At 66.5% G+C, this 53,817-nt stretch carries 49 protein-coding genes and 2 pseudogenes; 37 read left to right on the top strand and 14 right to left on the bottom strand.

What is annotated here, in order from left to right:
• On the top strand, positions 1 to 825 hold an 825-nt coding region (locus tag CYJ10_RS15725), incomplete at its 5' end, for a sterol desaturase family protein (RefSeq protein WP_101682467.1).
• Between the two features lie 75 nt (positions 826 to 900).
• Here the strand turns inward: CYJ10_RS15725 and CYJ10_RS15720 are convergent.
• Positions 901 to 1,956: a mechanosensitive ion channel family protein gene (locus CYJ10_RS15720; protein ID WP_101682403.1), complete on the bottom strand. Its 1,056-nt coding sequence runs from the start codon at positions 1,954 to 1,956 to the stop codon at positions 901 to 903.
• Between the two features lie 276 nt (positions 1,957 to 2,232).
• On the opposite strand from CYJ10_RS15720, the gene CYJ10_RS15715 reads away from it, so the two are divergent.
• Positions 2,233 to 2,592 (top strand): hypothetical protein, encoded by a 360-nt coding sequence (locus tag CYJ10_RS15715; protein WP_101682402.1) that lies wholly within the window; start codon positions 2,233 to 2,235, stop codon positions 2,590 to 2,592.
• A gap of 42 nt (positions 2,593 to 2,634) precedes the next feature.
• Here the strand turns inward: CYJ10_RS15715 and yddG are convergent, their stop codons facing one another.
• Positions 2,635 to 3,564, bottom strand: a complete 930-nt coding sequence (gene yddG / locus CYJ10_RS15710) for an aromatic amino acid DMT transporter YddG (RefSeq protein WP_101682401.1) — start codon at positions 3,562 to 3,564, stop codon at positions 2,635 to 2,637.
• A 130-nt stretch (positions 3,565 to 3,694) separates the two neighbouring features.
• Between yddG and CYJ10_RS15705 the strand changes: the two genes are divergently transcribed.
• Together CYJ10_RS15705 and CYJ10_RS15700 are read left to right on the top strand one after the other, a co-directional pair.
• Positions 3,695 to 4,300: a hypothetical protein gene (locus tag CYJ10_RS15705; protein ID WP_101682400.1), complete on the top strand. Its 606-nt coding sequence runs from the start codon at positions 3,695 to 3,697 to the stop codon at positions 4,298 to 4,300.
• 155 nt (positions 4,301 to 4,455) lie between these two features.
• Positions 4,456 to 5,484, top strand: a complete 1,029-nt coding sequence (locus CYJ10_RS15700; protein WP_101682399.1) for an acyltransferase — start codon at positions 4,456 to 4,458, stop codon at positions 5,482 to 5,484.
• Positions 5,485 to 5,728: 244 nt separating this feature from the next.
• Here the strand turns inward: CYJ10_RS15700 and CYJ10_RS15695 are convergent, their stop codons facing one another.
• Positions 5,729 to 7,135 carry an FAD-containing oxidoreductase gene (locus CYJ10_RS15695; protein WP_101682398.1) on the bottom strand — a complete coding sequence of 469 codons (1,407 nt, stop codon included), beginning with the start codon at positions 7,133 to 7,135 and terminating at the stop codon, positions 5,729 to 5,731.
• A 315-nt stretch (positions 7,136 to 7,450) separates the two neighbouring features.
• On the opposite strand from CYJ10_RS15695, the gene rpoD reads away from it, so the two are divergent.
• A complete protein-coding gene (gene rpoD / locus CYJ10_RS15690) occupies positions 7,451 to 9,460 on the top strand; it encodes an RNA polymerase sigma factor RpoD (RefSeq protein WP_257993352.1) in 2,010 nt (669 codons plus the stop codon).
• Positions 9,461 to 9,540: 80 nt separating this feature from the next.
• Here the strand turns inward: rpoD and CYJ10_RS15685 are convergent, their stop codons facing one another.
• Together CYJ10_RS15685 and CYJ10_RS15680 are read right to left on the bottom strand one after the other, a co-directional pair.
• Entirely contained in the window at positions 9,541 to 9,744 is a 204-nt protein-coding gene (locus CYJ10_RS15685; RefSeq protein ID WP_101682396.1) for a cold-shock protein, read from the bottom strand.
• Between the two features lie 121 nt (positions 9,745 to 9,865).
• The gene (locus tag CYJ10_RS15680; protein ID WP_101682395.1) at positions 9,866 to 11,008 is read right to left on the bottom strand and encodes a citrate/2-methylcitrate synthase; all 1,143 of its coding nucleotides are present in this window, start codon (positions 11,006 to 11,008) and stop codon (positions 9,866 to 9,868) included.
• A 117-nt stretch (positions 11,009 to 11,125) separates the two neighbouring features.
• Between CYJ10_RS15680 and CYJ10_RS15675 the strand changes: the two genes are divergently transcribed.
• From CYJ10_RS15675 to CYJ10_RS15565, 22 genes and pseudogenes are all read left to right on the top strand, one after another.
• Positions 11,126 to 12,079 (top strand): 2-hydroxyacid dehydrogenase, encoded by a 954-nt coding sequence (locus tag CYJ10_RS15675; protein ID WP_101682394.1) that lies wholly within the window; start codon positions 11,126 to 11,128, stop codon positions 12,077 to 12,079.
• A 32-nt stretch (positions 12,080 to 12,111) separates the two neighbouring features.
• Complete coding sequence (locus CYJ10_RS15670) at positions 12,112 to 12,789, top strand: fumarylacetoacetate hydrolase family protein (protein WP_101682393.1); 678 nt, start codon at positions 12,112 to 12,114, stop codon at positions 12,787 to 12,789.
• Between the two features lie 71 nt (positions 12,790 to 12,860).
• Positions 12,861 to 13,619: an SDR family oxidoreductase gene (locus CYJ10_RS15665; protein WP_101682392.1), complete on the top strand. Its 759-nt coding sequence runs from the start codon at positions 12,861 to 12,863 to the stop codon at positions 13,617 to 13,619.
• 88 nt (positions 13,620 to 13,707) lie between these two features.
• A complete protein-coding gene (locus CYJ10_RS15660; protein WP_101682391.1) occupies positions 13,708 to 14,697 on the top strand; it encodes a Bug family tripartite tricarboxylate transporter substrate binding protein in 990 nt (329 codons plus the stop codon).
• Between the two features lie 136 nt (positions 14,698 to 14,833).
• On the top strand, positions 14,834 to 15,349 hold the full coding sequence (locus CYJ10_RS15655; protein ID WP_101682390.1) for a hypothetical protein: 516 nt from the start codon (positions 14,834 to 14,836) through the stop codon (positions 15,347 to 15,349).
• A 163-nt stretch (positions 15,350 to 15,512) separates the two neighbouring features.
• A complete protein-coding gene (locus tag CYJ10_RS15650) occupies positions 15,513 to 16,316 on the top strand; it encodes a COG4705 family protein (protein ID WP_101682389.1) in 804 nt (267 codons plus the stop codon).
• Between the two features lie 26 nt (positions 16,317 to 16,342).
• A complete protein-coding gene (locus CYJ10_RS15645; RefSeq protein WP_101682388.1) occupies positions 16,343 to 16,792 on the top strand; it encodes a hypothetical protein in 450 nt (149 codons plus the stop codon).
• Between the two features lie 36 nt (positions 16,793 to 16,828).
• Positions 16,829 to 17,365 (top strand): annotated as a pseudogene (locus CYJ10_RS15640) (COG4705 family protein); the annotation flags it as partial.
• A 5-nt stretch (positions 17,366 to 17,370) separates the two neighbouring features.
• Positions 17,371 to 17,998 (top strand): annotated as a pseudogene (locus CYJ10_RS35215) (histidine kinase dimerization/phospho-acceptor domain-containing protein); the annotation flags it as partial.
• 487 nt (positions 17,999 to 18,485) lie between these two features.
• Positions 18,486 to 20,684, top strand: coding sequence for a TonB-dependent receptor (locus CYJ10_RS15625; protein ID WP_374703269.1), 2,199 nt, complete (start codon positions 18,486 to 18,488; stop codon positions 20,682 to 20,684).
• A 249-nt stretch (positions 20,685 to 20,933) separates the two neighbouring features.
• A complete protein-coding gene (locus tag CYJ10_RS15620; RefSeq protein WP_101682383.1) occupies positions 20,934 to 21,548 on the top strand; it encodes an RNA polymerase sigma factor in 615 nt (204 codons plus the stop codon).
• Entirely contained in the window at positions 21,532 to 22,389 is an 858-nt protein-coding gene (locus tag CYJ10_RS15615) for a FecR family protein (RefSeq protein WP_101682382.1), read from the top strand. Before CYJ10_RS15620 ends, CYJ10_RS15615 begins: the two co-directional genes overlap by 17 nt.
• Before the next feature lie 122 nt (positions 22,390 to 22,511).
• Positions 22,512 to 24,881: a TonB-dependent siderophore receptor gene (locus CYJ10_RS15610; RefSeq protein ID WP_101682381.1), complete on the top strand. Its 2,370-nt coding sequence runs from the start codon at positions 22,512 to 22,514 to the stop codon at positions 24,879 to 24,881.
• Positions 24,882 to 25,052: 171 nt separating this feature from the next.
• Positions 25,053 to 25,769, top strand: coding sequence for a ProQ/FinO family protein (locus tag CYJ10_RS15605; RefSeq protein ID WP_101682380.1), 717 nt, complete (start codon positions 25,053 to 25,055; stop codon positions 25,767 to 25,769).
• A 131-nt stretch (positions 25,770 to 25,900) separates the two neighbouring features.
• Positions 25,901 to 26,482 carry a redoxin domain-containing protein gene (locus CYJ10_RS15600; protein WP_101682379.1) on the top strand — a complete coding sequence of 194 codons (582 nt, stop codon included), beginning with the start codon at positions 25,901 to 25,903 and terminating at the stop codon, positions 26,480 to 26,482.
• A gap of 4 nt (positions 26,483 to 26,486) precedes the next feature.
• A complete protein-coding gene (gene bluB, locus CYJ10_RS15595) occupies positions 26,487 to 27,161 on the top strand; it encodes a 5,6-dimethylbenzimidazole synthase (protein ID WP_101682378.1) in 675 nt (224 codons plus the stop codon).
• A 99-nt stretch (positions 27,162 to 27,260) separates the two neighbouring features.
• The gene (locus CYJ10_RS15590) at positions 27,261 to 28,184 is read left to right on the top strand and encodes a LysR substrate-binding domain-containing protein (RefSeq protein WP_101682377.1); all 924 of its coding nucleotides are present in this window, start codon (positions 27,261 to 27,263) and stop codon (positions 28,182 to 28,184) included.
• Positions 28,185 to 28,349: 165 nt separating this feature from the next.
• Positions 28,350 to 29,489, top strand: coding sequence for an NAD(P)/FAD-dependent oxidoreductase (locus tag CYJ10_RS15585; protein ID WP_180862943.1), 1,140 nt, complete (start codon positions 28,350 to 28,352; stop codon positions 29,487 to 29,489).
• Complete coding sequence (locus CYJ10_RS34415) at positions 29,473 to 29,781, top strand: (2Fe-2S)-binding protein (RefSeq protein ID WP_101682375.1); 309 nt, start codon at positions 29,473 to 29,475, stop codon at positions 29,779 to 29,781. Before CYJ10_RS15585 ends, CYJ10_RS34415 begins: the two co-directional genes overlap by 17 nt.
• Positions 29,778 to 31,253 (top strand): FAD/NAD(P)-dependent oxidoreductase, encoded by a 1,476-nt coding sequence (locus CYJ10_RS15575; protein WP_101682374.1) that lies wholly within the window; start codon positions 29,778 to 29,780, stop codon positions 31,251 to 31,253. Before CYJ10_RS34415 ends, CYJ10_RS15575 begins: the two co-directional genes overlap by 4 nt.
• A gap of 188 nt (positions 31,254 to 31,441) precedes the next feature.
• Positions 31,442 to 32,419: a Bug family tripartite tricarboxylate transporter substrate binding protein gene (locus CYJ10_RS15570; protein WP_257993351.1), complete on the top strand. Its 978-nt coding sequence runs from the start codon at positions 31,442 to 31,444 to the stop codon at positions 32,417 to 32,419.
• A gap of 108 nt (positions 32,420 to 32,527) precedes the next feature.
• Entirely contained in the window at positions 32,528 to 33,583 is a 1,056-nt protein-coding gene (locus CYJ10_RS15565) for an AbrB family transcriptional regulator (RefSeq protein ID WP_101682373.1), read from the top strand.
• On the opposite strand, the gene CYJ10_RS15560 is transcribed toward CYJ10_RS15565, so the two are convergent.
• Together CYJ10_RS15560 and CYJ10_RS15555 are read right to left on the bottom strand one after the other, a co-directional pair.
• Positions 33,564 to 34,856, bottom strand: a complete 1,293-nt coding sequence (locus CYJ10_RS15560; protein ID WP_101682372.1) for a TIGR03862 family flavoprotein — start codon at positions 34,854 to 34,856, stop codon at positions 33,564 to 33,566. The two genes, CYJ10_RS15565 and CYJ10_RS15560, sit on opposite strands and share 20 nt — an antisense overlap.
• Positions 34,857 to 34,949: 93 nt before the next feature.
• Entirely contained in the window at positions 34,950 to 35,762 is an 813-nt protein-coding gene (locus tag CYJ10_RS15555; RefSeq protein ID WP_101682371.1) for a class I SAM-dependent methyltransferase, read from the bottom strand.
• Between the two features lie 223 nt (positions 35,763 to 35,985).
• Here CYJ10_RS15555 and CYJ10_RS15550 point away from each other — a divergent pair, with 223 nt between their 5' ends.
• A complete protein-coding gene (locus CYJ10_RS15550; protein ID WP_101682370.1) occupies positions 35,986 to 37,128 on the top strand; it encodes a 3-deoxy-7-phosphoheptulonate synthase in 1,143 nt (380 codons plus the stop codon).
• Positions 37,129 to 37,213: 85 nt separating this feature from the next.
• On the opposite strand, the gene CYJ10_RS15545 is transcribed toward CYJ10_RS15550, so the two are convergent.
• Positions 37,214 to 37,531 (bottom strand): calcium-binding protein, encoded by a 318-nt coding sequence (locus CYJ10_RS15545; protein WP_101682369.1) that lies wholly within the window; start codon positions 37,529 to 37,531, stop codon positions 37,214 to 37,216.
• Positions 37,532 to 37,707: 176 nt separating this feature from the next.
• Positions 37,708 to 38,604 (bottom strand): AraC family transcriptional regulator, encoded by an 897-nt coding sequence (locus CYJ10_RS15540; protein ID WP_101682368.1) that lies wholly within the window; start codon positions 38,602 to 38,604, stop codon positions 37,708 to 37,710.
• Between the two features lie 286 nt (positions 38,605 to 38,890).
• Here CYJ10_RS15540 and CYJ10_RS15535 point away from each other — a divergent pair, with 286 nt between their 5' ends.
• The 3 genes from CYJ10_RS15535 to CYJ10_RS15525 all read left to right on the top strand — a co-directional run bounded on the left by CYJ10_RS15535 (position 38,891) and on the right by CYJ10_RS15525 (position 40,910).
• Positions 38,891 to 39,631: an SDR family oxidoreductase gene (locus CYJ10_RS15535; RefSeq protein WP_101682367.1), complete on the top strand. Its 741-nt coding sequence runs from the start codon at positions 38,891 to 38,893 to the stop codon at positions 39,629 to 39,631.
• Positions 39,632 to 39,675: 44 nt separating this feature from the next.
• Positions 39,676 to 40,464 (top strand): SDR family NAD(P)-dependent oxidoreductase, encoded by a 789-nt coding sequence (locus CYJ10_RS15530; protein WP_101682366.1) that lies wholly within the window; start codon positions 39,676 to 39,678, stop codon positions 40,462 to 40,464.
• 110 nt (positions 40,465 to 40,574) lie between these two features.
• Complete coding sequence (locus CYJ10_RS15525; protein ID WP_101682365.1) at positions 40,575 to 40,910, top strand: hypothetical protein; 336 nt, start codon at positions 40,575 to 40,577, stop codon at positions 40,908 to 40,910.
• A 15-nt stretch (positions 40,911 to 40,925) separates the two neighbouring features.
• Here the strand turns inward: CYJ10_RS15525 and CYJ10_RS15520 are convergent, their stop codons facing one another.
• Entirely contained in the window at positions 40,926 to 41,915 is a 990-nt protein-coding gene (locus CYJ10_RS15520; RefSeq protein ID WP_101682364.1) for a D-2-hydroxyacid dehydrogenase family protein, read from the bottom strand.
• A 257-nt stretch (positions 41,916 to 42,172) separates the two neighbouring features.
• On the opposite strand from CYJ10_RS15520, the gene CYJ10_RS15515 reads away from it, so the two are divergent.
• On the top strand, positions 42,173 to 42,646 hold the full coding sequence (locus CYJ10_RS15515; protein WP_101682363.1) for a (2Fe-2S)-binding protein: 474 nt from the start codon (positions 42,173 to 42,175) through the stop codon (positions 42,644 to 42,646).
• A gap of 1 nt (position 42,647) precedes the next feature.
• Entirely contained in the window at positions 42,648 to 44,957 is a 2,310-nt protein-coding gene (locus CYJ10_RS15510; protein ID WP_101682362.1) for a xanthine dehydrogenase family protein molybdopterin-binding subunit, read from the top strand.
• A gap of 82 nt (positions 44,958 to 45,039) precedes the next feature.
• Here CYJ10_RS15510 and CYJ10_RS15505 read toward each other — a convergent pair whose 3' ends face one another.
• Together CYJ10_RS15505 and cls are read right to left on the bottom strand one after the other, a co-directional pair.
• Positions 45,040 to 45,699: a TetR/AcrR family transcriptional regulator gene (locus CYJ10_RS15505; RefSeq protein ID WP_101682361.1), complete on the bottom strand. Its 660-nt coding sequence runs from the start codon at positions 45,697 to 45,699 to the stop codon at positions 45,040 to 45,042.
• A gap of 126 nt (positions 45,700 to 45,825) precedes the next feature.
• On the bottom strand, positions 45,826 to 47,259 hold the full coding sequence (gene cls, locus CYJ10_RS15500; protein ID WP_101682360.1) for a cardiolipin synthase: 1,434 nt from the start codon (positions 47,257 to 47,259) through the stop codon (positions 45,826 to 45,828).
• Positions 47,260 to 47,628: 369 nt separating this feature from the next.
• On the opposite strand from cls, the gene CYJ10_RS15495 reads away from it, so the two are divergent.
• Positions 47,629 to 48,402: a response regulator transcription factor gene (locus CYJ10_RS15495; protein WP_101682359.1), complete on the top strand. Its 774-nt coding sequence runs from the start codon at positions 47,629 to 47,631 to the stop codon at positions 48,400 to 48,402.
• Positions 48,403 to 48,406: 4 nt separating this feature from the next.
• On the opposite strand, the gene CYJ10_RS15490 is transcribed toward CYJ10_RS15495, so the two are convergent.
• Positions 48,407 to 50,239, bottom strand: a complete 1,833-nt coding sequence (locus tag CYJ10_RS15490) for an EAL domain-containing protein (RefSeq protein ID WP_101682358.1) — start codon at positions 50,237 to 50,239, stop codon at positions 48,407 to 48,409.
• 310 nt (positions 50,240 to 50,549) lie between these two features.
• Between CYJ10_RS15490 and CYJ10_RS15485 the strand changes: the two genes are divergently transcribed.
• From CYJ10_RS15485 to CYJ10_RS15475, 3 genes are all read left to right on the top strand, one after another.
• Positions 50,550 to 52,154 carry a methyl-accepting chemotaxis protein gene (locus CYJ10_RS15485; RefSeq protein WP_101682465.1) on the top strand — a complete coding sequence of 535 codons (1,605 nt, stop codon included), beginning with the start codon at positions 50,550 to 50,552 and terminating at the stop codon, positions 52,152 to 52,154.
• A 221-nt stretch (positions 52,155 to 52,375) separates the two neighbouring features.
• Entirely contained in the window at positions 52,376 to 52,585 is a 210-nt protein-coding gene (locus tag CYJ10_RS15480; RefSeq protein ID WP_101682464.1) for a hypothetical protein, read from the top strand.
• 385 nt (positions 52,586 to 52,970) lie between these two features.
• Entirely contained in the window at positions 52,971 to 53,621 is a 651-nt protein-coding gene (locus CYJ10_RS15475; RefSeq protein ID WP_101682357.1) for an HAD domain-containing protein, read from the top strand.
• Positions 53,622 to 53,724: 103 nt separating this feature from the next.
• On the opposite strand, the gene CYJ10_RS35205 is transcribed toward CYJ10_RS15475, so the two are convergent.
• A partial coding sequence (locus CYJ10_RS35205) for an IS3 family transposase (protein ID WP_146002051.1) occupies positions 53,725 to 53,817 on the bottom strand: 93 nt, incomplete at its 5' end.

Raw genomic sequence — 53,817 nt, 5'->3', positions numbered from 1 at the left:
GGCAAGGCCTACCCGTGGCATGAAATGGGGCTGTCGCTGGTCGACATGATCGGCCGCAAGCTGATGGCCTTCCTGCCGCTGTCGCTGGCCGCACCGATCTTCGCACTGGCCTGGCAGCACCGCATCTTCACGGTGGAAATCAACAGCGCGCTGGCCGTGCTGCTGCTCTTCGTCGGCCAGGAATTCTGCTACTACTGGTATCACCGCGCCTCGCACCGCATCCGCTTCTTCTGGGCCACGCACGCCGTGCACCACTCGCCGAATGAACTGACGCTGGGCACCGCGTATCGCCTGGGCTGGACCGGCAAGATCACCGGCACCGCCATCTTCTTCGCGCCGCTGGTGTTCCTGGGCGTGCGCCCCGAGGTGGTACTGGCCACGCTGAGCCTGAACCTGCTGTACCAGTTCTGGCTGCACACCACCTGGATTCCCAAGCTGGGCTGGCTCGAATACGTGTTCAACACCCCGTCGGCCCACCGCGTGCACCATGCTTCGAATGTCGACTACCTCGATGCCAACTACGGCGGCGTGCTGATCATCTTCGATCGCCTGTTCGGCACCTACGTGGCAGAGCGCGACGACCAACCGTGCCGCTTCGGCCTGGTGCATCCGACCACCACGCACAACCCGCTGGTCAACCAGTTCGAGCACTGGATCAGCCTGGGCAAGGACATGATGGCATCGGGCAACCTGCTGAGCGCCATCGGCTACCTGCTGATGCCCCCGGGCTGGGCACCGAATGGCCAGGGCACGACGACCGAGGCACTGCGCCAGCAGCAGCGGATGGAACGTCAGGCAACAGGAGAGGTGGCAGTCGCGCAGTAACAGGAGGGGGAGCGACGGAGAAACGGGCAGCGTGTGCTGCCCGTTTCTCTATCCTTTTCGGATGGACATATGCGGCTAGCGGTCGCTGCCGCTATCCCCCTCGATCCTCAGCCGTGGCAGGAATTGCGGATACTCGCGCTGCATGAAGTCGATCAGCGCTTCGCGCACCGCGCAGCGCAAATCCCAGGCAAGGCCCGACGATGCCGCCGTGCACAGCACGCGCAACTGCATCGTCTTGTCGGTAGTGTCGCTGACCACGAGATTAAAGAATCGGCCATCCCACTCCGGACGCGCTTGCACGATGCGCGTCAGCGCCTCGCGCAACGGCGCCAGCGGCATGCCGTAGTCCACGTGGAAAAAGACCGACCCCATGATCTGCGCGCTGTTGCGCGTCCAGTTCTGGAATGGCTTTTCGATGAAATACTGCAGCGGAATGATCAGGCGACGTTCGTCCCAGATCTGCAGCACCACGTAGGTACTGGTGATTTCCTCCACGCGGCCCCATTCGCCCTCGACGATCAGCACGTCGTCGAGCCGCAGCGGCTGCGTCAGCGCCAACTGCAACCCGGCGATCATGTTGCTGAACACGGGCTTGGCCGCAAAGCCGGCAATCAGGCCGACCACCCCGGCCGATGCCAGCAGGCTCGCGCCCACCTGGCGGGCGCCGGGAAACGTCATCAGCAGCATCGCCGCGCCCATCACGATGACAAGCGTCATGGCGATGCGCGAGATCACGCGCGTCTGGGTATGGATGCGACGCGCGCCCATGTTGTCGGCCACGTTGACCGGGTGCTGGTCCAGCACACCCTGCGCGAACCCGGCAATGATGCGCACCAGCAGCCAGGTCATCGACACGATCATCAGCAGGCCGTTCAGGTGCCGGACGCTGTTGATCCAGGCCAGGTCGTCAGGGGCAGCCTGCCACGTGGTCTGCAACAGGAACAGCGGCAGCACCACCTTGGCCGGCACCCGCGCCTTCACCACCATTGCGTGCAATACCGGGGTATGCCGGGTCATCCGCAACAGCAGCAGGCCGCCCAGCCGATGGACAAGCAGACCCAGAAGAATGGCGGCGACGGCACCCATCGCCGTGCCAAACCAGGGATGACTCACCACGATTGCCATGTTCATCTGTCAGACCCTCTGCGCGGTTGCACTACGGATATGCAGATAGCGACGCCTGCGACGGCCGAAAGTTTCCCCGGAGGCAATTTTCGATATCAGACAAATACCGACATGGAAAGATGGCACAACGCGCATAGGCCTATCGCGCATCTGGCGCCTAGACTCGTATCTGGTACGACGTGGCGTATCGCGTACGTACCGTGCATCTCAGACGCACCGGCAGGCGCTCATGCGATGGGCAAGCCATCGGTGCATTCCACGATCGGATATGGAGTCAATAATATGAAGTATCCCTTCATCGTCGCGCTGGCCGCGGCCACGCTTGCAGGCTGCGCTGCCAACATGCCCTCTCCCTATACCCCGCCGCCCACCCCGACCACGCGCGCCGTTGGCGAAAGCAAGCTGGCGCCAAAGGATGCCGCGCAATGCATCGGGCAGAAATGGGCGGATGCCACCAAACAGCAGGTGTGGATGCAGTACATGCTGGCCAACGACCAGGCCTTTGACGTCTACGTGCCCGGGCAGCAGCCACCCGCCGGCTCCGCAGCGGTCGTACGCAAGTCAGCCAACGGGCCGGGCTCGTGGCTGGGATTCCGCGGCGACGACAGCAACGCGGCCGGCGCGCTCAGCCAGTGCCAGTAGCGCCCTGAAGGGCGTGCCGCACGCCTCGCCGGCGTGCCTGACTCACGTCCTGGTTTGCGACGCGGCCGGCCCCCGCGTGCCGCGTCCTCGCGTCGCAAGCCAGCACAGAATCGACCCCGCACAGACCATTGCCGCCCCTTTCCAGAACGACAGGGAAAGCGGGGCGTGCAGCAGCACGGCGGCCACCGCGGCCGAGATCACGGGGATGAAGTACGACGCGCCCGCCAGCACGGTGACGTTGCCCTGCAGGATGCCGACGTTCCACGCGGCATAGCCGAATCCCATCGCGCAGGCGGCCAGTATCAGATAGGTGATGCCCTTGAGACCGATCACCATGGTTTCGCCATCGGTGAACAGGTATTTGCCCCACAGCGCCAGCGCGGTCAGCATGAAAAACAGCGTGACGGCATTCTTGCCTTGTGCGATGCGGCTTGTCACCGTGCAATACCCGGCCCAGATCATGGCGCCGGCGAAAGCCAGGCCATAGCTGAGCGGGTTGTCCTGCACGTTGCCGGCCATGCCCGCCAGGTCCAGTCCCTGATCGCCGCCCAGCACCGAGGCAATCCCCAGGATGGCCAGCAGGAACCCCGGCACGACCAGCCAGTTGGCCCGTTGCCCGTTGAAGGCGATGGCGGCCAGCATCGTGAAGCTCGGCCACAGGTAGTTGACCATGCCCACTTCAATGGCCTGCCGGCCGGTATTGGCATACCCGATGGACAGCGACAGGCACAGCTCGTACGCCACGAACAGCAGGCTGCCCCAGATCAGGTAGGCGCGCGGCAACGCCCGGGTGCGCGGCGGCCCCACCGTCAGCCAGAGCAGCGCGGCAGCCACTGTATACATCAGCGCCGCACCACCCGTGGCGCCGAAACTCTCGCTCACGCCCCGGATCAGTCCGACGATCGAACTCCACAAGAGAACCGCGACAAGCCCGATCAGCGTTGCCTGTTTTTTACTGCGCGAGACTGCCATGTGCGTACGAAATCTGGATGGATGCGGGGGACGGCATTTTACCCGCTGGCGAACCGCGCGGGCCGGCGGGCGGGGCCGGCAGCCCCCTGGCCGGTTAGAATGCCGCCGATCGACAGACAACCTCCACCGGATGTATCGCCTCAATACCGTCCAGATCATGCTGGCCACCGTCGTGGCCGCCCTTGTGGCCACGGGATGCTCGCGCGAAGCGCAGGCGCCCGTCCCGTCTTCGCAGCCCGACACGCGCAGCGAACTCGAAGTGTCCGCCGGGCTGGTGCCCCAGATGGACGAAGCCGTGCTGCGCAACACGGTCGATTTTTGCATCGAGCACGCGCCACCGGCGCGCAAGGCCGTCGAATCGGCATGGAGCCTCTGGCAGGATCGCAACGCGCCCCGGCTGGCGGTAGCCCGGATCTATCGCCAGCGCCTGGAGGACACTGCCGCCAACGGCACCGGCGAGAGCGAGCGGCAGGCCAACCAGACACTGCTGGACCAGCACGCGACGCTGATCGAAAGCTTCACCAACCAGCAGCTCGACGTGATGCGCGTGGCCCTGGAGCACGACCAACCGGAAGTGGTCACGCAGCTTTGCACGGAGCACTTCGCAAGGGTCTCCGCCGGCGATTGGGACATCGGCCAGCGAGACCCCGAGATTGCCGCGCTGCTTGACGCCGGTCCTCCGAAGCCCTCCATGCCAGCATCCGCGCCGACGCCGCCAAACCCGGGCCAGCGTTGATCCGACTGCTGCGTCGGCCTTGCCTGCTATCGGACGCGTCCGAAGCGGCGTGGCCGGCGCAAGGCCCCGCCAAATCGTCGATTCTTTAGTTTCAAACGTCTTCAAATTGATCGAAGACAAATTGACGCGCTTCAGGCTCTTGCAAACTTGCGAACATGAATTCGACCTCCTCTTCGTCCCCTTCGTCCCCTTCGTCACCTTCGGCACCTTCGTCGTCCACCTCGCGTCTCGAATCCTCCGCGCCCCAGCCACCCGAAAAGGCCCGCCAGTCCGCGTCCGCGACCCGGCCAAGGCGCCTGGCATCGCTGACCGGCCTGCTCAGCGCCACGCTGCTGGCGCTCAACACGCTGGCCTGCTTTGTTCCGATTGTTCCGCTGGCGCTGCTCAAGCTGGCCATACCGACCCCGGCGGTGCGCCGGCGCGTGGACCCCTGGCTGAATGGCATCGCAACGGGCTGGGTATCGCGGAACACGCGCTGGATCGCGCGGCTCCAGCCTGAAATCTGGGACGTCCGTGGCAATACGGATCTGCGCCTGGACGACTGGTATCTGGTCAACTGCAACCACCAGTCGTGGGTGGACATCTTTGTGCTCCAACGCGTGCTGAACAAGCGCATTCCGTTGCTGAAGTTCTTCCTGAAGCAGCAGCTGCTCTATGTGCCGGTGATCGGGCTGGCCTGGTGGGCGCTGGACTTTCCGTTCATGAAGCGCTACAGCAAGGCCCAGTTGCGTCGCAATCCGGCGCTGGGCCGCAAGGATCAGGAGACCGCGCGCCTCGCCTGCGAGAAATTCAAGCTGGTGCCTACCAGTGTGATGGTGTTTGCCGAGGGCACGCGGTTCTCGGCGGCGCGTCGCCAGAGCCAATCGTCGCCGTATCGCCACCTGCTCAAGCCCCGCGCCGGCGCACTGGCCACGACACTGAACGCCATGGGCACCCAGTTCCGCTCGATGGTCGATGCGACGATCATCTACCCCGACGGCGTGCCGAGCTTCTGGCACCTTGCCTCGGGCCGTGCTGGCCGGATCGTCGTCAGAATTCGGCAAATTCCGATCCCTGACGACTTCTGCGGCGGCGACTACGCGGGCGACAAGGCCTTTCGGTCGGCGTTTCACCATTGGCTCGCAGCCCAGTGGGACGCCAAGGACCGCGACATCGAAGCGGTAATGCAGACCCAACGGCCCTGAAGGGCCGCCGCACTCGCGACACGAGGCAACACGTTGCGGCAAGTCGCCCATACATTTCAGAATATTCCGGTATTCCAATCAGAATCGTCTTCTTACACTGCAGTCGCCCGTGCAATGCGGGCGACCCAACGGAGTTCAGGGTCACCCCTCCCCTGCTCTCTTCACTTCAGATGCCACGCGGTCCCCGCCGCGTGGCATTTTTTTCGTCCGCCGGTGGGGTGACAACACGTTGGCGACCTGCCAGCTAGACCACCGCCCGCAGCGACTGCAGCAGGGTCGGCAGCAGCTCGGACACCGTGGGATGGATATGCACCGCGCGGCTGATGGTGGTGTACGGCGCCCTGGCATACATGACGTCGAGCAGGGCATGCACGACCTCATCCCCGGCCAGGCCAAGGATCGAGGCACCGAGAATCTGCCTTGTGTCCGCATCGACCACCACCTTCATGAAGCCCTGGCTCTCGCCCTTCTCGACGGCGCGTCCGACGCGGCGCATCGGGCGTGTGCCGACCAGCACTTTGCGACCCGATTGCCGGGCCTCGCTCTCGGTCATGCCCACGCGACCAAGCGGCGGGTCGATAAACAGGGCATAGGCGGGAATGCGGTCCGTTACCGCGCGCGGATCGTTGTCGAACAGGTTGGCGGCCACGATTTCATAGTCGTTATACGAGGTATGCGTGAAGGCGCCGCGGCCGTTGCAATCGCCGAGCGCCCAGATCCCCGGGACGCCGGTACGTAGCTGTTCGTCCACCTTGATATAGCCCCGCGCATCGGTCTCGACCCCGGCCTTGTCTAGCCCCAGATCGTCGGTGTTCGGCACCCGCCCCACCGCCATCAGCAGGTGCGAGCCGAGCACTTCGGGCGCTCCCGCCGCACAATCCAGCCCGACGGCCACCTGATGGCCCGCCATGCGCGCGCTCAGGCAGTTGGCGCCGACACGGACCTCGATGCCCTCGGCTTCAAGAATCTCCTGTACGGCGTGCGACACATCCTCGTCTTCGCGCTGAATCAGGCGCGGGCCCTTCTCGACGATGGTCACCCTGGACCCGAAGCGCCGGTACATCTGGCCAAACTCCAGGCCAATGTAGCTGCCGCCCACGACGATCAGGTGGTCCGGCAGGAAATCGACGTCCATCATGCTGGCGTTGGTCAGGAATGGCACGTGGTCCAGCCCGGGCATCGACGGAACCAGCGCCCGGCCGCCGACGTTCACGAAAATCCGCTCGGCTTCCAGCAGTTCGCTGCCGACCCGAACCGTTCGCGGGCTCTCGAAGCGGGCGTGCCCTGCGAAGACCGTGGCGTGTTCCAGGCCGCGCATCCACTGCTCCACCCCGCTGCTGGACTGACCGGAAATGTCGTCCTTGCGGGCCTTGACCTTCTTCATGTCGACGGCCACCGGCCCGCCGATCGTCACCCCGAACTCGGCCGCCCGCCGTGCCAGATGCGCGGCGTAGGCACTGGCGATAAGCGTCTTGGTAGGAATGCAGCCGGTATTGACGCAGGTGCCGCCAAAGCGCGCACGCTCGACGACGGCCACCGTCATGCCCTCGCCCGCCAGGCGAGCCGCCAGCGCCGGGCCGGCCTGCCCGGTGCCGATGATGATCGCGTCGAATCGCCGAACCGTCCGTCCAAACTCAGCGCCTTGAGTCATCGCAGTTCCTTGACTTGAAATGCCCTCGTCTGCCCCCACACCAGAATATGTCACCGGCGGCTGCATCGCCCTTTCATTTGTTGTGTTGTAATGCGCCCTAATCGGCATGTTTCAACGAAAAATTGGCCGCCGGATATTGCAGCGCACAACCTCGTCAAGTATGATGTGCGGTTCCCCATTTTGCGCACACTGGATTCTGCGGGAGGCATTCGGCCTCGACGTTCCGTGCGCCATTCCACGATTTCGTTCGCGCCCGCAGGCTTGACAGACGGTCATGTCCGCGACGATCGTCGGCCACCAGTCCAGGAGAATGTATTGGCAAACCCGGTTCGTGACGATTCCGCATCCCGCATGACGACGGCCATTTCAAAGACCGCCCGCCGCAAGTCGGCCGGCAAGGCCCAGGCAACCGCCTCACCGCTGGACTTCACGTCCGCGGCACGCCAGGACGAAGAGCGCCAGCGCCAGATGCGCGCGCTGATCGCGCTTGGCCGGGAGCGCGGCTACCTGACCCATGCGGACATTAACGATCACCTTCCCGACAATGTGACGCAGACGGCTGCGATGGAAACCATCGTCAGCACGTTCAACGACATGGGGGTGTCCGTATACGAGCAGGCGCCGGACGCCGAGACGCTGCTGCTGAACGATGCCGCCCCTGCCGCAACTTCCGACGACCAGGCTTACGAGGAAGCGGAAGCCGCACTGTCGACCGTCGACTCCGAATTCGGCCGCACCACCGATCCCGTCCGCCTGTACATGCGCGAGATGGGCGCCAGCGAGCTGCTGACCCGCGCGGGCGAAATCGAGATCGCGAAGCGCATCGAAAGCGGCCTGCAGGACATGATCCAGACCGTTGCGGCGTGCCCGTCCATCGTCTCGGCGCTGCTGACCGACGTCGACCGTATCGTCGCCGGCGACCTGCGCATCGACGAACTGGTCGACGGCATCAACGATGGCGCCGAGGAAGTCGACGCGGCCAGTGCCACCGATGACGCATCCGTGGATGCGGACGACGACGATGACAGCGCCGCCAGCGCGGACGACGATTCGGAAGACGACGACGATGACGCCGACGCCCCGAACCCGGAAAAGGCCAATGCCGCCCGTCTGGAGCAGCTGACCACCGACACCCTGGCTATTTTCGCGCGCGTGCGTGCCCTGTACGCACAGCTTCCCCAGACTCCGGTGACGGGCAAGGCCCGCACGGCGGCCGTCGCGCAGACGCTGTCCGAGATCCAGCGCGAACTGGCCCCCATCCGGTTTACGGCCAAGATGATCGACCGCCTGTGCGCCAGCATGCGCGAACAGGTCGATGCGGTGCGCGTGATCGAGCGCAGCATTCTGGAGATCGCCGTCGAGCGCTGCGGCATGCCGCGCGAAGCGTTTGTGGAATCCTTCCCGGGCCGTGAGACCGATCTCGACTGGACCAGCAAGACGGCGGCGACGTCGCAGCAGTTTGGCCCGGCACTGGAGCGTCACCTGCCGGCCATTCAGGCCAACCAGCGCAAGCTCATCGACATCGAGACCGCGGTCTCGGTGCCGCTGCAGCAGCTCAAGCAGATCAACCGCCAGATGAGCGCCGCCGAGCAGAAGATGCGGCAGGCCAAGCGGGAACTGACCGAAGCCAACCTGCGCCTGGTGATTTCCATCGCCAAGAAGTACGTCAACCGCGGCATGCAGTTCCTGGACCTGATCCAGGAAGGCAATATCGGCCTGATGAAGGCGGTGGACAAGTTTGAATACCGTCGCGGCTGGAAGTTTTCAACGTACGCCACGTGGTGGGTGCGGCAGGCTGTCACGCGTGCGCTGGCCGATCAGGCGCGCACCATCCGCGTGCCGGTCCACATGATCGAGACGATCAACAAGCTGAACCGGATTTCGCGCGAAATCCTGCAGCAGACCGGGCAGGAAGCCCATCCTGCGGTGCTGGCAGAGCGCATGGAGATGACCGAGGAGAAGGTGCGCGGCATCCTGCGGATCGCGCGACAACCGGTCTCGCTGGAAACCCCGGTGGGCGACGATGCCGATGCAACGCTGGGCGACATGATCGAGGACGTGTCGGCGAGTTCGCCGGCCGAGGCCGCGATTCAGGCCAACCTGCGTGCCGCGATCGACGAGGCGCTGGACGCACTCACGCCGCGCGAGGCGAAGGTCCTGCGCATGCGCTTCGGGCTGGACATGGTTTCCGATCACACGCTGGAAGAGGTCGGCAAGCAGTTTGACGTGACCCGCGAGCGGATCCGTCAGATCGAGACCAAGGCAATGCGCAAGCTGCAGCATCCCAGCCGTGCCGACAAGCTGAAGCTCTTCCTGGAGCGTTAAGCAGAAATAGCCAGGCAGAAATGACGCGGCGCCCCGTTTTTAGGCGGGGCGCCGTGACACACGCAATCAATGCGTGAAGCTTACAGCGGCTTGATGCTGCCTGCTTGCTTGCCCTTCGGGCCTTGCTTCACTTCAAAGCTGACCTTCTGGCCTTCTTGCAGGGACTTGAAGCCGTTGCCCTGAACTTCGGAGAAGTGTGCGAAGAGGTCTTCACCGCCGTCATCCGGCGAGATGAAACCAAAACCCTTCGCATCGTTAAACCACTTCACGGTACCTGTTGCCATTTTCTGAGTATTCCAACTAAAACGAGATAAAGACGACGCCGCCAGTATGGCGAGCGTGCGGTTACCTTGTATCACACCCCGGCCCGTGTCGACAATCAGGATTGTTCTGATACTTGCCAATTCAGCTCTTGTCCGGCAACACGCCGACATAGCGGCCCCTCGGGCGGATCACTTGCCCAATCCCCCGCTGTTCCAGGCTGTGCGCCAGCAGGCCAATGCTGCGCGCCGTGGCGAACATCGCGAACGCAGCGTCATCCGGCAGCCCACAGTGAATGACAAGTGCCGCTAACGCCACATCTATATTGGGCTGCAATCCGGTCAGCCGCGTTGCCTGCTCGATGAAACGGACGATACCGGGGGGCGGCGCGAACCGGCTCAACAGCGCGACAGCACGCGGATCGCCGTCGGGATAGAGATGGTGGCCAAAGCCAGGCAGCGGCTGGCCGGTCGACAGGTAGTGCGTGATGACCTGGTCTTCGCCCTGCCGCTCCACCTCGTTGAACAGCGCCTTGACGCGCCCCGAGGCATCGCCGTGCAGGGGACCCGACAGCGTGGACAGGCCCGAGAGCAGGCAGGCGGGCAACGACGCCCCGTTTGACGCCGCGATGCGCGCCGCGAATGCCGAACTGGTCAGTTCGTGATCGACCAGCAGCACCATGGCCACGCGTAGCAATTCCGCCACGGTCTGCCCCTGCCCCCATCCCAGCGCGAAGCGATTGTGCAGCGGTTCATGCCCTGGCTGGGCGCCGAATGCGTTGGCGAGCTGGCCCACCAGCCCCTGGCCTTCCACATGCAGCACGCGCGTCATGCGTCCGTGCGTGGAGTGACCGGTGGCAGCCAGTTCGGCCAGCGCGGTGAAGGCGGCCACACGTCCCGGCTTTTCCACCGTCACGGGTGACGACAGGTCCACCGCCTGCGCCGAATCCCACAATAGTTGCGCCGCCGCTTCGAGCGTGGCCGTCTCGGCCAGCGACACCGCATCGCGGCCACGGTAGTAGAGCCGTTCGCGCACGAACGTCGAGATCGACGTGGGAATGCTCGGCTCGGCCCCAAACAGCGTGTTGGTGGCCAGCGTCTCGTGCTTGCGGCCCGCCTGCTTGCGCCGGGCCAGCGCGGCCACATCCTCGGCGCGATACAGGCTGCGACGGGTATCCGCAGGATCTGACGCTACCTCGATCTTGCCCCGGCTCACGTACGCGTAGACCGTTTGCGGCCGCACGCCAAGCCGCGAACACGCTTCGTCCATCGATATCCAGGCACCCATCTGCACTCCTGCACGCGCTGCGGCATTTATTTATGTTGATTTTATATATCAATATTGCGCACCGCATCAACATGTATCTACCATGAGTTCCACATTCCAGCCGACAACGGACAGCTCATGAAGCCGCAGATCCTGCAACTGAATCCCATCCTGATTCCCGCCGCCAACGACGAACTGGCTTCGCTGTACCAGGTACACAAGCTGTTCGAGATCGAAGACCAGGACGCCTGGTTCGCGCAGCACGGCGCGTCGATCCAGGCCGTCGTCACGGGTGGTCACACCGGCATTTCGCGCGCCATGCTGGAGCGCCTGCCGGCCCTGAAGGTGGTGGCCGTCAATGGCGTGGGCACCGACGCCGTCGACCTGGCCTATTGCCGCGAACGCAAGCTGCCGGTCACCGCCACGATCGGCGCCTTGACCGAGGACGTGGCCGACCTGGCGATTGGCCTGCTGATTGCCGCCTGCCGCAACATCGCCGCCGGCGACCGCTTTGTCCGCGACGGCCAGTGGGAACGCTTTCCGCAGCCGTCGGCCATCCCGCTGGCGCGCCGCTTCAGCGGCATGCGGGTGGGCATCGTCGGCATGGGCCGCGTGGGCCGCGCGGTGGCCACCCGGGCCGCGGCATTCGGCTGCCCGATCCGCTACACGGACCTGCGCGCCATGGACGACCTGCCGCACGAATTCTTGCCCGACCTGATCGATCTGGCGCGCAACAGCGACGCGCTGGTGCTGTGTGCCGCCGCCGACAAGGCAGAAGGCATCGTCAATGCCGCCGTGCTCGACGCCCTGGGGCCGCGCGGCTTCCTGATCAACGTGGCACGCGGCCGTCTGGTCAACGAAGACGACCTGACGCAGGCGATCGAGGCGGGCCGCATTGCGGGCGCGGGCCTGGATGTCTTTGTGGACGAACCGCGCGTGCCGCTGGCGCTGCGCCAGTCGGACCGCACCACGCTGCAGGCCCATCGCGCCAGCGCCACGTGGGAAACGCGCGCCGCCATGATCCGCATGGTGCTCGACAGCGTGGCCGACGGGCTGGCCGGCAAGCGCCCCGCCATGAGCCTGACCACCTGACCCGGCCAACGGATCGCAACTGGAGCGTCAAGATGGAATTCGTCCTGCCCGCACCGGCGCCCTGCGCCCTGCCCGTGGCCCACAGCACTGCGCATTTTCCGGTCGGCAGGGTCTTCTGCATCGGGCGCAACTATCGCTGGACCGCGAACGAGCCGGCGCCGGCCGACATGCCCGCGTGGTTCATGAAGCCGGCCACCGCCGTGGCGCCTGCGACCGGCACGCTGCCCTACCCGCCCGGCACCGAAGACTTCTGCCACGAAGTGGAGCTGGTGGTCGCCATCGGCCGCGATGGGCGCGATATCGACCCCGCGCAGGCGCACGCCCACATCTGGGGCTATGCCGTGGGCCTCGACATGACGCGCCGCGACCTGCAACAGCAGGCCAAGCGTGCCGGTGGCCCATGGGAACCGGCGAAGGCCTTCGACCATTCGGCGCCGTGCAGCCCGATCGTGCCGGCCGCCTCCATCGATCCTCCGCGCGATGGCGAGATCCGGCTGGCGGTCAATGGCACCGAGCGCCAGCGCGCCACGCTGGCCGACCTGATCTGGCCGGTAGCGGACCTGATCGCCATGCTGTCGCGCTCGGTGACGCTCCGGGCGGGCGACCTGGTCTTCACGGGCACGCCCGCTGGCGTCGGGCCCCTGCAGCGCGGCGATGTCGTCGATGCCAGCGTGGCCGGCATCGGCCATCTCTCGCTGACCGTGACGTAGCAACCGCCCGCTGCCTGACAAGAACGCATGACAGCGAACAAGACCTCGAACAAAGCACCCTGGAGACCGCAATGACCCCTTCCCAAAGAATCGCGCTTGTCACCGGCGCCGGCAGTGGCGTGGGCCGTCTGACCGCGCTGGCCCTGCTGGACGATGGCTGGACGGTCGTGCTGGCCGGTCGGCGCGCCGACCCGCTGCAGACGCTGGTGGCCGATGCGGCCGCGCGCGGCCAGACCGCACTGGCCGTACCGACCGATGTCACCGACCCCGCCAGCGTGCAAGCCCTGTTCGACACCATCGAACACGAATTCGGCCGACTGGACCTGCTGTTCAACAACGCCGGTGTCAACGCACCCGCCGTACCAATGGACGAACTGCCATTGGACAAGTGGTTCAACGTGGTCAACACCAACGTGACCGGCGTGTTCCTGTGTGCACGGGCCGCCTTTGGCCTGATGCGCCGGCAGTCCCCCCAGGGCGGGCGGATCATCAACAACGGCTCGGTGTCGTCGCAGACCCCGCGCCCGTTCACCGCGCCCTACACGGCCAGCAAGCACGCCGTCAGCGGCCTGACCAAGGCCCTGGCACTCGATGGCCGCGCCTTCCACATCGCGGCGGGCCAGATCGACATCGGCAATGCCCTGACCGAACTGTCCGAGCGCATGACGCGTGGCGTGCTGCAGGCCAATGGCACCACCGCGCCGGAGCCGATGATGGACGCGCGCCACGTGGCCAATGCCGTGCGCCACATGGCATCGCTGCCGCTGGACGCCAACGTATTGAACATGACGGTCATGGCCAGCGCCATGCCGTTCGTCGGCCGCGGCTGACATCCGACGCGCGCACGCCGGGGCCTCGCATCCCCGGCGTGCCACCCAGAGTTGACTCAAGTTGACCGTATTCCAAAGGAGACCCCTCATGCGATTCACCACACGGAAGTTCATCACCCTGGCCGGCACCCTGGCTGGCTGCACCGCGTTGCTGGCGGCACCGGGCGCCGCGTCGGCCCAGAATTATCCGACCCGGCCGGTCACGATCATCGTCCCGGCGCCGGCCGGTGGCGGCATCGACCTGATTGCGCGCGTGGTTGGCGAAAAGCTGTCGGTCAAGCTCGGCCAGCCGTTTATCGTTGAAAACCGCCCGGGTGCCTCGAACAACCTTGGCACGGCCGTACTGGCCAACGCCAAACCCGACGGCTATACGATCGGCATCGTCGGCGGCAGCCACAACATCAACAAGTTCCTGTTCAAGAACCTGGGCTGGGATCCGGAAAAGAGCTTCGAGCCCATCGTGTATACGCACGAGATTCCGCTGGTGTTCGCGGCCTATCCCAAGCTGCCCGTGAAGACCGTGCCCGAACTGGTGACGTGGATGAAGGCCAACCCGGCCGAAGCCAAGGTGGCCACGTCGGGTCGCGGCAGCGCGCAGGAGATGGCCGCCGAGATGTTCCGCATGGTCAGCGGCGCGCCGGTGCTGCTGGTGCCCTACAAGGGCTCGTCCGCGGCCCACCCCGACCTGATTGCAGGCCGCACGGCGCTCTATATCGACACGATCAGCGCCATCCAGGAGCAGGTGAAGTCCGGTAATGTCCGCGCGCTGGCCGTATCCACCCGCAAGCGCTCGAAGGCGCTGCCCAACGTGCCCACCGCCGACGAACAGGGCCTGAAGGGCTACGACGCCAGCACCAACGGCGGCTTCCTGGCCCCGGCCGGCACGCCCAAGGACATCGTGGCCCGGCTCAATACCGAGATCAACGCCGCGCTGAAGCTGCCCGAGGTGCGGGCGAAGCTGGAAACGGCCGGCATCGAGATCCAGGGCGGCACGCCGCAGGAGTACGCAGCGGTGATCAAGTCAGACCTGGTCAAGTGGGGCAAGGTCGTCAAGGAAGCCAATATCCAGGCCGAGTAATCGCAAGACGTGCCCGGACGGTATGGGGCAGGCCAGGCGGCTGGGCTAGAATGCCAGCCTTTCGGCCTCACCCGCTTCCGGGCGCTCTTGCGGCGCTGGCAGCGTTGGCCGCCCCAATGCACTGGTTTTCAGCGTTATGCCTCAGTCCCACACCCACACCACCGCTTCCGATTCGGACACCGAAAGCGAACTCGACCAGATTCACGAGCCCCGGCTGTGGCGCGACAAGGGCTGGACCGCACGGGTCATCAAGAACGAGGACGGCGATGGCTGGGCCGTCGAGATGATTCGCGACGGCAGCGCCGAACCCGCCCTGGTCGGCCCATGGACCATGGGCCGGAACAAGGTCGACCCCAAGCCGCTCGATGCCACCGCGCACCAGACCCTGGTAAAGACCGCCTCCGAGGTGATCCGCCGCCACGAGCAGCAGTTGCATGCGCAACTCAACAAGCAAATGACGATTGAGGTGGACGATCAGGTGATCAGCGTCAAGCTGGCCATCACGCCGGACGAATTCGAGCCGTTTGGCACGCTGACGGCCACCAACCCGTTCGGTGACGTGCTGGCCACGACCAACGTGCGGCCCGATTTTCGTCTGACCCGCGACAGCGCGTCGCGGTGGGCCGCCGACGGCTTCGGAAAGATCCGCTAGCAAGTTACGCCGGCATCACCCCCTGGCTGCGCAGGCCAGGGATGCCAAGGCCACCCCGCGTGGCCGATCCCGCCCTTGGCGCGACGGGCAACGCACTAAGTGTCTGCTAAGTCTTGGTGCGTAGTCTTGCCTCCAGTTCCCATACGCGCAACTGGAGGATGGCATGGACCATCGGTCAGCAACCACCAAGCCCCGCCTGCAGGCCGGGGCATCCTGGACCAACAAGGTCCCCGAGATCACGGCCTCTTTCTGGATCATCAAGATCCTGTCGACCACGGTGGGCGAGACGGGTGCCGACTTCCTCGCAGTCAACGTCGGATGGGGGCAGACCGTCACCACCGTGGCCATGGCGCTCCTGCTGCTTGCTGCCTGGGGATGGCAGATGCGCACACGCAGCCATACCCCGTGGATCTACTGGCTCACGGTCGTACTGGTGAGCATCGTTGGCACGCAGGTGACCGACATCCTGACCGATGGGCTGGGCGTCAGCCTGTATGCCAGCACGGCAGCCTTCGGCATTGCCCTGATCCTGATCTTCGCCATGTGGTACCGCCGCGAAGGCACCCTGTCCATCAAGTCGATCGTCACCCCCAGGCGCGAGCTGTTCTACTGGATCGCCGTCCTTTGCACCTTCGCGCTCGGCACGGCTGCCGGCGACCTGGCCACCGAGGCGCTTGGACTCGGCTTCACCTGGGGCGTCATCGCCTTTGGTGCGCTCATCGGGCTGGCCTACGCGGCCTGGCGGCTCGGTGCCAGCACGGTACTGGCGTTCTGGATCGCCTACATCCTGACCCGGCCCTTCGGCGCGTCGCTGGGCGACCTGCTGACGCAAGACCGGGCCTACGGCGGTCTGGGCCTGGGCGCTCTCTGGACGAGCGCGATGTTCCTGGCCGTCATCGTCGTCCTGGTGACCCTCGAACAACTGACCGCCAATGGTCGCGGCGGCCGCTACGCCTCTTCCCATTAATCGCTGACCCATCAAGGCACCCCACCATGGCACTCTTTGCACCGCTCTACGCTCCCTTCAACGGCGAGGCCGCCACGTTCGCCATTGCCGCACTGCTGGCCTCGGCGACCGGATACGCCGCGCCGGCAGACGCCACGCCCCAGCCGGCCACACACGTTGCCGTCCAGGCGCCAGCCCGCGCCCCCACCATGCTCGGCGACCTGGGGGCATTCCACAGCATCGCCGTCGATGTGCAATCGCTGGTCGACGCTGGCAACCTTGCCGCCGCCAAAACCCGCATCAAGGACCTGGAAATCTCGTGGGACCGCGCCGAAGCCGGCTTGAAGCCGCGCGCGGCCAGCGACTGGCATACCCTCGACAAGGCCATCGACCGTGCGCTGGAAGCGCTCCGGGCGTCGAAGCCGTCCCAGGGCGAATGCAAGGCCGCGCTCACGGATCTCCTGAAAACCTTCGACAAGCTCGCCGGCAAGGCCTGAGCCGTGCTCGATCCATTGCATTGGAGGACCAAACCCATGCATTCCACCAACGTTCGGCAAACCTTGGGCAAGGTCCCGGAGGTCACGCTGGTCTTCTGGCTCATCAAGATCGCGGCAACGACCCTGGGCGAAACCGGCGGCGATGCCCTGTCGATGTCCCTGAACCTCGGCTACCTGGTCAGTACCCTGATCTTCGCGGCCGTCTTCCTGGTGGCCGTCGTGGCCCAGGTGCGCGCGCGGCACTATCACCCGGCCACTTACTGGATCACCATCGTCGCGACGACCACGGTCGGCACCACGCTGGCCGACTTTGCCGACCGCTCGCTGGGCATCGGCTATCCGGGCGGCACCGCACTGCTGCTGGCGCTCCTGCTGATGTCGCTGTTCGTCTGGCATCGCAGCACGGGAACCGTCTCCATTGCCTCCGTCCATACGCCCAAGGCCGAGATGTTCTACTGGATGACGATCATGTTCTCGCAGACGCTGGGCACCGCGCTGGGCGACTGGACGGCCGACACCATGGGACTGGGTTACGCGGGCGGAATCGTCGTGTTCGGCACGTTGCTGGCCATCCGTTCCGCGTGCTGCTGAGAACCCTTCCCGGTGGTGGCCGGATCCTGGTTGCCCAGGAGACCGGGCTACGCGACGAGATTGCCCGCGACAGTGCCTTGCGTACCGTGCTGCCGTTCGTGGTACTGGTGCCGCTGTTGCTGCTGGTGGTGGCCGACCTGGTCCGCAAGCTGTTCCGGCCGATTGCGGGCCTGGCGGCCGAAGTCAACCGGCGCGACGAGCGCGAGCTGGCGCCGCTGCCCAGCGACCACCTTCCTGCCGAAGTCCGCCCGTTCGTCATCGCGATCAACCGGCTGCTGGCGCGGGTCGCGCAATCGATGGCGCTGCAGCAGCAGTTCATCGCCAACGCCGCGCACGAATTGCGCTCGCCCATGACCGCGCTTTCCCTTGCAGGCCGAGCGGCTTGCGCAGGCCGAGATGTCCGGTGAGGCCCGCGCCAGGTTGGCGCCATTGCGGCTAGGGATAGAGCGCGGGCGCCATCTGCTGGAGCAGTTGCTGAGCCTTGCGCGGGTCCAGTCCGCGCCGGCATCGGCCAGTGCGACGTCCGTCCTCCAGGTCATTCGACGCGTGATCGAAGACCTGATGCCGCTGGCGGACACCCGTGGCGCCGATATTGGCGTCCTGACGGACGACGACGTGCGTTTGAAGGTGGATGGCGTCGAGCTGTACACGCTCATCAGGAATCTGCTGGACAACGCCGTTCGCTACTCGCCGGCCGGCGGCGCGATCGACCTGTCGATCGCCACGGCAGGCGACGAAGTGGTCCTGTCATGTATCGCCCTCGCTTGGCTCGGGGCTCGGACTATCCATCGTCAACGCCATCGCCAGCCGGCTCCACGCGGCCGTCACCATCGACTACACCGATTCGGTTGCCTGCTCGGGCACCCGGATTTCCGTTCGCTTTCCTCGCACCCTGATGTCCGCCCGCGACAGTCTTTGAAGTAGTTGTTTACTTGAAAGTGCCGATCCATTAGCATCTGACCCGGTTAATAATAAGCATTCTCACTAACGCACTGGATTGTCTCCGGTGCGCGTCGGTCGCCAGTCACCGCAGTGAGATTGCAGGCATTTTAAGTCACTTCTCCTCTGTATTTCCACGATGTTCTCTCCCGCCCAATCACGCATGCGCGCCATCGCGTATGCGTGTGCCTTGTACTGCACAGGCATCGCCGTTCCCTCCGTCGCCAGCGCACAGACCACCACGGATTCACCCAGCACGCCGCCCCAAACCACGCTGCCGACCGCGGTTGTCGTCGCGGATTCGCCGGTGCAGACCAAGTCGCTGCCGTCGTACAAGTTCGTCGCGCCGCTGCTTGACACCCCGCGCTCGGTGACGGTGATCCCCGAAGAGGTCATCAAGCAGACCAACGCCACGACGCTCGCCGACGCCTTGAAGACCGTGCCGGGCGTGACATTCCTGGGCGGCGATGCGGCAGCCAACCCGTCGGCGGACCGCCCGGTCATCCGGGGCTTCGAGTCGCGCAATTCGATCTTTGTGGACGGCATGCGCGACTCCGGCGTGCAGAACCGCGAAACGTTCGCCGTGGAGCAGATCAGCGTCATCAAGGGGCCGGATTCGGTCTACGCCGGCCGTGGCGCGGTGGGCGGCAGCATCGACATCGTGACCAAGATGCCGCGCCTGGACGACTTCACCAACGCCAGCCTGGGCCTGGGCACCGAGTCGTACAAGCGCGCCACGGTCGACATGAACCGCCGCATCAACGACGAGACGGCCGTGCGGCTGAACCTGATGGGCTTCGACGCCAACCAGGCCGGCCGCAACGACGTCTACAGCAAGCGCTGGGGCGTGTCGCCGTCGGTGGCCTTCGGCCTGAACACGCCGACGACGGTCTATGTCAGCTACTACCACCTGAACTCGTACGACATGCCGGACTTCAGCGTGCCGTTCCGTTCGACAGGTGGCACGCCGGGCGCCAACAGCGGCATCGAGCGCTCGCAGTTCTACGGCCTGAACAACCGCGACTACCGGCGCGGCCAGACCGACACCGCCGAAATCCGCGTCGAGCACAAGCTGACCGAGGACTGGAAGCTGCGCAACACGACGATGTTCGGCCGCTCCACGCTCGACTACATCGCGACCAACCCGCAGTTCCTGAACGCCACGTCGAACATCCTGCAACTGCAGGCCAAGAGCGGCAAGTACGCCACCAACAGCGTCTCGAACCAGACCGAGGTGTCGGGCAAGACCACGCTCTGGGGCATGCAGCACACGCTGACCGCCGGCCTGGAATTCAGCTGGGAACGCAGCCTCTACGAGGGCTATCTGGTCAGCGACAGCGCGGGCAACAACATCCGCTCGGGCGGCCCCTGCACCGTGGCCTTCAACTGCACCGCCATCGGCGCCTGGAATTCGGATGCGCCGTGGACCGGCAGCACCGTGCTGAATGGCGACAAGGGCTTCCCGGGCGCGCCGACGCATACCCACACCAACGTGGCATCGGCCTACCTGTTCGACAGCGTCAAGCTCAGCGACAAGTGGCTGTTCAACGCCGGCACGCGCTTTGATCGTTTCGATGTCTCGGCTACGCAGGCCGGTGCGTCGGACCTGAACAACACGTCGAACCTGTTCAGCTACCAGCTGGGCCTGGTGTTCAAGCCGGTGCAGACGGTCAGCCTCTACGCGTCGTACGGCACCTCGGCCAACCCGCCGGGCGCCAACAGCGGCCTGGGTGGCGGCACGGACCAGATCACGGCCACCAACCAGAACCTGTCGCCCGAACGTAGCCGCAATATCGAAGTCGGCGCCAAGTGGGACGTGCTCGACCAGCGCCTGTCGCTGACGTCGGCCCTGTTCCAGACCGACAAGACCAACGCCCGCGTGAGCGACGGCCTGGGTGGCGTCGTCAACGCCGGCAGCCAGCGCGTGCGCGGCGCCGAGCTGGGCGTGGCTGGCAACATCACGAACAAATGGCGCGTGTTCGGCGGCTATTCGTACCTGGATGCGATCACCACCGATGCCGGCCCCGCCAACCCGACGGCTTCGGGCCTGCCGATGGTGATGGTGCCCAAGCACAACCTGACGCTGTGGACGTACTACGATGTACTGCCGCAACTGTCGATCGGCGGCGGCGCCACGTTCTCGAGCCTGACGTACGCCTCCGTGGCAGCCACGTCGCGCAAATGGACACCGGGCTACGCACGCTTCGATGCCGTGGCCACCTACCGCCTGAACAAGACGATGGACCTGCAGCTCAACGTGCAGAACATCTTCGACAAGAAGTACTACTCGTCGGCGTACCCGATCTACGCCACGTGGGCACCGGGTCGGTCGGCCGTGATGACGCTGAACATCCATATGTAACGCGCACCCCCAAGGGCTCCGACGCTTTCCGGAGCCCTTGCCCGCCCTTGCGCCGTGCCTGGCTGGAAGCCAACGCGTCGTGGGGGCGGCCGCGGCTTCGATCCCGTTCGACCGCGCTGGCCAGCGGATCGGTTGGCAAAAATGAGACGCCCGGCAGAAACTAGCTGCGCACAATAACGATAATGCTTATCATTTAGATCCATCCGCAGTTCGCCCTGCCCGCTACCCCCACCTTCGCCGCGCCCGCTCGTGACGCCATTGCCAGACAACCCGACCCTGCTGACGACGCTGGTCCGACACTACGAGGACCTTGTCGATCATGTGCGTCGCAGATTCTCGGGCCGTGCGTTTGCCCGCGACGTCGTGCACGACCTGTGCGTGCAGTTGCTGGAACGCCCGAGCCGCACGACGGCCCGTCAGCCATTGGCGCTGCTGCGCCGCGCCTCGCTATATCGCGCCATCGACCGCCAGCGGGCCGAGGCCAGCCACGCCACCATCATTGCCCAGGCCGAAACGCATTTCGCCGATGCAGCGCAGACAATCGGCCCGCAGGAGCAGCTGCTTTGGCGCCAGCAGTTCGACCTGATCCGCCAGGCCATCGACAGCCTGCCGCCCCGATGCCAACAGGTCTTTCTGCTGCACCGGCTGCACGACATGCCTCAGGCGGACATTGCCGAGGCACTGGGTATCTCAAGAAACATGGTCGCCCGCCACGTCATGCGCGCGATGTCCACCCTGCGTCCCCTGCTGGACTTTGGCACCGGTCGCGGCGCCTCCGAAGATCCCCCGGCACAGGCACACGAGGTATCCCGCGCATCGTCCGCTATCAGGCCAACGCACTTTCCCGATGAAAAGACGAGTTGATCCCCCCAGTTCGCCCGCAACGCCGGGCGACCCGCTGGCCGCGTTCAAGGAAGCGCTCGTCGGGCATTACCCGAGCAAGGATGCACTGCTCAAGCAGGCGCGCGCCTACGGTCAGCGCCGACGTCGGCGCACTATCGGCTCGACCGTCGCGGCAATCGGCGTATTGACTGCCGCGCTATGGACGATCGACCCGGCGTGGCAGACATCGCAGCTTGCCACCCGCATTGGCGAAAGAACCACCTGGACGCTCCGCGACGGTTCGACCATCCAGCTCAATACCCATTCGGTCGCAGTGGTCGAAAACCACCTGCGCAGCCAGCGCGTCATTCTGGAACAGGGCGAGGCCCGCTTCACGGTGTCTCACGGCTGGCGCAAGTTCGTCGTGCAGGCCGGCAATGCCACCATCCTGGACATCGGCACGGTATTCAATGTGCGACGCCTTCCCGATGACCCGGCGCGCGCGGTCGACATCGCCGTGCTGGAGGGCGAGGTCGCCGTGTCGACCCCCACCGCACGCCAGGCGGTGTCCCTGCTGGCGGGGCGGACGATCGAGGTTTCCGGCAGTGGCGCCATGACCGAACGTGCCATGCATCCAGACAGCGCAACCTGGGCCGACGGCCGCCTGGTTCTGGACGGCACGCCGCTGCGCACGCTGGTTGCCGAATTGCAGCGGTACCGGGTCGCCCCGATCCGCCTGCGCGACGAAGATGTCGGCGCACTGCGGCTGTCTGGCGACTTTGATATCGGCAGGCTTGAGCCGCTGATTGACGCCCTGCCTGCCATGCTCCCGGTCGCCGTCACGCGACTCCCGGACGGGACCGTCACGATCTCGAAGCGGTAGCGCTAACGACTGGCTCCGCCATTTTTTGTAACAGACATCAACATCCTGATGGCGACATGCGCCAACCCCTGAGCTGCCCAGGTCGGGAGCTTCAAATAACTAGCAATTCAGGGGAAATCGTGATGCAAGGAATTTTCCACGCCCGCAGGGCCGGGCTTGGCCCGTGCGCGCTGCGGCTGGTGGCCGCCGCTTCCATGGCCGTCGTGTCCATTCACGCCAGCGCGCAAAGCCAGGTCTACGACATCGATATTCCTGCGCAGCCGCTGGATCAGGCGCTTCGCGCGTTGGGACGCCAGTCGGGGGCACAGATCGTCTTTGCTACCGAGGCGGCCAAGCCGCGCCAGGCACCGGCGGTCAGCGGCAAGCTGTCCGTTCCGGATGCGCTGGACAAGCTGCTGGCCGGCAGCGGCATGTCGGCGCGCAGCATGGGCGGACAGTCGTACGCCGTCAGCGCGCCGGCACCAGCCTCCGCTCCCACGAAGACGGACGCCACGCTGCCGACCGTGGAAGTGCAAGGCATCCGCCCTGCCCTGTTCGCCAGCCCCGGCATCAACATGGGGGCCCTGGGCGAGCGGCAACCCGAAGAGGTGCCATTTTCCGTCCAGTCGTACAACGCGGAGTTGATGAACAGCCAGGACGCCCGAACGCTGATGGACGTGCTCAAGAACGACCCGTCGATCCAGGATGCGACCCAGGCCGGCGCCTACGAGACCGTACGGATTCGGGGTTTCTTTGTGGACTGGACCAATACGATTCGCCGCGACGGCATGTCCGTGGCGCCCTATTACGAAATCCCGCTGGAGAATATCGAGCAGATCGACGTGCTGAAAGGCCCGTCCGGCTTCCTCTACGGCATCAACTCGCCGGGCGGCACCATCAACTACGTCATCAAGCGCCCGACGCGCGACCGCTTTGCCAGCATCAAGACCGGGATTCGCGACCATGACGGCTACTACGCCAGCGCCGACATCGGTGGCCCGCTGGCCGATGGCCGCTTCGGCTACCGGCTCAATGTCGCGGGCGAGAAGCTCGGCAACTTCGGGCACAACGGCGACACGTCGCGGACCTTCATCGCCGGTGCGTTCGACTGGGCCATCACGCCCCAGGCGCTGCTCCAGCTCAACTTCGACTATCAGAACCGGAAGATCGCGGCGCAACCGGCCGTTGGTCCGTACCCGGATGGCACGCTGCCGTCGCCGGTCACCCCCCGGATTCTGCTCGGCCAGCCATGGCTGCAGTACGAAACCAGGACCTACAACATCGGCGCCGATTTCAACTATCGCTTCAACGACGACTGGAAGGTCACCAGCCGCGTGGCCCAGTCCTACAACGCGCGGGTCGCGGCATTTCCGGACATCTATAACGTTGCCAGGAACGGCGACATCCTGTCGGGCGATATCTACCTGAATCCGGATCAGAACTTCCGGGTGCTCTCCACCGACACGTATGTCACCGGCAAATTCAGGACCGGGCCCATTGCCCACCAGCTTGTTGCAGGCCTGTCGACGCGCAATTTCGAGGCGGTGGAATCGGGCTTCACCGTCCTGGATACGACCGTCGGGAATATCTACCAGCCCGTCTACGCCCCCGCGCCCGGGAACCTGACGTTTCCCAGACACAATATTTCAAAGAACTACCAGCCCAGCATCTTCGTGAGCGATGTGATCTCGCTCACGCCGAAATGGGATGTCCTGCTTGGCCTGCGCCATATCCGCTACAAGAACGACAGCTTTCCGGCCTCTGGCAACAACACGACCCAGGAAGCGAGCGTCAATGCGCCATCGTTCGCCCTCACGTTCAAGCCCCTGCCCAGCGTATCGACCTATGTCAGCTATGCCGAAGGCTTCGAGCAGCCGGGGCCGGCGGGCTACGACACCAACAACGCGGGCGAAAACCTGGCGCCGCTCAAGACCAAACAGTACGAGTTCGGCGTCAAGTCGCGCGTCACCGACAACCTGCTGCTGACCGGCGCCATCTTCCGCCTGGAAAAGACGCTGCAATACGTCAATGCCGACCACTTCACGGTGCAGGGCGGCGTGCAGCGGCATCAGGGCGTGGAACTGACGGCCAACGGCAGAATTGGCAGCGGGCTGTCGATCGTGAGCGGGCTCGCGTTTCTGCACACGGAAGCGGACAACCCGGGCGACCCCACGGTTGCCGGCAAGCGCATCGCCGATGTACCCAGCTTCCAGGCCAGCACCTACCTGGACTACCGGATCGCCGCGTTGCCGGGCCTGAGCGTGAATGGCGGGGTGTACTACGTGGGCCGGCGGGCGCTCAACGCCCAAAACACAAGCTGGATGGCTGGCTACACGCGGTTTGACGCCGGCGCGCGCTACACGACGAAGCTCGCCGACTATCGCACCACATTCGCCCTGACGATCCAGAACCTGACCGACAAACGCTATTGGGCAGCGGGCGATCCGAGCATCAACGGTGCCTGGCCTGGCCGCCCCCGCACGGTCTGGCTGTCGGCCCAGTTCGACATGTAGGCGCCAGGCCCAACCAGCCGTCCGCAGCGCGCGCCGGCGCAATATGCTCCAGCCGCGTGCGCTGCACATTTCCGCACCCTTGCCTACCCGGTCGGCAGCGATTTCCACTTCACAACCTGACCCTGGCGGGATACGAGCTATAATCCCGCGTCGTTTGACTGAGCTAGAGCAATGGGTTTTGAACAACTGGCAGGACTGAGGGCAAAACTGGCCGAGCAGGCAAAGAAAGAGGCGCGCGAGAAAGCCCCGCGCCAGCCTGCGCCTGCCGCCAAGCCAAACAAACCGTCGCGGCCGCACAAGCCGGGCGCAAAACCGGGTGCAAAGCCGGCCGCGAAACCGACCGGCCAGGCGGCCGCGCCGGCCAAGCCGTCGACACCTGTCGATCCGGTGGTGCGCAATATCGGCAAGCTGCAGAAGAAATTTCCGCTGGCGTTCCCGAAGAACCCGGCGCCCAAGGTGCCGCTCAAGATCGGTGTTTTCGACGATCTGCTGACGCACGCCACCGAACTGGGCCTGTCCGAAGCCGAGCTGCGCGATGCGATCCGCACCTGGTGCCGTGGCGCCCGCTACTGGGCCAGCCTGACGCAAGGCGCCCCGCGACTGGATCTGGCTGGCCAGCCGGCCGGCGAGGTGACCGAGGCCGATGCGGCACGCGGCCGCCAGCTGCGCTCCGCCCGTCCGAAGCAGAAACCGGCACAGCAGAAGCCGGCCGCGCAGAATCCGGCCCAGCAGGCGGCGCCTCAGGCCGAGCCGCAAGCGGCCGTCCAGCAGGAAGCCGCGCCGGCCGACACGGCCGCCGCTGCGCCCGCTGCCGTGCCTGCCGCTTCGCCCGCTGAGGTGCCCGTCGTTACGCCGGCCGCACCGGACGCACCTGCCCAGCCCGAATAAGGCGCGAAGGCACCCCAGCAGCCCGTCGCACGCAACCGCGTACGAACGGGCTGTTTTTCTGGACGAATCGCCATTTCACGGAGGTTTCGCCGCCGCATACTGCCGCAGTCATGCAGCCGGAGATCCCCACCATGAGCGAATTTCGTCCACAGCCCGCACCCGCCTGGGCCGTCCAGCAGTGGTTCAACACTGACCGTCCCCTCTCGATCGAAGCCCTGCGCGGCAAGGTCATTGTTCTGGAAGCGTTTCAGATGCTGTGCCCGGGCTGCGTGTCGCACGGCTTGCCCCAGGCGCTGCGGGTCCATCAGACGTTTCCGTCTTCCGAGGTCGCCGTCATCGGCCTGCACACCGTATTCGAGCACCACGACGCCATGACGCCCACGGCACTGCGCGCGTTTCTGCACGAATACCGGCTGCCGTTTCCGGTTGGCGTGGACATGCCCGCCGACCAAGGCGACATCCCGCTGACCATGCAGGCCTACGCCATGCGCGGCACGCCGACGCTGGTCCTGATCGACGCACGCGGACACCTGCGCCGGCAGTACTTTGGCTCGGTCAGCGACCTGACGCTGGGCGCCGACATTGCCGAACTGGTGCTGGAAGCCCGCGCAGATCAGGCCGGCGCTTCCGCACGATCCTCCAGCCATCCCACCGGCACGCCGGGCGACGATTGCGCATCGGGCGCCTGCGCCGTCCACACGACATCACCCTGATCCCATGGCAGACACCGGGCCCGGCCCTCACGTCGACGATACCGAGCGCGCCGCGCTGTACCGCATCCTGGCGCTGCGGCGCGACTGCCGGCACTTTACGCCGAGGCCCTGCCTGCCCGATGACCAGCTGGAACGCCTGCTGTGCGCGGCCCATCAGGCGCCTTCGGTTGGCATGATGCAACCGTGGCGGTTCATGCGCCTGAGCACACCGGCCTGGCGCGCACGCCTGGTGCCGCTGGTGGAAGCCGAACGGCAGGCCACGGCACAGGAACTGGGCGAACGCGGCACCGAATTCCTGCGGCTCAAGGTCGAGGGCATTCGCGACTGCGCCGAGCTGCTGGCGGTGATTCTGGCGCCTGACGACGGCACGGTCTTCGGCCGCCGCAGCATGCCAGCCGAAATGGCCTGGGCTTCCGCCGCGTGCGCGGTACAGAACCTCTGGCTCGCCGCGCGTGCCGAAAACCTCGGCCTGGGTTGGGTATCGATGTTCGATCCCGTTGCGCTGGCGCAGGAGCTTGGCCTGCCGCCTGGCGCGAAACCGTTCGGGCTGCTTTGCCTGGGGCCGGTGCCCGCCTTCTACGAGGCGCCGATGCTCGAACAGGAAGGCTGGCGCAAGCGCGCGCCGCTACAAGACATCCTCTGGGCGCCTTCCGCGCCACCCGAGCCACCTGCCAGCTAGCGCAGACGACGGCTCGCCATACCAGTCAATCCGTTTCCAGGGGCCCTCCATACGGATTTGCTATACCATCGCCGCAGCTATCTTCCTGAGGCCCCTGGCATGAAGTTCAAGGAAATCCACGCGTTCCAGGCAGTCATGCGTTCCGGCTCGATGACTGCGGCGGCCACCGAGCTCTATACGTCGCAGCCGAACGTGAGCCGGCTCATCGCGCAACTCGAATACTCCACCGGCCTGACGCTGTTCACGCGCACCGCGGGCCGCCTGCATCCCACCGAGGAAGGGCTGGCCTTCGTGCGCGAGGTCGAGCGCGCCTTCGTCGGCCTTGACGCCCTCAAGGACGCCGCGCGCAATATCCGCCAGTTCGGCAAGGGCCGGCTGCGCATTGCCACGGTGCCGTCGCTGGCGATGACCGTGCTGCCGCTGGTCCTGCAGCGGTTCCACGCCGAGTACCCCGATGTCAACGTGGCGATGGAAACGGGCAGCACCCAGCTGGTGGCCGACCACGTGGGCAGCCGCTACTGCGACCTGGGGCTCGTATCGTTCCTGCCGCCCGCCGCCGTGACCGAAGCCCAGCCCGTGGCCGAACTGTCGGGCTGTTGCGTGCTGCCACCGGGGCACCGGCTTGCCGAGCGCGACGCCATCACGCCCGCCGACCTGGCCGGCGAGACGTTCATTTCGATGAGCCATGGCGATGGCCTGCGCGCCGCCGTGGACGCCGCGTTCGCCAGCGACGACCGCCGCGTGATGCACTTCGAGACGCCCTACGGCGCCACCATCTGCAAGATGGTCGGGCTCGGCCTGGGGGTCGGCATCGTCAATCCGCTGGTCGCCCGCATGCATGCAGCCGAGGTCGTCATCCGGCCATTCCGGCCGCAGATCCCGTTCGTCAGCTACCTGCTGCTGGCCCGCAACCGGCCGGCCAATGTGCTGGTGGACCGATTTACGGCGCGGATGATCGAGGTCATCGCTACCGAAACGGCATCCCTACCCCCCGAGCTATCAGGTTTTGGTATGACCGCCTGACAGACTCGTATTTGCGCGCGGGGTGCTGGCTCCGCAATACTCGTCCGGACAGGCACACCGGCCAGATCGCCCCCGATCGCCGGTGTTGTCACGATTCTTGCGAGTACCCGACATGCATTCCAGCAGGGCCCAAGGCCCGCATATTCCCCACGGGAGGCGCCGCTGATGGTGGCCTCCAGCCCCCGATTTCCCGTGTTCGACGTTGCCGTGGTGGGCGGCGGCCTGGTCGGCTCCGCCGTGGCCTACGGCCTGCGCGACCGCGTGGGCGCCATCGCCGTGCTGGACGAAGGCGACATCGCACTGCGCGCCTCGCGCGGCAATTTCGGCCTGGTCTGGCTGCAGAGCAAGGGCTACGGCATGGGCGCCTACAGCCGCTGGACGCTGAACTCCACGCGCCTGTGGCCGCAACTGGCGGCCGACCTGCTCAAGGAGACCGGCATCGACGTGGCCCTGGAGCAGAAAGGCGGCCTCACACCGCTGATGGGCGACTACGAGGTGGAGGCCCGCCTGGCCTGGGTCAATACGCTGATGTCCCAGCCCGGCGTGGAGCCGTATCCGTGGAAGCTGCTCGATCACCACCAGGCGGCCTCGCTGGTGCCCGGCCTGGGCCCGGACGTGACGGGCGCGATCTGGACCCCGCACGACGGCATCGTCAACCCGCTCAAGCTGCTGCGCGCCTTCCATACCGCGTTCAGCACCAGCGGCGTCGAATACCTGCCGCACCACGGCGTCACCGGCATCGTGCAGCAGCCGGGCGGCGATTTCGTGCTGGCCACGCCCAATGGCGAGGTGCGGGCGCGCAAGATCGTGCTGGCCGGCGGCCTGCGCAACGGCGACCTGGGCGCCATGGTGGGCATCGACCTGCCGATGGCACCGCAGCGCGGCCAGATCCTGGTACTGGAGCGTACGCACCGCCTGCTGGACACACCCATGGTCACGCTGCGCCAGAACGACGAAGGCAGCTGGCTGGTCGGCGATTCGCAGGAAGACGCCGGCTATGCCGATCAGGTGACCACCCTGCCCGTGCTGGCCACGCTGGCCGACCGCGCCGTGCGTACGCTGCCCGCGTTGCGCGACGTACGCGCCGTGCGCGCCTGGTCGGCCCTGCGCGTGCGCGCCAAGGACGGCTTTCCGGTCTACGAGCAATCGGCCACGCATCCCGGCGCGTTCATCGTGACCTGCCATAGCGGCGTGACGCTGGCCGCCACGCACGCGATGCACCTGGCCCCGATGATCGCCGCCGGCGCGCTGGCGCCCGAGCTGGACACCTTTTCGACCCGGAGATTCCATGTTCAGAAGAATTGACGCGGCTGTCCTGCAAGCGACGGCGCGCAGCGTGCGGGTCACCGTGGACGGCACCGCACTGGAATGCCGCGAGGGCGACAGCGTCGCCGCCGCACTGTTTGCCGCCGGCGTGCTCGCCTGCCGCGACACCGCCGTATCGGGCGCCGCGCGCGGCCCGTTCTGCATGATGGGCGTCTGCTACGACTGCCTGGTGCGCATCGACGGCCGGCCCAACCAGCAGGCCTGCATGACCCGCGTGCACGACGGCATGAAGGTGGAGCGCCAGCTTGGCGCGCGCGAGGTGGCGGCATGACGGCGGACATCACGACGTGCGACCTGCTGGTGATCGGCGCCGGCCCGGCCGGACTGGCCGCCGCTACGCAGGCCGCGGAGCTGGGCCTGTCGACGGTACTGATCGACGAGCAGCCGGCACCGGGCGGCCAGATCTATCGCGCCATCGGCCAGACGCCCGTGCAGAACCGCGCCATCCTGGGGCAGGACTACTGGCACGGCCTGAGCCTGCTGGAGCCGTTTGCCAGAAGCGGCGCGCGGCATATTCCGGCTGCCACCGTGTGGTCGATCAATGCGCTTGAAGGCAATGCGCATGAAGGCCAGTCCAACGGATACGAGGTGGCCTATTCGGTCGCCCGTGCCGGCCAGGACCCGCAAGCCGCGCTGCTGCATTGCCGCCATCTCATCCTGGCCACCGGCGCGCAGGAGCGGCCCTTCCCGATCCCCGGCTGGACGCTGCCCGGCGTGATTACCGCCGGCGCCGCCCAGATCCTGTTGAAGACATCGGGCGTGGTGCCCGAAGGCCGTACCGTGCTGGCCGGCGGCGGGCCCCTGCTGTACCTGCTGGCCTGGCAGTACCTGAATGCCGGCGTGAAGCTGGAGGCCATCCTGGAAACCACGGCCAGCGGGCAATGGCGCCAGGCGCTGCCGCATGCCTTGGGCTTCCTGCGTTCGCCCTACCTTGGCAAGGGTCTGAAGCTGCTGCGCGCGGTGCGCAAGGCCGTGCCCATCGTCAGCGGCGTGACCGCGCTGGAGGCGGTGGCGGGGCCCAGCGGCCAGGTAGCCCAACTGCACTACGAGGCAGCGGGCCAGCGCCACACCATCGCCATCGACCAGTTGCTGCTGCACCAGGGCGTGGTGCCGAATACCAACCTGTCGCGCGCCGTCGGCGCCGAGCACGTCTGGAACGAACGCCAGGACTGCTGGGAACCGCAGGTCGACGAATGGGGCGCCACGTCGGTGCCGCACGTGAGCATTGCCGGCGACGGCGCGGGCATTGCGGGCGCGGTCGCCGCCGAGCACCGTGGCCGCATCGCCGCCGCGCATGCGGCCGCGGCACTGGGCCGCATCAGCCCCGCCACGCGCGACCGCACGGCGGCGCAGCCACGCGCCGAACTGGCGCGCGCCACGCGTGGCCGCGAGTTCTTCGAGGTGCTGTACCGCCCGCTGCCGCAGTTCCGCCGCCCCGTGGGCGACACCATCGTCTGCCGTTGCGAGGAAGCCACCGCCGAACAGGTGCGCCATGCCGCGCGCATCGGCTGCCAGGGGCCGAATCAGTTGAAGGCGTTCCTGCGCTGCGGCATGGGCCCCTGCCAGGGCCGCTTCTGCGGGCTGACCGTGACCGAACTGATCGCCGACGAACAGCAGCGGCATCCGCGCGACGTGGGCTACTACCGGCTGCGGTTTCCCACCAAGCCGGTGACGCTTGGCGAAATTGCGACGTTGCCGCAGACCCAGGCATCGCGCGAAGCCGTGGTGCGGTTCAAGAAGTAGGCCGCAGAAGTCAGCCGCGACAGGGCCGAAGACGTGGCCGGGTGGCATCGCCGCCCGCCACGCCAGAAGCCGGAAGACGCATACACAAATATGAGCGGGAGCCGGGACACACCGCGCCTCGCCAGTTGGACCAGCACAGCGAGTTCATCCTGAGAGCACTTATCAACCCATCTTTTCGAGAATCAACCATGGTGTTTTCCAAGATCGTCCCCGCTCTCGCGCTCGCACTGGCCACGACCTCGGCCGCCATTCCGGCCGTGGCCCAGGAACTGCCCCCGGGCCCGCTCCGCATGCTGGTCGGCTTTGCGCCCGGCGGCGGCAACGACGTCATCGCCCGTACGGTCGCCACGCAATTCCAGCTGAACACCAAGACGACGATCGTGGTGGAGAACAAGCCCGGCGGCGGCAGCACGCTGGCCACCGCCGAGATGGCCCGTTCCAAGCCCGATGGCTCGGTGCTGCTGCTGGGTTCCGTTGGCGGCCAGGCCATCGCACCGTCGATCTACAGCAAGCTGCCCTACGATCCGGTCAAGGGCGTGCAGCCGGTGTCGCTGGTGGCCAAGTCCGCCAACGCGCTGGTGGTGAACAACGACCTGCCGGTCAAGAACGTGCAGGAACTGCTGGCCTACGCGAAGGCGCACCCGGGCAAGCTCAACGTGACGTCGCCCGGCAATGGCACCATCTCGCACCTGTCGGCCGAGCTGTTCAAGAGCATGGCGGGCGTTGCCATCACGCATATTCCGTATCGCGGCGATGCCCCCGCCATGCAGGACGTGATGGCTGGCCAGGCCCAGATGACGTTTGCGAGCCTGCCGTCGGCCAAGGCCGGCGCCGATTCCGGCAAGGTCCGCATCCTGGCCGTGACCAGCGCCAAGCGCGTGGAAACCATGCCGAGCGTGCCGACCATCGCCGAATCGGGCGTGCCGGGCTATGAAGTGGTGTCCTGGTACGGCGTCTTCACGACGGGCGGCACGCCGATGCCGACCGTCAACCGCCTGGCCCAGGAAATCGCCGCCGTGGTGGCGCAGCCGTCGATCCGCGAATCGATCGCCAAGCAGGGCATGGAGCCCAGCGCGCTGGGCCCGGTCGAGTTCACGCAACTGGTGAACCGCGATACCCAGAAGTGGGACAAGGTCGTGAAGAGCGTCGGCATCAAGCTGGACTGACCGCCCCCGATCCACGTATTACGTATTGCGTATCGAATGCCGGAGCATCGCAGACACAGAGGATAGAATTCGCGGCTGGGTCACCCTTCGGGCAACACTGAACAGGACATGGCACACACAAGCCGCGCGCTGCACTGGCTCGCGCTCATGGCCGGTACGCTCGTGCTGAGCTACCTGCTGCAACCCGTGATTTCGACTGCCAGCGTGCTGGTTGCCGCGATGGCGTGCGCCATGGTCGCCAGTTTCATGGATGTCAGGCTGCGCATCCGGCCCGCGTTGACGGCGTTCGCGCAGGCCATGACGGGCACGGCCATCGCCAGCACGCTGCATCTGTCGGAACTGCTCCAGGCGGCCTCGGACGGGCTTGTGGTACTGGGCGTGGCCCTGACCATCGGCAGCGCCACGGCCGTGGGCTGGCTGCTGGTGCGCTATTCCCCGTTGCCCGGCACCACGGGGGCGTGGGGCAGCCTGCCCGGCGCGGCGTCGATCATGGGCGCGCTGGCCACCGAGAACGGCGGCGACGGCATCCTGGTGTCGCTGATGCAGTACCTGCGTGTCGTGCTGGTCGTCGTCACCGGGCCGCTGGTGGCCCATGCCATCGTCGATGCGCAGATGGCAACCGCCGCGGCATCGGCGCCGGCCAGTCAGACGTTCAGCCATTTCTCGCCGGTCGGCACGCCGGTCGCCATCGGTATTGCCATCGTGGGCTGCTGGATCGGCGTGCGCTTTCGCATTCTGGCCGGCGCGTTCCTGGTGCCGCTGGCGCTGGGCGCCGTGTGGGTGACGGTGGTCCCGGTCCCGGTGGTGGTGCCCACGCCGCTGCTCGGCTGCGGATTCGCGGTGCTGGGCTGGACCATCGGTCTGCAGTTCCGGCGCGACCTGCTGCGACCGCTGGTGGCATCGCTGCCGACTATGCTGGCCGCCATCGTGGCGATGATATTGCTGTGCGCCGCCTCGGCGTGGCTGATCTCGGCCAGCCGCAAGGTCAGCTTCCTGACGGCCTACCTGGCAACGTCGCCGGGCGGTGTGGAATCGATCGTGGCCGTCGCGCTGGGCACCAACGCGGACATGAATTTCGTGGTGGCCAGCCAGACGCTGCGGCTGTTCTCGGTCGTGCTGGTCGGGCCGTGGTTGGCCAGGCGGATCAGCAGGTCGCTGGGCTAACCTTCAGATACGCCGCCGCGCCCGCCCCGGCCACCCGTCCGCTGGCGAAGCAGGCCGTCAGCAGGTAGCCGCCGGTCGGCGCCTCCCAGTCGAGCATTTCGCCGGCGCAGAATACGCCCGGCATCGCGTTCAGCATCAGGTGATCGTTCATCGCCTCGAAACGGACGCCGCCGGCCGTGCTGATGACTTCGTCGATGGGCCGCGCGCGCACCAGCCGCAGCGGCAGCGCCTTGATGGCTGCGGCCAGCGCCACGGGGTCGTGCATCGCTTCCTTGGTCAGCGCCTCGCGCAGCAGCCGCGCCTTGACGCCGGTAATGCCCAGCCGGCTTTGCAGATGGCTGGACACCGAGCGCGAACCGCGTGGCCGACCGACTTCGGTGGCCACATCCCCGGCGGAGCGGCCCGGCGCCAGATCCAGCGTGATGGTGGCGCTGCCGTGCGCATCGATCAGATCACGTATCGGCGCGGACAACGCGTAAACCAGGCTGCCTTCGATGCCAGTCTCGCTGATCACGAACTCGCCTGGCCGGTGCAGTACCGTGCCGTCGAGCGTGGTCACGCCGATGGCCGCCGATTTCACGGGCTCGCCGGCGTGCTGGGTCCGGAACACCTCGCTCCATTCGACATCGAACCCGCAGTTGGTGGGGCGCAGCGGCGCCACGTCGACACCGCGCGCGGCCAGCATCGGCAGCCACGCGCCATCGGACCCGAGCCGCGCCCAGCTACCACCGCCCAGCGCCAGCACCACGGTGCGGGCCGCCACTTCGACCTCGACCTGCGCGTCGCCCTGGCGGGTGGCAAAGCGCAGCACATGCCAGCCATCGACAGGCTGCCCGAAGCCGATCCAGCGATGCCGCACGTGCAGCCGCATGCCCGCTTCGCGCAGACGATGGAGCCACGCGCGCAGCAGCGGTGCGGCCTTCATGTCAGCGGGAAACACCCGGCCCGAGCTGCCCACGAAGGTGTCGATGCCCAGCGCATGCACCCAGGCGCGTAGCTGGGCGGCATCGAACGTGTCGAGCAGCGGGCCGATGCGGTCGGCGCGCACGCCGTAGCGGCCCAGGAAGGCATCGGCCGGCTCCGCGTGTGTGATATTCATGCCGCCCTTGCCGGCCATCAGGAACTTGCGCCCGACCGACGGCATGGCGTCGTAGACGTCGACTGGCAAGCCCTGCGCGGCGAGCATCTCGGCCGCCATGAGACCGGCCGGACCACCGCCAACGACAATGGCACCGGCGTGGCGGACGGGTTCGGCGGGCGTGACAGCAGGCATGGGTTCGATGAGGGCGATGAGGGCGATGGCGGAAAGCCGGCGAATTATAAGCGTAGCGATGGAAGATGCCGCCGGCCGCAGCGGCCGCTGCGCCTACCCCTGCGCCACGATCACATGCGCCTGGATCTTGCCCGACACCGGCCCCTGGCCATGCCGGCTGGCAATCGCCGCCGTCACCCGGTCGGTGGCAAGGTCCAGCAGACTGGCGTTGCGCGCTTCGATTTCATTGCGCAGCGGCGTACCCAGGCAATAGGCCACGGCCACGCCGCGCGCCGACGCAGCGGCGCTGACTTTCTCGCGCGTGTCGATCTGGATGTCGACAAACCCCGCGCGGCGCAATTCGTCGCGGATCATGGCGACATCGTGATAGCCGTGCGGCGTGCGGGCCAGGAACCGGGGCGGGTCGTGCGGAAACACCGTGGCCACGGCGTTGGTGACATCGTCCGCAAAGGCGTTCTCCTCGATGCGGTCCCATACGCTGAAGACAAAGCGCCCGCCGGGACGCAGCACGCGCCGCGCCTCGGCATAGCCGTCGACCCGGCTGGGGAAGAACATCGCGCCGAACTGGCAGACGACGACGTCGAACGTGGCATCGTCGAATGGCAGATCCAGCGCATCGGCCACCCGCCATGTCATGCGGGGGTCGGCACCCTGCCGGCTGGCGGCATAGTCGAGCATCGGCGGGTTGAGGTCGGTCACCACGTACCGGGCCGTGGTGCCCAGTCTGGGCGCCAGCGCCCGTGTGACGGCGCCGCTGCCGGCCGCCGTCTCCAGCACCGAAGCCGGCGACGACGCGGCAACCAGCGCCGCCGTGTCGGCCGCATAGGCCGCGAAGATCAGGGGGACCATCAGCGTGTCGTAGCACTCAGGGATGGCGCCTGCAAACAGCTTGTCGCGGTCGGTCATGGGTCCCCCTTGGCAGCACCCCGGCCTTCGGCCGGCAACCATGCGCCATGGTGGGCCCGGCGGCCAGCCTCGTCAACGCCGCCCGGTGGCCGTTGCCCTTGGCCTGCCTTAGAATCCCTCACCATCGACATCCTTCGGATGCCGCCGCCAAGGCTGGCTGGCCGGCTGGCCGCTGCGGCGGGTGCCCGGCAGGTGTCCTTTTCCAGATTCGCAGGAGTTCGCCATGCAAGACCCACAAAAGTCGCCGCCCACCGTTACCGAGGGCTGGCAGGCCCCGCCGCCCGACCGCACGAGCGTGACCGATGACGCGCGTGTCGACGACATCATCCCCCTGCCCCCGCCTGAACACCTGATCCGCTTCTTCCCGATCCGCGGCACGCCGGTGGAATCGCTGGTGACCCAGACGCGCCAGCGCATCTCTCGCATCCTGCACGGCCAGGACGACCGGCTGCTGGTCATCATGGGGCCCTGCTCGATCCACGACCCGCAGGCGGCCATGGAATATGCGCGGCGGCTGATGGCGCAGCGCGAGCACTACGCGGACTCGCTGGAAATCGTGATGCGGGTGTATTTCGAGAAGCCCCGCACCACGGTGGGCTGGAAGGGCCTGATCAACGACCCGTACCTGGACGAAAGCTACCGCATCGACGAAGGCCTGCGCATTGCGCGCAGCCTGCTGCTGGACATCAACCGGCTGGGGCTCCCGGCCGCCGGCGAGTTCCTGGACGTGATTTCGCCCCAATATATCGGCGACCTGATCTGCTGGGGCGCCATTGGCGCCCGCACCACCGAGAGCCAGGTGCACCGGGAGCTGGCTTCGGGCATTTCCGCGCCGATCGGCTTCAAGAACGGCACCGACGGCAATATCAAGATCGCCATCGACGCCATCCAGGCCGCGTCGCGCCCGCATCACTTCCTGGGGGTGCACAAGAACGGCCAGGTGGCCACGGTCCATACCAAGGGCAACCCGGACTGCCACGTCATCCTGCGCGGCGGCAAGGTGCCCAACTACGATGCCGATTCCGTGGCCACCGCGTGCCGCGAACTGGAAGCGGCCGGGCTGCGCAATGCGCTGATGGTGGATTGCAGCCACGCCAACAGCAGCAAGCGGCACCAGCGGCAGATTGACGTGGCAACGGACCTGGCAAAGCAGGTCAGCGGCGGCAGCGGTTCGATCTTCGGGGTCATGGTGGAAAGCCACCTGCTGCCAGGCGCGCAGAAGTTCACGCCGGGCGAACACCAGACGTGCAACCTGACCTACGGCCAGAGCATCACGGATGCGTGCATCGGGTGGGACGATTCGGTGGCGGTGCTGGAAACGCTCAGCCAGGCGGTCAAGGCGCGCCGTGGGCTGTCGAAGCCGTAAGTGGGAAGCCGGGAAACCGGGAAGCCGGCCGCCTTGCGCGGCCGGTCTGTCCTCTGGCAGGCGACTAGCGGCTAACAGTTAGTGGCTAGTTCAGCGATCCAGGATCGCCGGCCGTCTGCTTCTGTTTCGCCTTGGCGACGAAATAGGCGCCGATCTGCTTCTGCGTCACGTAGCCCTTCTTCTTTGTATCGATCTTGTCGAAGTTCTTCGCCACCTCGGGCATGCCGGCTTCGGCCTCCTGACGCGTGAGCTTGCCGTCGCCATCGGCATCGGCCTGCTTGAACTTCTCGGCAAACGCCGCCTTGGCCTCCTGCGCGTTCTTGGGCTTGGCAGCCTCCTGGGCCAGCACCGGCGTGGCCATGGCCAGCGCCGCCAGCAGGATCCAGATCGTCTTGCGTTGCATGGTCGTCTCCCTTCTTGTACGTGAACTGCGCCGGAAAGCGCAGGCTCGCCACTGCATCGTTGGCGAGTTCATTCTAAGAACCGACGCACCGCATTTGTGCCTGCTCGAAAACTTTCATCTCTTCCGGAAATCCGCTTATTTCGGCGGATGCCCGGCGGATGGCACGCCCAGCGCGATCACGGCTTCTGCGGAAATACGGCCGGCGACAGCGTGAACGATTCGCGCATGTCCCGCACCTCGTCCACGGGCGTTCGTCCGAACAGGCGCTTGAATTCGCGGCTGAACTGAGAGGCGCTCTCGTACCCCACGCGCGCGGCGGCCGCGGCGGCGGTCACGCCGTCCCGGATCATCATGAGCCGGGCCTGATGCAGCCGGGTGGACTTGATGTACTGGATCGGCGACGTCTGCGTGACGGTGCGGAAATTCGCGTGGAATGCCGGCGCGCTCATGCCCGCCTCTTCGGCCAGCACGGCCACGTTCAGCGCCGTCGCGTAGTCGGCATGGATGCGCCGGAGCGCGCGGGCCACCCGGCCGAACCGGCCATGATGGGCCAGCGCGGCCCGCATCGCGCCGCCCTGCTCGCCGGTCAGCACGCGATAGCAGATCTCGCGCACGATGCCCGGCCCGAGAATCCGCGCGTCCATCGGCGACGCCAGCGACTCCAGCAACCGTAGCGTCGCCGCCGCCAGGCTGCCGTCGAGCGGCGTGGACACGATGCCGGCCGGGTGCATCTGCGGGTCGTGCCCAGCCACATCGATCTGGGCGATCAGATCGCTGAGTTCGACCAGATCCAGCCGCACCGAAACCGCCAGCATCGGCTCCTGCTGACTGGCTTCCGTTTCCGTGGAAAACGGCAGCGGCACCGAGAGCACCAGATAGTGCTGCGCGTCGTACACATACACCGCGTCACCGAGAAAGCCGGTCTTGCGGCCCTGGCACACGATCACGATGCTCGGCTCGTACAGCACGGGCGTGCGTCCCAGCGGGCGGTCCGAGCGCATCAGCCGGACGCTCTCCAGCGCCGACTGGGTGTACCCCTCGTTCGGCGCCAGGCGCTCCAGCCATTGCACCATCCGCGCGGCAATGGGGCTGGCACTTTCCTTTCCGATTTCGTGGTTCGACAAGCCTGTGCTCCCGGTCAGGTGAAGCCCGCATTCTAGGCCCAGTCGCCACCCGTCGCCACGCATGCCGATCGGAATAGGCAAGGATGGCATCGATCCATGTATTCGCGCCGGCACGCCCGACTCATACGATCTACGCACTGGCAGACGGACTGTCATGCGCTTCCGCCGCCCGAGTCAGGCGGCCACGCGCACCGGCCGCCATCCCCTCATCCATGACGATCGATAGGAGTATGCAATGACGACACCATCCCGTTCCTCGCAGGTCGTGCTCGTGACTGGCGCCAGCAGTGGCATCGGCGAGGCCGCCGTACGCCTGCTGGCGGCCCAGGGACATCGCCTGGTCATCGGCGCCCGGCGTACCGACCGGCTTGCCGCCCTGGCGCAATTGCTACGGACGGAGGGCGCCGACGTCCGCTTTCGTGCGCTGGACGTCACCTCTGCGGAAGATTTCCAGGCCTTCGCCCGCTTCGCGCTGGAATCGTTCGGCCGTATCGACGTGCTGGTCAACAACGCCGGCGTCATGCCGCTGTCGCCGCTGAACCGGCTGCGGGTGGACGAATGGAACCGGATGATCGACGTGAACATCCGTGGTGTGCTGCACGGCATCGCGGCGGTGCTGCCGGCCATGGAGCAGCAAGCGTCGGGCCAGATCATCAATATCTCGTCGATCGGCGGCCTCGCCGTTTCGCCCACTGCGGCGGTGTACTGCGCAACCAAGTTCGCCGTGCGCGCGATTTCCGATGGGCTGCGCCAGGAGACCGACACGATCCGCGTCACCGTCATCTGCCCCGGTGTCGTCGAATCCGAGCTGGCCGACTCGATCACCGACGACACCGCGCGGGCCGCGATGCAAACTTTCCGCCAGGTCGCCATCGCCCCCGACGCGATTGCCCGGGCCATCGCCTACGCGGTGGCGCAGCCGGCCGATGTCGACGTCAGCGAGATCGTGGTCCGCCCGACAGCCAGCCCCTACTGAAGCCATCCCCGGCACCCCCTACCCAAAACCAAGGACCATCGAACATGACATCCCAACACCATGACACCACCGGCGAAAATCCGGGCACCCGGCCGGGCACCCTCGCGGGCAAGGTCGCCATCGTCACCGGCGCGGCCAGCGGCATTGGCCTGGCCACCACGGAACGGCTGCACGCCCTGGGCGCCAGCGTCGTTGCCGTCGATCTCGACGCGCGGGTCCAGGCCCTGGCGCGCCCCGGCATCGTGCCGTTCGTGGCCGACGTATCGCGCGAGGACAGCGCCGTGGGCGCCGTGGCATGCGCCGTCGATCGGTTTGGCCGCCTGGACATCCTCGTCAACAACGCCGGCATCATCATCAACAAGCCGGTGGTCGACACGTCGCTGGAAGACTGGAACCGCATCCAGGCCGTCAACGCCACCGCCGTCTTCCTGTTCTCGCGCGAGGCCATGCGCGCGATGATGCCGGCCCGCGCCGGCGCCATCGTCAATATCGGCTCGTACGCGTGCTTCCAGGCCTTCCCGACCATTGCCGCCTACGCCGCCTCCAAGGGCGCGCTGGCGCAATTGACCCGCGCGTTGTCGCTGGAGGCCATCGAGTACGGCATCCGCGTGAACGCCGTGGGCTCCGGCGACGTGGTGACCAATATCACCAACCACATCCATGCCGATGGCCCGGCGTTTCTGGCCGAGCACGGCAAGAAGGCGCCGATCGGCCGGGCCGCCCAGCCGGCCGAGATCGCGGAAGTCGTGGCGTTTCTGGCGTCGGACAAGGCCAGCTACATGGTGGGCGCGGTAGTCATGGCCGATGGCGGCATGAGCGTGGCGCTGCCCTGACACGGCCCGGCCTGCGGACCCCGCATGTCGGCACCTGCACCGGCCCAGACATTCGCCCAAACATCGGCCCAGGCACGGCACCGGCATGAGGCCGGGTAGAATCCCGCCTCATGTCGAGTGTCATCCATTACCTTCGCGGCGGAGCCGCGGCCATTGCCGCCGTCGTTGCCTGCGCGGCCCACGCCAGCGATATCGCGTGCGAGGCGCCCGCCACGCGCGCCAGCCAGATCATCTGCGAGACCGCGCTGTTTTCGATGGGCTACCAGCGCATCTATGCCGACCAGCAGCGCCTGCTCAAGGCCGGCGTGATCTCGCAGGCGGACATCGACGCCTTCCGGCGCCAGCGCGACGCCTGCGACTCCGCCAACTGCCTGGATACCGTGTTTTCCGCGTGGCGGCAGCACCTGACCGACATCGGCGCTCCGCGCTCGCGACAGGGCCGGTAACGGCCGCCCGCCTGGCTAGTCAGCCGGGCCGCGCCGCAGCCGGCCCAGCGCCTCGGGGTTGGCCAGGTTTGCCGGCGTCCCCGCAAAGAAGCGGTTGATGTTGTCGAACGCCCCGCCGAAGTACGCCTCGTAGTTGTCCTTCTCGACAAAGCCGATATGCGGCGTGCATAGCGCGTTGTCGAGCCGCAGCAGGGGGTCATCGGCGCCCAGCACCGGTTCGCGTTCATAGGCGTCCACGGCGGCAAACCCGGGCCGTCCGGCCTGCAGGGCATCGACCAGCGCACCCGGTGCGATCAGCTCGGCCCGACTCGTATTCACAAGCAACGCGGTGGGCTTCATGCGCGCCAGATCGGCAGCGGTGACGATGCCCTCGGTGTCGGCGCTGAGCCGCACGTGCAGGCTGACCACGTCGCTCTGCGCGAAGAACGCCTCGCGCGACGGCGCCACCTCGAATCCGTCCTTGCGCGCGTCGGCGGTGGACCCCTCCCGCCCCCAGACCCAGACCTGCATGCCGAATGCCTGGCCAAAGCCCGCCACCTGCCGGCCGATGCGGCCATAGCTCCAGACGCCAAGCCGCTGGCCGCGCAGCTGCTGCCCCAGATGGCCCTGCCACTTGCCCGCCCGCAGCCGGTTGGCCTCTGCCACCAGATGGCGGCGGCTGGCCAGCATCAGCGCCCAGGTCAGTTCGGCCGTCGCCGCCCCGGAACCGCTGCCCTCCGTCACCGCGATGCCGCGCGCCGTGCAGGCGGCCAGGTCGATGTGGCCCGCCACCTTGCCGGTCTGGCTGATCAGCCGCAGGCGGGGCAGGCGGTCGAGCAGCGCCGCCGTGATGGCCGTCCGTTCGCGCGTCAGCACGATGGCATCGGCATCGGCCAGGCGCGCCGCCAGCGCGTCGATGTCCTTGACGTTGTCGTGGTAGCAGGTCACCTGGTGGCCGTCCAGCCGGGCGAAGCAGTCGAGGCTGCGCACGCAGTCCTGGTAGTCGTCGGGAATCGCAATTCGCATGGGAAATGGGGCGGCGATGACGCCGGCTGGGAATGGGTGCCAAAAGTGTAGGAAGAAAACCACGGCGAGGAAGCTGGCATTTCCATCCTGCGGAAATGAAAGCCCCATGACGCTGTTCGGTGCGGGCTGACTGACCTAGATTTGAGGCTGCGTCCCCACAGCGCCGCCCATCACGCCGCCCATCGCCCTTGCCGGTCTGCGTTCGGCGGCCGACGCGCCCCACGAGAACAATGACAAGGAAGACAAAGGAGCGCCCCATGCCCACCTACCAGTTGCAGGTCAACGGCAAGCCCCATGCCGTGGACGTCGATAGCGATACCCCCCTGCTCTACGTGCTGCGCGACAACCTGGGCCTGCACGGCCCCAAGTTCGGTTGCGGCCTTGGCCAGTGCGGCGCCTGCACCGTGCTGTTCAACGGCGCCGCCACGCGGTCGTGCGTGTTGCCGGTGGCGTCGGTCGGCGATGCGCGCATTACCACGCTGGAGGGGCTCGGCACGCCCGACAAGCCGCATCCGGTGCAGCAGGCCTTTATCGACGAGCAGGCCGCCCAGTGCGGCTATTGCATCAATGGCATGGTGATGACCTCGGTCGGCCTGCTCGCGCAGAACGCCAGGCCCACGGAAGACCAGATCCGCAACACGCTGGCCGGCAACCTATGCCGCTGCGGCACGCATACCCGCATCATCAAGGCCGTGCAGCGCGCGGCGCAAACGTCCGCCAAGGAGGCCTGACATGGATCGTCGCGCATTCCTCAAGGGCAGCGGCGGGCTGCTGGTGTCGTTCACGTTGCCGGGCCTGGTGCCCGTGGCCCACGCGCAATCGGTCACCGGCATCGATGCCGCGGGCCAGACCGTGAGCAAGGCGTCCACGGCCAAGGGCGAGGTCGATGCCTGGCTGGCCATCGCGCCGGACGGCCGGGTCACGGTCTACAGCGGCAAGGTAGACCTGGGCACCGGCGCGCGCACCGCGCTGGCACAGATGGTGGCCGACGAACTCGACGTCGGCTTCCATCAGGTGGACCTGATCATGGGCGACACGCTGCTGACGCTGGACCAGGGCCAGACCGCCGGCAGCCTGACCATCCAGGACGGCGGCGGCACGCTGCGCCGCGCTGCCGCCTGCGCGCGCCGTGCGCTGGTGACGCGGGCCGCCGCGCAATGGTCGGTCGACGCCGGCACGCTTGCCGTGTCCGACGGCGTGATCGCCACCCCCGGCGGCGAGCGCAGGATCGGTTATGGCGAACTGGTGGCCGGCAAGCCGCTGCAGGTGGCACTCGATCCGGCTGTCCCGCTGAAGGCGCCGGCGCAGCACAAGCTCGTCGGCAAGAACGTTCCGCGCGTGGACATCCCGGGCAAGGTGACCGGCCGGTTCACGTTCATGCAGGACTTCCGCCTGCCCGGCATGCTGCACGCCCGCGTGATTCGCCCAGCCGGGCCCGGCGCGAAGCTGGTCAGCATCGACGAGGCGTCGATCCGCGATCTGCCGGGCGTGCGCATCGTCCGCAAGCAGGACTTCCTGGCCGTGCTGAGTCCGAGCGAATGGGGCGCCGTCAAGGCCGCGCGCATGCTGCAGGTGAAATGGGACGACCCGCCCCACTTTCCCGATCAGGCCGACCTCTATGCCTACTGGCGCAAGCTGCCGGTCAGCAGCGTCGAGACGCCGGCCAGCAAGGGCGACACCGCTACGGCACTCGCCGGCGCTGCCCGCCGGATCGAAGCCACCTACGAGTTTCCGCCGCATACGCATGGGTCCATCGGCCCGGCCTGCGCCGTGGCCGACTTCCGCGACGGCCAGTGCACGATCTGGTCGGCCGCGCAGTCCACACATTCGCTGCAGGGCGAGATCGCGCTGACACTGGGCGTCGACAAGGCGAAGGTGCGCCTGATCTACCTGGATGGCGCCGGCTGCTATGGCCGCAATGGCCACGAGGACTGCTCGGCCGACGCCGCGCTGGTGTCGCAACTGGCGGGCGCGCCGGTGCGCGTGCAGTGGATGCGGGCCGACGAACACGGGTGGGACCCCAAGAGTCCGCCCACCGCCATCGACCTCAAGGGTGGTCTGGATGCACAGAAGCGCCCCGTTGCCTGGCAATCGGCGTTCTACGTGGCCGCCCAGAAGGGCTCGATCGCCGAATTCCCGCTGCTGGCCACCGTCACGTCCGGCATCAAGCGGCCAGCCTACGTCACCGGCAATATCTCGAAGAACGCCGATATCCAGTACGCGCTGCCGAACGTCAGCACCAAGGTCTACCGGCTGACCGACAGCGCCTTCCGCACCGCGCACCTGCGCTCGCCGGGCCGGCTGCAGAACGCGTTCGCCAACGAGGCATTCTTCGACGAACTGGCGGCGGCCGCCGGTGCAGACCCGCTGCAATGGCGGCTGGAGTACCTGTCCGATCCGCGTGCGCGTGCCGTCCTGGAGGACGTCGCCAGGCTTTCGGGCTGGGATCATAAAACCGCCAGATCGATCCGCCGCAAGGGCGACCCGCGCGACACCATGCACGACGTGGTACGCGGCCGGGGCCTGGCCTTCGTGCGATACGACAACGACCGCACCTACGTGGCCACCGTGGTGGAAGTGGCCGTCAACCGCAAGGACGGGCAAATCCGCGTGACCGATGTCTGGTGCAGCCACGACTGCGGCCAGATCATCAGCCCGGACGGCACGCGCAACCAGATCGAAGGCGGCATCGTGCAGACCATCAGCCGCGTACTGATGGAGGAACTACGATTCGATACGCACCGCGTGACGTCGGTCGACTGGGCGAGCTATCCGATCCTGCGTTTCCCCGACGTGCCCAACATCCATATCAGCCTGATCGACCGGCCCGAGGCGCCGCCCTGGGGGGCCGGCGAAATGGCACCGGCGACGATTCCGGCAGCCATCTCGAACGCGGTGTTTGCGGCCACGGGTGTGCGACTGCGGTCGGTGCCGTTTTTGCCCGAGAAGATGCTGGCGGGGTTGAAGGGTGCGGCGGGCGGGAAATCGAAAGTCGCGGCAGTGACGGAGGATAAGGTGACGGTGGAGAAGGCCACCGCCTGACACGGCGCGCATGTCTGGCCGAATGACAAAGGCCCCCGATGCCAGGGCGTCGGGGGCCTTTGAACTGCTGTGCCTTCGATACTCAGCCGCCGGTCTGCAACCCGCGCTCCACCATTTCCAGCAAGCGCTGCCCGATCACCGCGGCCTGCTCTTTTGCCCGGCTGCGCAGCGGGCCGTCGATCAGCAGCACCGCCAGACCATGCACAGCCGACCACGCGATGTATTCGGCGCCGGGCCGGCGGTCCGGCGCCAGCAGCCCGGCTTCCATCCAGCGATCCAGCGCGGCGCCCAGCAACTCGAACGGGTTCAGTCCGCTGTTGCCCGCCTTGGCCGGATCGGTGTCGTCCTCCACATCGTCTGGCACCGAGAACGCCGTGCGGAACAGACCGGTCTCGGCCAGCGCAAATTGCAGGTAGCCCATGCCGACGGCGCGCAGGCTGCCGCGCGCGCGCTCGGTAGGCGATGCATCGGGCGGAATCGCCGCCATTTCGGCTTCCATGGCCATCGCCAGGCTCGACAGCGCCCAGGCGCGCACGGCCTGCAACAAATCCTGCCGACTGGCGAAATGGCGATACGCGGCGTTGGGCACCACCCCCGCGCGTCGCGTGGCTTCGCGCAGCACGATGGCGTCCGGCCCACCATCGCGCGCCAGGTCGATACCGGCCTCCAGCAGCGCACGTCGCAGGTCGCCATGCCGGTAGGTCGTGCGCGTGGGAGGCGTTGCAGCAACGGCACGGTTCATGTCATCTCCCATGTGGACGATGTCCACGCCATTTCTTTTCATAGTAGACAGTGTACACAAATCCTGCCAGTGCCTGACACGCCATTGGCGACCGATGTGGACAGAACGGCGCAGCGGAAAATGTGATTACAGAATGGGCGCGAACAGCTTGGCCACGTGCATGGCCACGCGCAGGATGGCGGGCGAGCCCAGGAAATCGTTCGGCCCGATCTGCCGCGCCTGCGCGAAATCGGCTTCGAGCATGCGCGCCACGTCCGCCGCGAAGGCCGGATGCGCCGTCATCACCATCAACTCGAAATTCAGGCGGAAGGACCGGTTGTCCAGGTTGGCGGTGCCCACGGCGGCGGCCTCGTCGTCGATCAGGATCACCTTCTGGTGCAGAAAGCCGGGCTGGTAGCGATAGATCTTCACGCCTGCGCGAATGGCCTGGTACGCATAGATGGTGGACGCGCCGTAGACCACCTTGTGATCGGGGCGCGACGGAATCAGGATACGGACGTCCACCCCACGCAGCACCGCCAGCCGCAACATCGCGAACACGGCTTCGTCAGGCACGAAGTATGGCGACGTCATCCAGAGCCGGCGCGTGGCGGACTGGATGGCCTCGACGAAGAACAGCGAGCAGGTTTCCTGCGCATCGGCCGGGCCCGACGGCACGACCTGGCACACCATGTCGCCCACGTAGCCGGAAGGCGGCGTCATCAGGTATGGCACCTCGCGCGCGGCCCAGTACCAGTCCTCGGCAAAGGCCATCTGCAGGTCCAGCACCGCCGCGCCCCGGATGGCGATATGCGTATCGCGCCACGGCGCCAGCGGCGGCCGGCGGCCCAGGTACTCGTTGCCGACGTTGTGCCCGCCCACGAAGGCCTGCGCACCATCGACAACCACGAGCTTGCGATGGTTGCGAAAATTAAGCTGGAAGCGATTGACAAAGCCGGGATGCGTGGAAAATGGTCGCGCTTCCACACCGGCCTGCTGCAGCACGCGCACGTAGCCACGCCCCAGCGCATGGCAACCTATACTGTCGTAGAGGAAATAGACCCTGACGCCGGCACGCGCCCGCTCGCAGAGGCGCTGTTGCAGGGCGCGCCCCAGTTCGTCGTCATGCACGATGAAAAACTGCACCAGCACCTGCTGGGTGGCCGCGTCGATGGCGGCAAAGATGGCCTCGAAGGTGGCGTCGCCGTTAACCAGCAGCCGCACATCGTTATTCATCAGGCACGGCACGCCGGTCAGGCTGGGCAGCGCCCGCATGCAGGCCTGCTCGGGCTGCAGCATCACGCTGGCGGCCAGGGCCTCGCGGTCCTTCGCCGTCATGCCATGGCGGATCTCGCGCAGGCGGTCGTTGTTGAACCGGCGCGCGTTGACATAGCCCGCAAAGCGGCTGCGCCCGAAGATCAGATACGGAACAATCGTGAAGTAGGGCATCATCACCAGCGACCCCGCCCACGCAATGGCGCCCGGCGCCGTGCGCACGGTCATCACGGCATGCAGCGCCGCGATGATTCCGACGAGGTGGAACGCGAGGACAACCGCGGCAATCACGCTGGGACTGAACATAGGCACTGGCACCCTGAGCGGCCCGGATTCGATGAGCCGTATTCTGGCATAGCAGGTCACTTTGGCGCAGCCCGATATCGCAGCCGCCGATCCAGCGGTCCGCGCCCCCCCTTGCTGCGGGATGCCCCGGCCCCTCTGCTTAATTTTTAGTCACGCCGATCCGGTACCCGCCCCGCCGCACCGTACCGCCCGTCCCTGCCCCGGTTATCCACAAAATCTGTGGATAACGATGCGGGTACGCAACAACCGGTCGGCACGCGCGACACGCCTCCCGATTTAAAGGAACGCCGATTGTTGGACCTGGGCCCGGCCGATAGGCTGCACCGTGTTTGCCCGATTCAATGAATTTCGCCTGTTCGATAGTGTCGTATGAATGCCCAATCCAATATTGCGCTGCTGGCCAGCCGCAACTCGTCTCTCCATCCCCTGCAGGAGCTGCTCTCCATTGCAGGGTTCCAATGCAACCTCTTTCAGGCCGGCCGCGACCTGATCCACGGCCTGGGTCACGACAGCTACGACATGCTGCTCATTGACCGCGACCTGCCCGACATTTCCGCCATCGACGTCATCCGCGCGGTGCGTGCCGTGCGCCATCGCGACGTCCCCATCGTGATGGTCTCGAACGAAAGCAGCGACGACGACATGGTGGAAGCGCTGGACGCCGGCGCCGACGACTACATCGTGCGGCCGCTGAACGCCCGGGTGCTGCTGGCGCGCATTGCCGCGTTGCGGCGGCGCATGGCCGGCACCCGGCTCAACGCCAGCATGCCGCTGCGCGCCGGCCCCTACGAACTCAACAACCCTGGCCGATTTGCCACGCTGCATGGGCAACGTATACCGATGACGCCGAAGGAATTCGACCTGGCCATGCTGATGTTCGCCAATGCCGGGCGCATCCTGGCCACGCAGCGCATCGAAAACACCATCTGGGGACACACGCTGCCACACTCGTCGCGGGCGCTGGCCGGGCTGGTCTCGCGCATGCGCCGCACGCTCAATCTCTGTGCGGAGAATGGCGTGACGATCACCGTGGTATACGCGCAGGGCTACCGGCTCGACATCCTCGACAGCGCGGCACGCGCCGAACTGACGGCTCATCGCCGGCCCGGACTCGCCGGCAACGGCGCACTGGCCGACTACTAGCGCGCTAGCTGTCCAGTTCGCCGCGCGCGGCCAGGTCGGCAATGTCGATACACACCACGCCCTGCGCCACGCCCTTCGCCCTGCGCTTGGCCACGGCCGCAGCAGCGCCTACATGCTGGCTGCCAAGCCGCCACGAGGCCATCGCGTCGGCGCTCACGCGCACCGCGCCGACAGCCATCGTCACTGGCGGAAAGAACATGGGGCGCCCGTGGCGATCTTCCGCCCAAATGCCACCGGCTACGCGGTCAGCCGCCGCATACATGGCCAGGGCGCCGTCATTGAAGCGGGTCATTGCGTCGTGGATGCGCGACTCCCAACCGTCTCCCTGAAACAGCACCAGATAGTCATCGCCACCGATATGGCCCAGGAAATCGCGGGCCGGATCGCAGGCCTGCGCCAGGATGGCCGCGGCGCCCTTCAGCAGTTCGTCGCCCTTCCAGTAGCCATAGTGGTCGTTGAAGGACTTGAAGTGGTTCAGATCTGCATAGCAGGCATGAAACGGACTGCGCGCCTCGATCAGTCGGTCGATATGCTGGTTCAGCAGGATGTTGCCGGGCAGGAAGGTCAGCGGATTGGCATAGCGCGCGGCTTCCATGCGCACGTCGGTAATCGCGCGCAGCAGGTCGGCGCCCGTGCCCAGCCCGACATAGCGCCCCTCGTCGGTAATCACGAAGCCATCCGCCAGCGCGCGGGTCGGTTCGCCCGCAACGTGCTCGGCCATTTCTTCCAGCGTGGTGCGCCGGTCGAAACAGACTGGCTGCGGATTGGCCAGCGTGATGCAGGCCTTGCGGCCGTACAACTCACGATGAAACGGCGTGGCGTAGCGATCGATCAGCGTCTGCCGGTTGATCAGGCCGATCGGTCGCAGGGCGTTGTCGACCACGGCCACCGCATGCAGATCGCCTTGCTCATGGAACCGCGCCAGCACGTCGTTGTTCGACGTCTCGGTATTGACGGCCGGCATCGGCCGCAGCAGCTTGCCCGCCGTCATGCCCGACCAGCCCGTCCGCAGCGTTTGCGGAAACACCGCGATCTGCCGCGACGCCAGCAACGTACGCACCTCTGACGTGATTTCGGCAGGGGGATGGGCGGCGGGACGGCCCAGGAAGTAGCCCTGTCCCGCAGCCACGCCCAGATCCCTGACCAGTGCCAGTTCCTCTGCGGTCTCGATGCCCTCGGCAATCACCCGGCCACCGAGCGCATGCATCAGGCTCAGGATCGCGCGCAGTACTTCGAGCCTGCGGGAACTGGCATGGATGCCGCGCACCAGCGATTTGTCGATCTTGATGAACTGCGGTGTCAGCTCGGCCAGGCGGTCCAGGTTGGCATGGCCCGTGCCAAAGTCGTCGAGCGCGTACTGCACGCCCAGTTCCGTCAACACGGCCACGACGTTCGCAAAGCTGGCGGCGTCCCCCACGGCCGTTTGCTCGGTGACCTCGATGACCACGCGCGACGGTGCGATCCGGGCGCCCGTGCCTTGCGCACCGTCCAGTCCCAGCAACGCCGTCATGGCGCGACCGCGATGGTCGAGCAGATGCCGCAGCGTCAGCGGGCTGAAGTTCAGGAAGAGCTTGCCGGCCAGACCCAGGGCCGCCCACGACGCCAACGCGGTGCGCGCCGCCGTCATTTCGAGCCCGATGGTGGTGCCGGTCTCCTGCGCCATGCGGAACAGCGCATCGGGTGACGCGTGCGGCGAACCCGCCGGCCCGCGAATCAGTGCCTCGTATCCCAGGATCTCGCCGCTTGCCAGCGTCACGATAGGCTGAAACACCGCATGAAGCGGTGGCGGTCGTACGGCCTCTCGGGCCGCAGACAGATCGGGGGCAACGGTAAACATGGAGCAAATTCAGACGTATGGCAGGCCACCTGCTTGTTGACGGCCGGCCACAAGCAAATCTTGAGCACGACTTTGCAATTCAGGCACATATGCAGCGCGCGCCATTGCATGACAGTTATGTGTCACCCGTATGACAAGCGCGCCACATGCCTTTTGTCACGCAGCCGTCACATGGGTGTCCGACGATCACGCCGCACTGCAACACGACCAGGCCCCGCAACGGGTCGCTGACGACACGATCGCCGAGAGGCCGGCCTGCTGCACTGCGAGGGTCATGGCATGGCGGGGCATCGCCCCGAAGGAGTTCGTAGTGTTGCAAGCCATCAAGCTGGGATTGCCGGGACAACGCGGCCAATCCATCTGGCAAGGACTGGCGGGGCTGCCGCTGGTCGTGCGCCTGTCTGCGGCGTTTGCCCTGATCTACGCGTTTGGCGCGATTGTCGGGCTCACCGGCATCTTCAATCTGATCGACCTCAAGCGCGATACCGACAAGCTGTACCAGCGCGACATGCGCGGCGCCATCGCCGCCGAGCGCGCGCAGGCATCGCTGGCCTTGCTCGGCCGCGCGCAACTGGCCCTCACGCTGGCCACCAGTTCGGCCGAACGGGACACCGCCGCCAATGACATCGCGCTGGCATCGAAACAACTCGACGCAGCGGTCGATGGCATGCGCCGGGCCGCCCCGGGCAAGGTCCAGGCCATGCTCGCCGAGCGCGCCGCAGCCGGCGAACTGATGACAAGGTATGCCGACCTGATTCGCAAGCAGCCGCTCGACGCGCTGCAATTCGACGCATCGGTTTCCATCGACGGTCACTTTCTCGGAGAACGGCTACAAAAGCTTGGCACGCTGGTGGAAACCACGCGCGCGGCGCTGGCGCAACAGGCCGCCGACACGGTAGCCGGCGTGGCCACGGCGCAGGTGACCGCGCAAACGGTGATGAGTGTGCTGCTGGCCGCCAGCCTCGCGGCGGCCGGACTGCTGGCATGGATTGCCGCCCGCAGCCTGACCCGCGAACTGGGCGGCGAGCCGCGCGACGCGGCGGCCATCGCCACGCGCATTGCCGGCGGCGATCTCACCGCGCGCATCGTCTTGCGCGAGCGCGATGACGGCAGCCTGCTGTTCAACCTGGCGGGCATGCGCGATCAACTGGCAGGCGTGCTGGCGCGGATCCAGTTATGTGCGCACGAGATTTCGGGCGCCAGCGACGGCATTGCGCGTGGCAACCAGGAACTGGCAGCCCGCACCGGCATGCAGGCCACCGCGCTGGGCGAGGCCACGGCGAATGTCTCGCGGCTCACGATGCTGGTCCAGCAGGCCCACGCGCAGGCGCAGGAATCGAGCGAAATGGCCAGCCGGGCACGCGAAGCCACCGGCGCCGGCATGGCCGCCGTGCGCGACATGAGCGGCGCCATGGCCAACGTCCACGCGCAATCGCGCAATATCTCGGAGATCGTCTCCGTCATCGAGAGCATCGCCTTCCAAACCAATATCCTCGCGCTCAATGCCGCCGTGGAAGCAGCCCGGGCGGGCGAAGCGGGACGCGGTTTTGCCGTGGTCGCGCAGGAAGTACGCGCCTTGGCCCAGCGTAGCGCCACGGCTGCCCGCGAGATCGGCGGCATCATCGGCGACGCCGCCAACGAAATTGCCCGGGGCGCCGACCTGAGCAACCGCGTGGAATCTGCCATGTCAGGCATCGACGCCGCAGTGCAGCACAGCCACACACTGGCCGCCGAACTGCGCATGCTGGCCGACGAGCAGGCCAGCGGCATCCGCACCGTGGGCGATGCGCTGGGCCGCCTGGAGCAGACCAGCGCCGACAACGCCAAGCTCGTCGACGTGGTGAGCGACCAGGCGACACGGCTCGACCACCAGGCGGCCGCGCTGGAAACGGACGTCGCGCGCTTTCAGTTCTGAACGGCTACCGCGCCGCCGCACCGCCGCAACGCCAGTTGCGGCAGCCGGGCATCCGGATTACCGGGGCCCGGCTTCAGCTTCGTTCCGCAGCGCCGTAATTCATGGAGATCCGATATGCCGGCAGGTCCTGCGCCGCTAGCATGACGGTACGCGCCGTCGCCGCAGCCGGGCCGGTCGCGACATGGATCTACACCAAGGCGAACAGAGAGCGGAGAACACACATGCTACGCAAGGCAGTGGATGACGATGCGTCGTTCGACGAGGATTTCGAGGCGGCCGGACGTGACTGGGCGCCCCGGCTCAAGCCCTGTGGCACCTGCCACGCCTGCGAGCAGCACGTCGGCCAGGCCGACCTCTTCTGCAGCATCACGTGCCAGTACGCCTTCGAGCATTTTGAAATGCGGTTATTGCGCAAGGAACAGTTGGAATAGCCGGACAAGACCGACGACAGGTACGGCTTCACCTCAGGTTCCGCCCCCAGGGTTCTCCACCCGAACGGGGGCCGTTTTTCGGACATCGCCTGGTCTGTGTCAACGCGACGAACATTTCCTTTCAAATTCCTGTCAACCTCCCTCGCCTACCGCCCGTTGAGGCGTGCATTACGGCGATATCCGCAACGCGGACCAGGCCGGAAAACAAGGCCTGGCGCGGCAGGTGTGTCCGCGAGAAACACTTGGACTTACGCAGTAACCGGCATTAACGAGTCACGCGTAAAAGTTACACAACTGTTGCACTTACGCACACTTTGTGTCGACTTTCCCACGCGAAAGCCGGATACGCTTGATTCATCCCATCACCGATTGACCACGAGAAATCATGACTGAACGCCTCATCATGCTGGACGTACCCGGCGTCCTGTATTCGGACCGCTCCGCTGCCCGCCTGGGCGGTACGCCAAACACGGGGACCCTGCGTGACGTCAGGTTTTTCGATCCTATCGCGCTGGGCTTCCTGCGCCGCCTTTTCGGTATCGCCGGGGCACGCGTGGTGGTCTCCGACGCATGGCGCCGTGGCACGCCGGCCGCCATCTTCCAGCAACTGGACCTGCAGGTGGAGGGCATGACGCCGCCCGTGGCGGGCGGCCATGGCGCGGAAATCGACGCCTGGTTCGGCCAGCACGCGGCACCCAATGCCTGGGTCATCCTGTCGACCGCTCCGGCATCGTCGTTCACCGAAGCGCAACGCGCCCGTCTGGTGCGGGTCGATCCGGCTGAAGGCCTGACCGTGGACAACTTCCGCAAGGCGCTGGACATCCTGGGCGTGGCCTGCCCGTCCACCGTCACGCCCGACTCGCGCGTGGAGCCTGGCCTGAAAGCCAAGCTGCGTCACCTGCAGCGCCTGGCACGCGACGAACCCGAGCGCTTCATGCCGGCTCCTGCCGCCGCCGAAGCGCGCGAACAGGCCATGGCCATCGCCGTGGCCAGCCTGACAGGCAAGCACCTGGAACCTGCCGCCATTCACGCCTGATCCGCGTCTGATCTTGCGGTCCACCGCAAGCATCACACCGTGATACAACAACAAGAAGGCCGCCAGTCATGAACTGACCCCAGAAAGTTGGACAGTTGATTTGCTAGGCTAGAGAGGGCTGAGTCCTGTACTTCACGGGACTCAGCCCTTTAAGTTTGAGCTTGATGCGGTCGTGATTGTAATAGTGAATGTATTG

The sequence above is a fragment of the Cupriavidus pauculus genome, assembly GCF_002858765.1.
Taxonomy (GTDB): Bacteria; Pseudomonadota; Gammaproteobacteria; order Burkholderiales; family Burkholderiaceae; genus Cupriavidus; species Cupriavidus pauculus_B.
Note: the sequence above shows the minus strand (reverse complement) of the source record. Positions and strands in the feature narration are given on the sequence as shown.

What these genes read in the sequence shown, in the direction of transcription:
- CYJ10_RS15720 (WP_101682403.1), bottom strand. Translation starts at nt 1,956, where the DNA reads ATGAACATGGCAATCGTGGTGAGTCATCCCTGGTTTGGCACGGCGATG.
- CYJ10_RS15715 (WP_101682402.1), top strand. Translation starts at nt 2,233, where the DNA reads ATGAAGTATCCCTTCATCGTCGCGCTGGCCGCGGCCACGCTTGCAGGC.
- yddG (WP_101682401.1), bottom strand. Translation starts at nt 3,564, where the DNA reads ATGGCAGTCTCGCGCAGTAAAAAACAGGCAACGCTGATCGGGCTTGTC.
- CYJ10_RS15705 (WP_101682400.1), top strand. Translation starts at nt 3,695, where the DNA reads ATGTATCGCCTCAATACCGTCCAGATCATGCTGGCCACCGTCGTGGCC.
- CYJ10_RS15700 (WP_101682399.1), top strand. Translation starts at nt 4,456, where the DNA reads ATGAATTCGACCTCCTCTTCGTCCCCTTCGTCCCCTTCGTCACCTTCG.
- CYJ10_RS15695 (WP_101682398.1), bottom strand. Translation starts at nt 7,135, where the DNA reads ATGACTCAAGGCGCTGAGTTTGGACGGACGGTTCGGCGATTCGACGCG.
- CYJ10_RS15685 (WP_101682396.1), bottom strand. Translation starts at nt 9,744, where the DNA reads ATGGCAACAGGTACCGTGAAGTGGTTTAACGATGCGAAGGGTTTTGGT.
- CYJ10_RS15680 (WP_101682395.1), bottom strand. Translation starts at nt 11,008, where the DNA reads ATGGGTGCCTGGATATCGATGGACGAAGCGTGTTCGCGGCTTGGCGTG.
- CYJ10_RS15675 (WP_101682394.1), top strand. Translation starts at nt 11,126, where the DNA reads ATGAAGCCGCAGATCCTGCAACTGAATCCCATCCTGATTCCCGCCGCC.
- CYJ10_RS15670 (WP_101682393.1), top strand. Translation starts at nt 12,112, where the DNA reads ATGGAATTCGTCCTGCCCGCACCGGCGCCCTGCGCCCTGCCCGTGGCC.
- CYJ10_RS15665 (WP_101682392.1), top strand. Translation starts at nt 12,861, where the DNA reads ATGACCCCTTCCCAAAGAATCGCGCTTGTCACCGGCGCCGGCAGTGGC.
- CYJ10_RS15660 (WP_101682391.1), top strand. Translation starts at nt 13,708, where the DNA reads ATGCGATTCACCACACGGAAGTTCATCACCCTGGCCGGCACCCTGGCT.
- CYJ10_RS15655 (WP_101682390.1), top strand. Translation starts at nt 14,834, where the DNA reads ATGCCTCAGTCCCACACCCACACCACCGCTTCCGATTCGGACACCGAA.
- CYJ10_RS15650 (WP_101682389.1), top strand. Translation starts at nt 15,513, where the DNA reads ATGGACCATCGGTCAGCAACCACCAAGCCCCGCCTGCAGGCCGGGGCA.
- CYJ10_RS15645 (WP_101682388.1), top strand. Translation starts at nt 16,343, where the DNA reads ATGGCACTCTTTGCACCGCTCTACGCTCCCTTCAACGGCGAGGCCGCC.
- CYJ10_RS15625 (WP_374703269.1), top strand. Translation starts at nt 18,486, where the DNA reads ATGCGCGCCATCGCGTATGCGTGTGCCTTGTACTGCACAGGCATCGCC.
- CYJ10_RS15615 (WP_101682382.1), top strand. Translation starts at nt 21,532, where the DNA reads ATGAAAAGACGAGTTGATCCCCCCAGTTCGCCCGCAACGCCGGGCGAC.
- CYJ10_RS15610 (WP_101682381.1), top strand. Translation starts at nt 22,512, where the DNA reads ATGCAAGGAATTTTCCACGCCCGCAGGGCCGGGCTTGGCCCGTGCGCG.
- CYJ10_RS15605 (WP_101682380.1), top strand. Translation starts at nt 25,053, where the DNA reads ATGGGTTTTGAACAACTGGCAGGACTGAGGGCAAAACTGGCCGAGCAG.
- CYJ10_RS15600 (WP_101682379.1), top strand. Translation starts at nt 25,901, where the DNA reads ATGAGCGAATTTCGTCCACAGCCCGCACCCGCCTGGGCCGTCCAGCAG.
- bluB (WP_101682378.1), top strand. Translation starts at nt 26,487, where the DNA reads ATGGCAGACACCGGGCCCGGCCCTCACGTCGACGATACCGAGCGCGCC.
- CYJ10_RS15590 (WP_101682377.1), top strand. Translation starts at nt 27,261, where the DNA reads ATGAAGTTCAAGGAAATCCACGCGTTCCAGGCAGTCATGCGTTCCGGC.
- CYJ10_RS15585 (WP_180862943.1), top strand. Translation starts at nt 28,350, where the DNA reads ATGGTGGCCTCCAGCCCCCGATTTCCCGTGTTCGACGTTGCCGTGGTG.
- CYJ10_RS34415 (WP_101682375.1), top strand. Translation starts at nt 29,473, where the DNA reads ATGTTCAGAAGAATTGACGCGGCTGTCCTGCAAGCGACGGCGCGCAGC.
- CYJ10_RS15575 (WP_101682374.1), top strand. Translation starts at nt 29,778, where the DNA reads ATGACGGCGGACATCACGACGTGCGACCTGCTGGTGATCGGCGCCGGC.
- CYJ10_RS15570 (WP_257993351.1), top strand. Translation starts at nt 31,442, where the DNA reads ATGGTGTTTTCCAAGATCGTCCCCGCTCTCGCGCTCGCACTGGCCACG.
- CYJ10_RS15565 (WP_101682373.1), top strand. Translation starts at nt 32,528, where the DNA reads ATGGCACACACAAGCCGCGCGCTGCACTGGCTCGCGCTCATGGCCGGT.
- CYJ10_RS15560 (WP_101682372.1), bottom strand. Translation starts at nt 34,856, where the DNA reads ATGCCTGCTGTCACGCCCGCCGAACCCGTCCGCCACGCCGGTGCCATT.
- CYJ10_RS15555 (WP_101682371.1), bottom strand. Translation starts at nt 35,762, where the DNA reads ATGACCGACCGCGACAAGCTGTTTGCAGGCGCCATCCCTGAGTGCTAC.
- CYJ10_RS15550 (WP_101682370.1), top strand. Translation starts at nt 35,986, where the DNA reads ATGCAAGACCCACAAAAGTCGCCGCCCACCGTTACCGAGGGCTGGCAG.
- CYJ10_RS15545 (WP_101682369.1), bottom strand. Translation starts at nt 37,531, where the DNA reads ATGCAACGCAAGACGATCTGGATCCTGCTGGCGGCGCTGGCCATGGCC.
- CYJ10_RS15540 (WP_101682368.1), bottom strand. Translation starts at nt 38,604, where the DNA reads ATGGTGCAATGGCTGGAGCGCCTGGCGCCGAACGAGGGGTACACCCAG.
- CYJ10_RS15535 (WP_101682367.1), top strand. Translation starts at nt 38,891, where the DNA reads ATGACGACACCATCCCGTTCCTCGCAGGTCGTGCTCGTGACTGGCGCC.
- CYJ10_RS15530 (WP_101682366.1), top strand. Translation starts at nt 39,676, where the DNA reads ATGACATCCCAACACCATGACACCACCGGCGAAAATCCGGGCACCCGG.
- CYJ10_RS15525 (WP_101682365.1), top strand. Translation starts at nt 40,575, where the DNA reads ATGTCGAGTGTCATCCATTACCTTCGCGGCGGAGCCGCGGCCATTGCC.
- CYJ10_RS15520 (WP_101682364.1), bottom strand. Translation starts at nt 41,915, where the DNA reads ATGCGAATTGCGATTCCCGACGACTACCAGGACTGCGTGCGCAGCCTC.
- CYJ10_RS15515 (WP_101682363.1), top strand. Translation starts at nt 42,173, where the DNA reads ATGCCCACCTACCAGTTGCAGGTCAACGGCAAGCCCCATGCCGTGGAC.
- CYJ10_RS15510 (WP_101682362.1), top strand. Translation starts at nt 42,648, where the DNA reads ATGGATCGTCGCGCATTCCTCAAGGGCAGCGGCGGGCTGCTGGTGTCG.
- CYJ10_RS15505 (WP_101682361.1), bottom strand. Translation starts at nt 45,699, where the DNA reads ATGAACCGTGCCGTTGCTGCAACGCCTCCCACGCGCACGACCTACCGG.
- cls (WP_101682360.1), bottom strand. Translation starts at nt 47,259, where the DNA reads ATGTTCAGTCCCAGCGTGATTGCCGCGGTTGTCCTCGCGTTCCACCTC.
- CYJ10_RS15495 (WP_101682359.1), top strand. Translation starts at nt 47,629, where the DNA reads ATGAATGCCCAATCCAATATTGCGCTGCTGGCCAGCCGCAACTCGTCT.
- CYJ10_RS15490 (WP_101682358.1), bottom strand. Translation starts at nt 50,239, where the DNA reads ATGTTTACCGTTGCCCCCGATCTGTCTGCGGCCCGAGAGGCCGTACGA.
- CYJ10_RS15480 (WP_101682464.1), top strand. Translation starts at nt 52,376, where the DNA reads ATGCTACGCAAGGCAGTGGATGACGATGCGTCGTTCGACGAGGATTTC.
- CYJ10_RS15475 (WP_101682357.1), top strand. Translation starts at nt 52,971, where the DNA reads ATGACTGAACGCCTCATCATGCTGGACGTACCCGGCGTCCTGTATTCG.